Annotated in this window: 51 protein-coding genes and 1 tRNA gene (2 of these 52 running past the window's edge); 23 read left to right on the top strand and 29 right to left on the bottom strand. The window is 52.0% G+C overall.

Going from position 1 to position 57,671, the window contains the following annotated elements:
• Positions 1 to 994, top strand: the 3' portion of a protein-coding gene (locus tag AC07N2_RS07960) for a sensor histidine kinase (RefSeq protein WP_494777750.1). Its footprint begins 446 nt before the window's first position; only the last 994 of its 1,440 coding nucleotides appear in the window; its start codon lies beyond the left edge, outside the window; the stop codon is at positions 992 to 994.
• A 116-nt stretch (positions 995 to 1,110) separates the two neighbouring features.
• Here AC07N2_RS07960 and AC07N2_RS07955 read toward each other — a convergent pair whose 3' ends face one another.
• Positions 1,111 to 2,634, bottom strand: coding sequence for a porin (locus tag AC07N2_RS07955; RefSeq protein WP_494777749.1), 1,524 nt, complete (start codon positions 2,632 to 2,634; stop codon positions 1,111 to 1,113).
• 808 nt (positions 2,635 to 3,442) lie between these two features.
• Here AC07N2_RS07955 and AC07N2_RS07950 point away from each other — a divergent pair.
• The 4 genes from AC07N2_RS07950 to trmB all read left to right on the top strand — a co-directional run bounded on the left by AC07N2_RS07950 (position 3,443) and on the right by trmB (position 6,936).
• Entirely contained in the window at positions 3,443 to 4,690 is a 1,248-nt protein-coding gene (locus AC07N2_RS07950; protein WP_494778134.1) for a serine hydrolase domain-containing protein, read from the top strand.
• A gap of 232 nt (positions 4,691 to 4,922) precedes the next feature.
• Positions 4,923 to 5,975 (top strand): M29 family metallopeptidase, encoded by a 1,053-nt coding sequence (locus AC07N2_RS07945; protein ID WP_494777748.1) that lies wholly within the window; start codon positions 4,923 to 4,925, stop codon positions 5,973 to 5,975.
• A gap of 94 nt (positions 5,976 to 6,069) precedes the next feature.
• Positions 6,070 to 6,143, top strand: a tRNA-Gly gene (locus AC07N2_RS07940).
• Positions 6,144 to 6,216: 73 nt separating this feature from the next.
• Positions 6,217 to 6,936, top strand: a complete 720-nt coding sequence (trmB, locus tag AC07N2_RS07935) for a tRNA (guanosine(46)-N7)-methyltransferase TrmB (RefSeq protein WP_494777747.1) — start codon at positions 6,217 to 6,219, stop codon at positions 6,934 to 6,936.
• A 29-nt stretch (positions 6,937 to 6,965) separates the two neighbouring features.
• Here trmB and recQ read toward each other — a convergent pair whose 3' ends face one another.
• The 3 genes from recQ to AC07N2_RS07920 all read right to left on the bottom strand — a co-directional run bounded on the left by recQ (position 6,966) and on the right by AC07N2_RS07920 (position 10,128).
• Entirely contained in the window at positions 6,966 to 8,786 is a 1,821-nt protein-coding gene (recQ, locus tag AC07N2_RS07930) for a DNA helicase RecQ (protein WP_494777746.1), read from the bottom strand.
• 9 nt (positions 8,787 to 8,795) lie between these two features.
• Positions 8,796 to 9,629, bottom strand: a complete 834-nt coding sequence (locus tag AC07N2_RS07925) for an undecaprenyl-diphosphate phosphatase (RefSeq protein WP_494777745.1) — start codon at positions 9,627 to 9,629, stop codon at positions 8,796 to 8,798.
• Between the two features lie 232 nt (positions 9,630 to 9,861).
• Positions 9,862 to 10,128, bottom strand: coding sequence for a YkgJ family cysteine cluster protein (locus AC07N2_RS07920; RefSeq protein WP_494777744.1), 267 nt, complete (start codon positions 10,126 to 10,128; stop codon positions 9,862 to 9,864).
• A 373-nt stretch (positions 10,129 to 10,501) separates the two neighbouring features.
• Between AC07N2_RS07920 and AC07N2_RS07915 the strand changes: the two genes are divergently transcribed.
• The 3 genes from AC07N2_RS07915 to AC07N2_RS07905 are packed head-to-tail and all read left to right on the top strand — an operon-like array spanning position 10,502 to position 12,854.
• The gene (locus AC07N2_RS07915; RefSeq protein WP_494777743.1) at positions 10,502 to 11,158 is read left to right on the top strand and encodes a protein-L-isoaspartate O-methyltransferase family protein; all 657 of its coding nucleotides are present in this window, start codon (positions 10,502 to 10,504) and stop codon (positions 11,156 to 11,158) included.
• Between the two features lie 9 nt (positions 11,159 to 11,167).
• Positions 11,168 to 11,491, top strand: a complete 324-nt coding sequence (locus AC07N2_RS07910) for a rhodanese-like domain-containing protein (protein WP_494777742.1) — start codon at positions 11,168 to 11,170, stop codon at positions 11,489 to 11,491.
• Positions 11,492 to 11,549: 58 nt separating this feature from the next.
• Positions 11,550 to 12,854 carry a TolC family outer membrane protein gene (locus AC07N2_RS07905; protein ID WP_494777741.1) on the top strand — a complete coding sequence of 435 codons (1,305 nt, stop codon included), beginning with the start codon at positions 11,550 to 11,552 and terminating at the stop codon, positions 12,852 to 12,854.
• 32 nt (positions 12,855 to 12,886) lie between these two features.
• Here the strand turns inward: AC07N2_RS07905 and AC07N2_RS07900 are convergent, their stop codons facing one another.
• Positions 12,887 to 13,528, bottom strand: coding sequence for a TetR family transcriptional regulator (locus tag AC07N2_RS07900; protein WP_494777740.1), 642 nt, complete (start codon positions 13,526 to 13,528; stop codon positions 12,887 to 12,889).
• 246 nt (positions 13,529 to 13,774) lie between these two features.
• Here AC07N2_RS07900 and AC07N2_RS07895 point away from each other — a divergent pair, with 246 nt between their 5' ends.
• From AC07N2_RS07895 to AC07N2_RS07885, 3 genes are read left to right on the top strand one after another with little or no spacing between them, the layout of a single operon-like run.
• Entirely contained in the window at positions 13,775 to 15,037 is a 1,263-nt protein-coding gene (locus AC07N2_RS07895) for an efflux RND transporter periplasmic adaptor subunit (RefSeq protein WP_494777739.1), read from the top strand.
• A gap of 12 nt (positions 15,038 to 15,049) precedes the next feature.
• Positions 15,050 to 18,199, top strand: coding sequence for an efflux RND transporter permease subunit (locus AC07N2_RS07890; RefSeq protein WP_494777738.1), 3,150 nt, complete (start codon positions 15,050 to 15,052; stop codon positions 18,197 to 18,199).
• Positions 18,196 to 19,644: an efflux transporter outer membrane subunit gene (locus tag AC07N2_RS07885; RefSeq protein WP_494777737.1), complete on the top strand. Its 1,449-nt coding sequence runs from the start codon at positions 18,196 to 18,198 to the stop codon at positions 19,642 to 19,644. The genes AC07N2_RS07890 and AC07N2_RS07885 overlap by 4 nt, the downstream gene beginning before the upstream one ends.
• 99 nt (positions 19,645 to 19,743) lie before the next feature.
• On the opposite strand, the gene AC07N2_RS07880 is transcribed toward AC07N2_RS07885, so the two are convergent.
• Positions 19,744 to 20,040, bottom strand: a complete 297-nt coding sequence (locus AC07N2_RS07880; protein WP_494777736.1) for a hypothetical protein — start codon at positions 20,038 to 20,040, stop codon at positions 19,744 to 19,746.
• Positions 20,041 to 20,236: 196 nt separating this feature from the next.
• Between AC07N2_RS07880 and AC07N2_RS07875 the strand changes: the two genes are divergently transcribed.
• The gene (locus AC07N2_RS07875) at positions 20,237 to 20,761 is read left to right on the top strand and encodes a DUF3617 domain-containing protein (RefSeq protein ID WP_494777735.1); all 525 of its coding nucleotides are present in this window, start codon (positions 20,237 to 20,239) and stop codon (positions 20,759 to 20,761) included.
• A gap of 161 nt (positions 20,762 to 20,922) precedes the next feature.
• Positions 20,923 to 21,240: a hypothetical protein gene (locus tag AC07N2_RS07870; RefSeq protein ID WP_494777734.1), complete on the top strand. Its 318-nt coding sequence runs from the start codon at positions 20,923 to 20,925 to the stop codon at positions 21,238 to 21,240.
• Positions 21,241 to 21,361: 121 nt separating this feature from the next.
• Here the strand turns inward: AC07N2_RS07870 and AC07N2_RS07865 are convergent, their stop codons facing one another.
• The 3 genes from AC07N2_RS07865 to AC07N2_RS07855 form a co-directional block, all read right to left on the bottom strand.
• Positions 21,362 to 21,556: a hypothetical protein gene (locus AC07N2_RS07865; RefSeq protein WP_494777733.1), complete on the bottom strand. Its 195-nt coding sequence runs from the start codon at positions 21,554 to 21,556 to the stop codon at positions 21,362 to 21,364.
• A gap of 39 nt (positions 21,557 to 21,595) precedes the next feature.
• On the bottom strand, positions 21,596 to 22,864 hold the full coding sequence (gene waaA / locus AC07N2_RS07860) for a lipid IV(A) 3-deoxy-D-manno-octulosonic acid transferase (RefSeq protein WP_494777732.1): 1,269 nt from the start codon (positions 22,862 to 22,864) through the stop codon (positions 21,596 to 21,598).
• Between the two features lie 205 nt (positions 22,865 to 23,069).
• A complete protein-coding gene (locus AC07N2_RS07855) occupies positions 23,070 to 24,446 on the bottom strand; it encodes a phosphomannomutase/phosphoglucomutase (RefSeq protein WP_494777731.1) in 1,377 nt (458 codons plus the stop codon).
• Positions 24,447 to 24,795: 349 nt separating this feature from the next.
• Here AC07N2_RS07855 and AC07N2_RS07850 point away from each other — a divergent pair, with 349 nt between their 5' ends.
• Positions 24,796 to 25,620 (top strand): symmetrical bis(5'-nucleosyl)-tetraphosphatase, encoded by an 825-nt coding sequence (locus tag AC07N2_RS07850; RefSeq protein WP_494777730.1) that lies wholly within the window; start codon positions 24,796 to 24,798, stop codon positions 25,618 to 25,620.
• On the opposite strand, the gene AC07N2_RS07845 is transcribed toward AC07N2_RS07850, so the two are convergent.
• From AC07N2_RS07845 to AC07N2_RS07820, 6 genes are read right to left on the bottom strand one after another with little or no spacing between them, the layout of a single operon-like run.
• Positions 25,617 to 26,408: a lysophospholipid acyltransferase family protein gene (locus AC07N2_RS07845; RefSeq protein ID WP_494777729.1), complete on the bottom strand. Its 792-nt coding sequence runs from the start codon at positions 26,406 to 26,408 to the stop codon at positions 25,617 to 25,619. The two genes, AC07N2_RS07850 and AC07N2_RS07845, sit on opposite strands and share 4 nt — an antisense overlap.
• Positions 26,409 to 26,424: 16 nt before the next feature.
• Positions 26,425 to 27,708 carry a dihydroorotase gene (locus tag AC07N2_RS07840; protein ID WP_076593406.1) on the bottom strand — a complete coding sequence of 428 codons (1,284 nt, stop codon included), beginning with the start codon at positions 27,706 to 27,708 and terminating at the stop codon, positions 26,425 to 26,427.
• Between the two features lie 3 nt (positions 27,709 to 27,711).
• Positions 27,712 to 28,671: an aspartate carbamoyltransferase catalytic subunit gene (locus AC07N2_RS07835; RefSeq protein WP_076593405.1), complete on the bottom strand. Its 960-nt coding sequence runs from the start codon at positions 28,669 to 28,671 to the stop codon at positions 27,712 to 27,714.
• Positions 28,664 to 29,182, bottom strand: a complete 519-nt coding sequence (gene pyrR, locus AC07N2_RS07830; RefSeq protein ID WP_076593404.1) for a bifunctional pyr operon transcriptional regulator/uracil phosphoribosyltransferase PyrR — start codon at positions 29,180 to 29,182, stop codon at positions 28,664 to 28,666. Before pyrR ends, AC07N2_RS07835 begins: the two co-directional genes overlap by 8 nt.
• The gene (gene ruvX, locus AC07N2_RS07825; RefSeq protein WP_494777728.1) at positions 29,157 to 29,552 is read right to left on the bottom strand and encodes a Holliday junction resolvase RuvX; all 396 of its coding nucleotides are present in this window, start codon (positions 29,550 to 29,552) and stop codon (positions 29,157 to 29,159) included. Before ruvX ends, pyrR begins: the two co-directional genes overlap by 26 nt.
• Positions 29,553 to 29,567: 15 nt before the next feature.
• Positions 29,568 to 30,233, bottom strand: a complete 666-nt coding sequence (locus tag AC07N2_RS07820; protein WP_494777727.1) for a YqgE/AlgH family protein — start codon at positions 30,231 to 30,233, stop codon at positions 29,568 to 29,570.
• Positions 30,234 to 30,346: 113 nt separating this feature from the next.
• Here AC07N2_RS07820 and AC07N2_RS07815 point away from each other — a divergent pair, with 113 nt between their 5' ends.
• Positions 30,347 to 31,825 carry a cryptochrome/photolyase family protein gene (locus tag AC07N2_RS07815; RefSeq protein ID WP_494777726.1) on the top strand — a complete coding sequence of 493 codons (1,479 nt, stop codon included), beginning with the start codon at positions 30,347 to 30,349 and terminating at the stop codon, positions 31,823 to 31,825.
• Between the two features lie 73 nt (positions 31,826 to 31,898).
• Here AC07N2_RS07815 and AC07N2_RS07810 read toward each other — a convergent pair whose 3' ends face one another.
• The 6 genes from AC07N2_RS07810 to AC07N2_RS07785 form a co-directional block, all read right to left on the bottom strand.
• Positions 31,899 to 37,793 (bottom strand): hybrid sensor histidine kinase/response regulator, encoded by a 5,895-nt coding sequence (locus AC07N2_RS07810; protein WP_494777725.1) that lies wholly within the window; start codon positions 37,791 to 37,793, stop codon positions 31,899 to 31,901.
• A 136-nt stretch (positions 37,794 to 37,929) separates the two neighbouring features.
• The gene (locus AC07N2_RS07805; protein WP_494777724.1) at positions 37,930 to 40,233 is read right to left on the bottom strand and encodes a methyl-accepting chemotaxis protein; all 2,304 of its coding nucleotides are present in this window, start codon (positions 40,231 to 40,233) and stop codon (positions 37,930 to 37,932) included.
• 54 nt (positions 40,234 to 40,287) lie between these two features.
• Positions 40,288 to 40,863, bottom strand: a complete 576-nt coding sequence (locus AC07N2_RS07800; RefSeq protein ID WP_494777723.1) for a chemotaxis protein CheW — start codon at positions 40,861 to 40,863, stop codon at positions 40,288 to 40,290.
• A gap of 10 nt (positions 40,864 to 40,873) precedes the next feature.
• The gene (locus tag AC07N2_RS07795) at positions 40,874 to 41,239 is read right to left on the bottom strand and encodes a response regulator transcription factor (RefSeq protein ID WP_076593397.1); all 366 of its coding nucleotides are present in this window, start codon (positions 41,237 to 41,239) and stop codon (positions 40,874 to 40,876) included.
• 24 nt (positions 41,240 to 41,263) lie between these two features.
• On the bottom strand, positions 41,264 to 41,662 hold the full coding sequence (locus AC07N2_RS07790; RefSeq protein WP_494777722.1) for a response regulator: 399 nt from the start codon (positions 41,660 to 41,662) through the stop codon (positions 41,264 to 41,266).
• A 143-nt stretch (positions 41,663 to 41,805) separates the two neighbouring features.
• Positions 41,806 to 41,958 carry a rubredoxin gene (locus AC07N2_RS07785; protein WP_494778133.1) on the bottom strand — a complete coding sequence of 51 codons (153 nt, stop codon included), beginning with the start codon at positions 41,956 to 41,958 and terminating at the stop codon, positions 41,806 to 41,808.
• A gap of 95 nt (positions 41,959 to 42,053) precedes the next feature.
• On the opposite strand from AC07N2_RS07785, the gene thiD reads away from it, so the two are divergent.
• Complete coding sequence (gene thiD, locus AC07N2_RS07780) at positions 42,054 to 42,899, top strand: bifunctional hydroxymethylpyrimidine kinase/phosphomethylpyrimidine kinase (protein WP_076593394.1); 846 nt, start codon at positions 42,054 to 42,056, stop codon at positions 42,897 to 42,899.
• A 29-nt stretch (positions 42,900 to 42,928) separates the two neighbouring features.
• Positions 42,929 to 44,227, top strand: coding sequence for a glutamate-1-semialdehyde 2,1-aminomutase (hemL, locus tag AC07N2_RS07775; protein WP_494777721.1), 1,299 nt, complete (start codon positions 42,929 to 42,931; stop codon positions 44,225 to 44,227).
• Between the two features lie 56 nt (positions 44,228 to 44,283).
• On the opposite strand, the gene corA is transcribed toward hemL, so the two are convergent.
• The 8 genes from corA to mpl all read right to left on the bottom strand — a co-directional run bounded on the left by corA (position 44,284) and on the right by mpl (position 52,912).
• On the bottom strand, positions 44,284 to 45,249 hold the full coding sequence (gene corA / locus AC07N2_RS07770; protein WP_076593392.1) for a magnesium/cobalt transporter CorA: 966 nt from the start codon (positions 45,247 to 45,249) through the stop codon (positions 44,284 to 44,286).
• Positions 45,250 to 45,647: 398 nt separating this feature from the next.
• Positions 45,648 to 46,343, bottom strand: coding sequence for a monofunctional biosynthetic peptidoglycan transglycosylase (gene mtgA / locus AC07N2_RS07765; protein ID WP_494777720.1), 696 nt, complete (start codon positions 46,341 to 46,343; stop codon positions 45,648 to 45,650).
• A 51-nt stretch (positions 46,344 to 46,394) separates the two neighbouring features.
• Positions 46,395 to 47,216, bottom strand: coding sequence for a shikimate dehydrogenase (gene aroE, locus AC07N2_RS07760; protein ID WP_494777719.1), 822 nt, complete (start codon positions 47,214 to 47,216; stop codon positions 46,395 to 46,397).
• Positions 47,217 to 48,107, bottom strand: a complete 891-nt coding sequence (locus tag AC07N2_RS07755; RefSeq protein ID WP_494778132.1) for a TonB C-terminal domain-containing protein — start codon at positions 48,105 to 48,107, stop codon at positions 47,217 to 47,219.
• A gap of 81 nt (positions 48,108 to 48,188) precedes the next feature.
• On the bottom strand, positions 48,189 to 50,243 hold the full coding sequence (locus tag AC07N2_RS07750) for a ribonuclease catalytic domain-containing protein (RefSeq protein ID WP_494777718.1): 2,055 nt from the start codon (positions 50,241 to 50,243) through the stop codon (positions 48,189 to 48,191).
• 118 nt (positions 50,244 to 50,361) lie between these two features.
• Entirely contained in the window at positions 50,362 to 50,955 is a 594-nt protein-coding gene (locus tag AC07N2_RS07745; RefSeq protein WP_494777717.1) for a chorismate--pyruvate lyase family protein, read from the bottom strand.
• Complete coding sequence (locus AC07N2_RS07740) at positions 50,952 to 51,536, bottom strand: YqiA/YcfP family alpha/beta fold hydrolase (protein WP_494777716.1); 585 nt, start codon at positions 51,534 to 51,536, stop codon at positions 50,952 to 50,954. The genes AC07N2_RS07745 and AC07N2_RS07740 overlap by 4 nt, the downstream gene beginning before the upstream one ends.
• Complete coding sequence (gene mpl, locus AC07N2_RS07735; protein ID WP_494777715.1) at positions 51,533 to 52,912, bottom strand: UDP-N-acetylmuramate:L-alanyl-gamma-D-glutamyl-meso-diaminopimelate ligase; 1,380 nt, start codon at positions 52,910 to 52,912, stop codon at positions 51,533 to 51,535. Before mpl ends, AC07N2_RS07740 begins: the two co-directional genes overlap by 4 nt.
• 74 nt (positions 52,913 to 52,986) lie before the next feature.
• Here mpl and AC07N2_RS07730 point away from each other — a divergent pair, with 74 nt between their 5' ends.
• The 6 genes from AC07N2_RS07730 to prmA all read left to right on the top strand — a co-directional run.
• Complete coding sequence (locus AC07N2_RS07730; RefSeq protein WP_494777714.1) at positions 52,987 to 53,619, top strand: hypothetical protein; 633 nt, start codon at positions 52,987 to 52,989, stop codon at positions 53,617 to 53,619.
• Positions 53,616 to 54,137 (top strand): TlpA family protein disulfide reductase, encoded by a 522-nt coding sequence (locus AC07N2_RS07725; protein WP_494777713.1) that lies wholly within the window; start codon positions 53,616 to 53,618, stop codon positions 54,135 to 54,137. Before AC07N2_RS07730 ends, AC07N2_RS07725 begins: the two co-directional genes overlap by 4 nt.
• Positions 54,138 to 54,220: 83 nt before the next feature.
• A complete protein-coding gene (gene aroQ, locus AC07N2_RS07720) occupies positions 54,221 to 54,658 on the top strand; it encodes a type II 3-dehydroquinate dehydratase (protein WP_494777712.1) in 438 nt (145 codons plus the stop codon).
• A gap of 78 nt (positions 54,659 to 54,736) precedes the next feature.
• Entirely contained in the window at positions 54,737 to 55,198 is a 462-nt protein-coding gene (gene accB / locus AC07N2_RS07715) for an acetyl-CoA carboxylase biotin carboxyl carrier protein (RefSeq protein WP_494777711.1), read from the top strand.
• 95 nt (positions 55,199 to 55,293) lie between these two features.
• Positions 55,294 to 56,664, top strand: a complete 1,371-nt coding sequence (accC, locus tag AC07N2_RS07710; RefSeq protein ID WP_076593381.1) for an acetyl-CoA carboxylase biotin carboxylase subunit — start codon at positions 55,294 to 55,296, stop codon at positions 56,662 to 56,664.
• Between the two features lie 172 nt (positions 56,665 to 56,836).
• On the top strand, positions 56,837 to 57,671 hold the 5' portion of the coding sequence (gene prmA, locus AC07N2_RS07705; RefSeq protein WP_494777710.1) for a 50S ribosomal protein L11 methyltransferase. The gene runs 101 nt beyond the window's last position; only the first 835 of its 936 coding nucleotides appear in the window; it begins with the start codon at positions 56,837 to 56,839; the stop codon falls past the right edge of the window.

The raw sequence follows: 57,671 nt of genomic DNA, 5'->3' as shown, positions 1-57,671 counted from the left end.
ACGGCAACTGCTCGCGTTCAATACAACGATCGCAACCATCGTATCCCTGCTGGTCCTGATCATCGTGAGTACGATTAACGTCTGGTACAGCACTCGCCAAGCGCTGGTTCCATTAGACAAGATACGCAAGGCCTTGCACGGCATGCAGCATCACAATCTGGAACCGTTGGATGAAAATTCCGTCCCGACTGAAATCAAACCTTTGGCACAAGAATTCAACAGTCTGTTACAGCGTCTGGACGCTTCGGCCGAAGGACAACAGCGCTTTGTCGCAAATGCCGCGCATCAGTTACGTACACCGCTTGCCGGTATACGTACTCAGCTCGAATTACTGCGCGATGAAGCAGACAGTAAAGTCCGCGAACAACGTATTACGCATAGCATTCACGCCATCGAACGTCTCTCCCATCTGGTACACCAAATGCTTGCACTGCTTTCATCCGTACCAGGCGGACGCGAAACCTCTGTACAAACACTGGTCAATATTGCAGACGTGATACGCGAACGCTCAACAGAATGGGTCCATCTGGCGACACCGCGCATGGTCGATCTGGGCTTTGAGCTGGAAGCAGTTCACGTATATGGCGATGCCCTACTAATAGGGGAAATGATTGCTAACTTGGTCGATAACGCGCTGCGCTATTCGCCATTAGGCTCCATCGTGACATTACGTTGCCGACAGCAGAATGCCTTAACAATTATCGAAGTGGAAGACAACGGCCCCGGCATTCCAGTCAAAGAACGCGAATTGGTATTCGAACGCTTTTATCGCAGCGCCACTTTCGCATCCATCTCCGGCAGCGGTCTCGGGTTAGCCATTGCGCTGGAAGTAGTCCATGGTTTGCAAGGGAACATACGCATTGATACACCACAATCAGGAAAAGGCTGTCTGATCGTGGTGACATGTCCCGCACCCACAACAGAACAAATCGCAATGGAACATGCAACGATGCTCACAACGCATAAACCTGAGCACTCTTCATATAACGCTTAAAAGAAACAGATACATCGTTTTCGTACTTTAAAACCACGATGCTGCGCTCACATAAAAAAACGGTAATCCCATCAGGGATTACCGCATCAAGAGACAACTCCTTCTTACGACAACAATTAGAACTTGTAGTTCATCCCTAAAGAGATACCTTGCAAATGACCGCCTGCATAACAATTGGGAGCGCCATTCGCCACACTATTACCGTCATGGCAATCAGTCGTCACGCCACGGCCACCGGCACCTAAATCATAGTGAGCATATGCACTATTGATGGTTGCCGCATAGTTTGCATACCAGCTGAATTGCTTATCAACCTGACGTTTGTAAGCCAGCGTATACATATTCGCCGCATTATTGGCATTAGGCGTCCCATACACACCCGTTATCGGCGTGTTGTGCTGCCCCGGATCGCCAGGTGTTTTACCCGCATGCGCCCAACCAATGGACACACTGTCTTTCTCGGAAAGGGCCTGCGACACAGCTAACCAGCTACCATTACGCGAACGCTCGTTTTGTTCAACCAGATATGCAGGAATATTGCGACGCATCGCTTCGAAAATGGCACTGATCGTTGTTTTGGTCGGGAAGGTGTATTGCGCACCCACTTTGTAGGCATATTCATTGCCCACATCATTTATGTCGCCGCCTTGATCTCCGCTACGGTTGACGCGCTGATGCAACTCATACGCAGTGACGAGATACAAAGGTCCCTTTTCATAGGAAAGACTGGCACTGTATGCGCTGCCATAGCTGCCGTCGCTACAGTCAACGATAGTGCCATTACCGCCGCTACCGGGAACATTGCCGCCGGTACAATCGGATTCGCCGCTGGCTTGAATATTGTTTTCAAAGCCGCGGTTCTGCCCTGGTGAGACCAATGCATTCACACGGAAGCCATTGATATTCGGCGATTCATACCAAAGCGCATGATCCATGCGCGTACCGAATTCAACGCGATTGTCGCCGCCGGTATTACCCATGATGGCCGAGTAATCGCCAATCATGCCGGAGAATGGATTCATGCGACTGGTAGAAGTTTTGTACGGCGCATCGGTTTTACCAACCTTGAACGCACCCCAGGTGGCATTGGCAATACCAAGGTAACTATTACGCGAAGTCAGTGCACCTTTGACCTGATCACTTTGTGCACTGGTGGAAGCGCCTGTACCTGCAGTGGCAGAAATATCCAGTTGCGTTTCCAATTGATAGACGACCTTGGTGCTCTCATCAAGCGCATGCGATCCGCGTACACCGACATACGAGATATTGGTCGAGATATCCGGTTGCCAGCCTACGTTGCCAACTGGTGCCGTACCGTTGGGATAAGACTTTTTCAAACCTTTGGTACTGGAATCAACCGAGAGATTCAAATCGCCGTAAAACTCCACATCCTTGATCGCATCAAAGAAGGTATTCGCCCGCTTGCTCACTTCAGGCGACATCGTCATTTCTTTCTTTGCTGCCGTTTGCGTTTCTGCTACCTGCCCCAACTTCGCCGACAACATCTGTACTTGTTGCTCCAGGGCCTTGATGCGCGCGTCGGTATCAGCGTCGGCCATAGCCGCACTGGACAACATCAAAGATGGAAGCGAGAACATGACAAAAAACGCCGCCTGCAGCGGCTTCAACTTAAGCTTCATATGGTCTCCATCATCCTAATTTTTTAATAAAAATTGACGCATAACATGATTGAGCGCAGCAGAACTCTCGGTGAAAAGCCCCGCTTTGTTCTCGCCAGGAGACGTATGGGTGTTACGTTCTCTTTCGCATCACACGATAAAAACGGTGCGCTGAAAATGGGATTTAAAAGTCTTTACGCACACCGTTTTTGCGATGCTGATAGTGCTGTAAGTCATTGTCAATAAAGGATATTTTTACTTTTTTTGATGAAAGCAAAGTGAAGAAATTCTCAGGGGAAGATGAAAGCTGAATTGCGGAGGAGATGAAAGCTTGATGTAGGAAATGCAGTTTTTCTGCACCAAAAAAATGCACATTAATTTCTATAAAAAATCCTTAGTGATAAAAATCAATGCCTTATCTCTTTCACAAAAATATTTGAAAAAATTAGTGCGCGATGTAGAAAAAGCACAACAGATGAACTGAAAATAGAATGATAAAAAATAGATGAAAGTTGTTGCCTCGACCGTTTTACTCAAAACAAAGTGAATTAGTCAGCACATCCGTCGAACAGGAAGAAAGCATGTACGATCAGGCTTAGTAGCTGTCGCATGCAATGCAGGTATTCACCCATAACGAAACGCAAGCGAATCTCGTCGCGGAGAGAAATCGTCCCGCATCAGGATTAGACGTGCAAAGTGCGGAATACAAACCGAATTAAAATGAAAGGTTGATATGAAGCTGAAAAACATCCTGCGACACATACGTAGCACTTGTTTGCGCAGCGCTGTCGTCGCTTGCGGATTGACATCGATTGCATGGGCGACCGACATGACTACCTTCCCTGACGCTGCCGCCAGTGATCCCGCCAAGCTGGGTTGGATGGTCGGCTCGCCACCGCCGCCCGACCGCATACTGCGCTTTGACGATGGCAGCTATTTCCGCTTCCCTGCCATGCGCTGGAGCGTCTCCAACTTCCGCCAATTGATGCCGACGGTCAACGTCTCGCGCGGTTTGGGCGACCCAGTACCACTACCTCGCGCAATACGCTCCGACATCGATAAATTGCGCTTCGTGCCGCTAGGTGCCACTCAAGCAATGACATGGGAAGAATCACTCGCCGCCAATTACACCGATGGCATCGTGGTTCTGCATCGTGGACGCGTTGTATATGAACGCTACTTCGGCGTGTTGAAACCAGATGGCCAGCACGGCGCCATGTCCGTCACGAAATCAGTCATCGGCACGCTAGGTGCCATGCTGGTCGCTGAAGGCCGTATCGATGCGAACAAACAAGTCGCCGACTACGTACCCGAACTAGCCAAGTCCGCCTTTGGCAACGCCACCATACGTCAGGTACTGGACATGACCACTGCGCTCAAATACAGCGAAGACTATGCAGATCCGAACGCCGAAGTCTGGGCACATGCACAGGCCGGCAATCCTTTGCCCAAACCCAAGGACTACACCGGTCCGCGCAGCTATTTTGAATTTCTCCAGACCGTACAAGCACAAGGCAAACACGGCGAAGCTTTCGGCTATAAAACAGTCAATACCGATGTACTGGGCTGGGTCATCGCCCGTGTGACTGGTCGTAATGTCGCCGACCTGCTATCCGAACGTATCTGGCGTCACCTAGGTGCTGAACAGGATGCCTACTTCACCGTCGATTCGATAGGTACGCCATTTGCCGGTGGCGGCTTGAACACCGGCTTGCGCGATCTGGCGCGTTTTGGCGAAATGATGCGTAACAACGGCAAGTTCAATGGACGGCAGATCGTGCCGAAAGCAGTCATAGACGACATACGCCACGGCGGTGACAAGGAAGCCTTTGCCAAAGCGAATTACAAACTGCTACCTGGCTGGAGCTACCGCAATATGTGGTGGGTCACACACAATGAAGATGGCGCTTACACCGCTCGCGGCGTGCATGGACAAACCATTTATATCGACCCGAAGGCTGAAATGGTGATCGCGCGCTATGCATCGTTCCCGATAGCAGGCAATGCTGCCAACGATCCAACCTCGCTCCCGGCCTACCATGCACTGGCGCAGTTTCTACGGACACAGCGTCGCTGACGCCGGGATACTTGCGCACCACATGGTGTAACATTCGCCATCGAATCGACGCGCAAACAGATTCAAGACGCACATAACAAATACAAAACTATTTGTTATGTGCTCTGCAACCTTACTCCTGATAACGCCCCATCTTGGTCACCGACCAACATGTCCGTTCAGCAAGTAATGGCACGATCTTGCAAGTTTCATCTTGCAACGCGATATCCCTTAGTCCCTACACTGTAAATTGATGAATAGCCCAATCGCGCACGAAGAATCTGCCAATCTGATCACCAAAGAGGCGATCGATACTGCAGAAAAGCATCTTCGTGACATTCTTTCCATTACGATCGCACACGCACCTGCGCATGCCGCCGTAGTGGTATCGGATGCGCAGTGCCATCTAGCCGTCGCCCTTACCGAGGCTTACCGACGTTGCCTGCCAAATGCGACGTTCATCGACTTCGATGCGGTCTTGCCAGATTCCATACTTGCCGCTTTTGCAAAACTGGAAGCTAACGATTTGGTGATCTTGATCCAATCGACCAGTTTCCGTCTTGAAGCTTTCCGCATACGCATCGAACTCTTCAAACGCTCACTCAAGGTGATAGAGCATCCGCATCTGTCTCGCATGCCCGGCGCACAAGCCTTGCATTACATCGAAGCACTCGCCTACGACCCGGCCTATTACCGCGGTGTTGGTCAGGCATTGAAGGCACGTATAGATAAAGCCAGCTTCGGCGTCGTCGATAGCGGCGGCGAACGCTTGGTCTTTGCATCACCCTTTGAATCGGCCAAACTGAACATTGGCGACTATAGTGAGATGAACAATGTCGGCGGCCAATTCCCTATCGGTGAAGTGTTTACCGAAGCGCAGGATCTGGAAGCCGTCAACGGCCGTGTACGGATTTTTGTTTTTGGCGACACCTCGTTCCGGGTCAACAAACCAGAGCAACCCATCACCTTGGTAATCAGCAAAGGTCGCGTTACCGACGTGATTGATTCGACACCGGAATTTGATCAAGTACTGGCCAACATCCGCGCCGATGAAGGCGAAGTATGGTTGCGAGAACTTGGCTTTGGCATGAACCGCGCATTCTCACAAGAACGCATGGTCGATGACATCGGTACTTACGAGCGCATGTGCGGCATCCATCTGTCATTAGGTGCCAAACACGGCGTCTACAACAAACCTCAAATCAGAAGAGCGACTGCACGCTATCACGTGGACGTCTTTGCCGTGACGCAAGCCGTCTATCTTGACGATGATGTGGTGTATAGCAACGGCGCATGGCAAGTCTGATAGCGTAATAGTTTTATATTTTTCTTCTGCCCATGCATCTGCCACGCCACTGATTCCCAAGCACCAGACAAACCCGCGTAAAATGCGGCTACACGCGGGTGTAGTTCAGTGGCAGAACGAAAGCTTCCCAAGCTTTAGACGAGGGTTCGATCCCCTCTACCCGCTCCAGCCATGATGACATCATGGCACTTTTCCTTGGCAACACTGCGCTCAGTTCGCAGCATTTACAGAACACTTCAGCATGACCGATAACAAATCCGAAGACGGACAGAACAAGCCACTTTTTTACGATCCGACTGAACATCGTATCCGCAGCTTCGTCACGCGCGCAGGTCGCTTGTCGACAGCACAAGGCCGTGCGATTGAAGAACTCGGACCGCAATTCTTCATTCCGTATGTCAAAGCACCGCTGGATATAGATCAGGCATTTGGTCGTAACGCACCGACGATTTTCGAAATCGGCTTCGGCATGGGCGAAACCACTGCAAAGATCGCGGCTGGCATGCCGGAGAAAAATTTCATCGGTGTGGAAGTACATACGCCCGGCGTTGGTAGTTTGCTCAAGCTGATCGGCGAACAAAGTTTAAGCAATCTGCGCGTGATTCAGCATGATGCTTTTGAAGTGCTGACGAATATGATCGCGCCTGAATCGCTGGCAGGTGTGCATGTGTTCTTTCCCGATCCGTGGCACAAGGCGCGCCACAACAAGCGCCGTCTGATCCAGCCGCCGCTGGTGGCCCTGCTGTCCTCACGTATTAAAAAAGGCGGTTACCTGCATTGCGCAACCGACTGGCAGGAATACGCTGAACAGATGTTGGAAGTATTGGGCGGTGAGCCCAGCTTGCAGAATACGGCTGAAGGCTATGCGCCGCGTCCCGACTATCGCCCTGTCACCAAATTCGAAAATCGCGGATTGAAGTTAGGACACGGCGTGTGGGATCTGGTGTTCGAGAAAAAATAAAACTGCGGCTTCTATTTTTATTTATGGTCTTAATCCATCTCGGCGATTAAGGCCACAATATCCGCACCGTAAGTCTCCAGTTTCTTCTCACCGACACCACTGACACCGCGTAAATCATCCAGCGAACCAGGCTGTGCCTTGGCAATCTCGCGCATCGTCGCATCATGGAAAATGACATAGGCTGGCACATTGTGTTTGCGCGCAGTCTCCATACGCCACCAACGCAGCTTCTCGAAGATCGCTTGTTCGGCCGCCGACAGATCGGTTTCCACAAATCCTTTCGGCTTGCTGGTTGAACGTTTGGATTTGACCGGTTTTTGATATTCGCGCAGTTGTACTTTCTCGCCACCCTTCAAGACTGGACGAGCAGCTTCGGTCAACTTGAGTGCGCCATACGATTCGTGATCAACGCTGACCAGACCCAGGGCTATCGATTGCCTTAGAATCGCGCGCCATTCCGCTTCGCTACGGTCTGAGCCGATGCCAAAAGTAGAAACCTGCTCGTGCTGCCATTGCTTGATCTTGTCCGAATCCACACCGCGCAATACATCCAGCACATGCATCGCGCCAAAACGCTGATCGACGCGATAAATTGTCGACAGTAATTTCTGTACCGCAACCGTCGCATCGAATGAGCGTGGTGGATTAAGGCAGGTATCGCAATTGCCGCAAGGCGTTGATGACTGACCGAAGTAAGTCAGCAAGCGCTGGCGACGACAATACAGCGTCTCGCACAAACCCAGCATTGCATCGAGCTTGACGCTCTGCACGCGTTTAAAAGTTTCATCCGCTTCCGACTCATCGATCATGCGACGTTGCTGCACCACGTCCTGCAAACCGTAAGCCATCCACGCATTTGCCGACGCACCATCGCGACCGGCACGACCGGTTTCCTGGTAATAACCTTCTATGCTTTTTGGCAAATCCAGATGCGCAACGAAGCGTACATCCGGCTTATCTATGCCCATGCCGAACGCAATGGTCGCGACCATCACTATGCTTTCTTCACGTAGAAAACGTGCCTGATTTTTGCTACGTGTAGCGAAGTCCATACCGGCGTGATACGGCAATGCAGTGATGCCGTTCTCGCTCAAGAACTCAGCAGTCTCTTCAACCTTCTTGCGTGACAAGCAATACACGATGCCAGCATCACCAGCATGTTCGCTTTCGATAAAATCCAGCACCTGCTTGCGGCCGTTGGCTTTTTCGACGATTTGATAACGAATGTTCGGTCTATCAAACGAAGACACAAACATGCGTGCATCATCGAGTTGCAAACGATGGGCAATTTCCGCACGGGTCTGATGATCGGCAGTCGCAGTCAGCGCAATGCGCGGCACGTTGGGAAAACGTTCGTGCAAGACCGACAGCTTGATGTATTCAGGACGGAAATCATGTCCCCATTGCGAGACGCAATGTGCCTCATCAATCGCGAACAAGGCGATCTTGCTCGCTTCCAGCATATCGAGGCAACGCGGCGTCATCAGACGCTCAGGCGCGACGTACAGCAGATCCAGATCGCCGGTACGCAAGCGTCGCTCTATGCGCGACGACTCTTCAAAGGTCTGTGTGGAATTCAGGAAGGCAGCGCGTACGCCAACCTCGGCCAGCGCATCAACCTGATCCTGCATCAAGGCGATCAATGGCGAAATGACGACGCCGACACCATCGCGCAGCAGGGAAGGAATTTGATAACACAGCGACTTGCCGCCGCCGGTCGGCATCAGCACTAAAGCATCACCGCCGCGCGCGACAAGATCGACGATCTCGGCCTGCTCACCGCGAAAGGATGAGTAGCCGAAAACCGTTTCAAGTATATGCAGCGCTTGCGCGCCGAGGTCACTGTTCATTAACGCTGCTTAATCTGCCCACACAACCCATCCGTAATAGGCACTCAACAAGACAAACAAGCCGAACACGATGCGGTAGTACGCAAAGAAGGTGAAGTCATGTGTACTGATATAACGCAACAACCAGCGTACGCACAGGAAGGCCGAAACAAACGCCGCCAAGCCACCAAGGCCGAACAAAGGAATATCCGCCATCGATAACAAGGCGCGATCTTTATAAACGGAATAAACCGTTGCCCCCATCAGCGTAGGAATCGCGAGGAAGAAAGAGAATTCAGTCGCCGCCTTGCGCGACAAGCCAAAGAACATGCCGCCGATAATACTCGCGCCGGAACGGCTGGTGCCCGGAATCAGCGCAAACGCTTGCGCGCAACCAACCTTGAGCGCATCCAGCATGGTCATATCATCCACCGTCTCTACGCGCGCTACGAAATCAGTATTGCGATTACGCTTTTCTATCCACAGGATGATGAAACCACCGACGATGAAGGCGATCGCCACTGGTACCGGTGCAAACAACTTTTCCTTGATCTTGCTGGCGAAAACCAGACCCAGCAATGCGGCCGGCAGGAAAGCGATAACAATGTTCAGTGCAAATTTTTGCGCCTTGCGCTCGGTCAGCAAACCGCTCAACACCGCAGCGATGCGAGCACGGTATTCCCACACCACGGCCAGCATCGCGCCGGTCTGAATTGCAATCTCGAAAACTTTAACCTTGGGGCCGGTGAAATCCAGCAGGCTGCCGGCAAGAATCAAATGTCCAGTCGATGAAATCGGCAAAAACTCCGTAAAGCCTTCGACGATGCCCATGATGATGGCTTTAAGCGCGAGAATTGGATCCATGGCGATGTAATCTGTATGAGGAGGTAATAAAAAACCCGCCGGTTGTGACGCCGTACGGGTTACAACGTATGCGATAAATCGGTATTTCTTAACGCCGCGAGTACATCAAGCAGCGTGATCATGCGGGTTCAAAGGTTACCACGAGACCGCATGCCGCTGTGCTGATTTTGCCCTGCCAGCACAGCTATTGCCGCACTGAAAGCCGCCGTATCACGCACGCTATCGTTCCGACTCACGCTGCAGTCAAACGTTCCAGCGTCGTCAAATAAATCATCGCATCTTCACGCGTCGCGCCGCACATTTCCAGTTGCGGCTGCAAACCACCGCATACGGCAGGTCGCTCCGGCTGACCGAAGATGAGGCAACGATTATCCTTATCCAGTTGCACGCAGCGTACTCCCGCCGGCTTGCCATCAGGCATGCCAGGAATCGGGGAAGAGATAGATGGTGCCGTACAGCAGGCACCGCAATCTGGGCGGCAACTCAATAAATTAGTCATTCGACAATTCGTTCAACAAATCAATGAATGGAATGGCGCGGAAGGCGCGATTTTACCGGGATAGTGTGGAGAAAGCGTTTTTACTGCCACAAATCCGCATCCAAATGCGCCTCAGGCTTGACGCTGTCAGGGTGGGCGCTTACATTACGGGAGCCTTGGCAAAGGCTTTCATCCCGTGCCAAGTCAGCACAGTGCCGCAAACACTGGCCATGTCGTGACAACACCCTCCCCGGAATGGTTAAGTCCACTCGTTTCATTGCGTTGCGCCAGTGCGCAATCAATGATGCGTCTGTTCCCATGGTCAAACATCGGCGCGGTGCCCGCCATTTGATAAAATGCCTGTTTTCTTATTTAGCTACCTAGAGTCGACAAAATGAACATCGAAAAAGCCCGTTTCAACATGATCGAACAGCAAATTCGTCCTTGGGACGTGCTCGATCTGGACGTCCTCGAATTATTGGTTGTCGTCAAGCGCGAAGCATTCGTCCCACTGGCCTACCGCGCACTCGCATTTGCTGACAGCGAAATCCCGCTGCCGCACGGCGAAAACATGCTGACGCCAAAACTCGAAGCACGCATCATGCAGGAACTGGCCGTCAAGAAACATGAAAACGTACTGGAAATCGGCGCAGGCTCAGGCTATATGGCTGCATTGCTGGCGCACAAAGCACGTCACGTGACATCCGTTGAAATCGAACCTGAACTGAAAACACTGGCAGAAAAGAATCTGGCCGACTACGGCGTCAGCAATGTCACCGTTGTACAAGGCGACGGCGCACAAGGTTGGACCGGCGGCGATGCAACTTATGATGTCATCGTGGTCTCTGGCTCGCTGCCAGTCGTACCGGAAGGATTGCTCGCCAATATCAAAATCGGCGGTCGCTTGTTGGCAATCGTCGGTACTGCACCGGCTATGACTGCGCAAATCATTACTCGCACATCAGATATCGGCTACACCACAGTCGGTCTGTTTGAAACAAGTGTGAAGCCGTTGCGTAACGTCGCTACGCCATCACAGTTCAAGTTCTAAGGAATCACAATGCAACACTTGACCGCGCCGGAACTGGCAGCGTTGATCGCAGAGTCGCCTGACTCTGCTCCCGTTTTACTCGACGTGCGCGAGCCATGGGAACATCAAACCTGCCAGATTGCAGGCTCGGTCTCGATTCCGATGAACACCATTCCTGGTCAGTTGGAACAACTGGACAAGGATGCACACATAGTCTGCGTTTGCCATCACGGTGCACGCAGCATGCGCGTCGCGCACTTCCTGGAAGCTAATGGATTCACGCAAGTGACCAATCTAACCGGCGGCATCCACGCATGGGCGCAGCAAGTCGATCCGGCCATGCCGACCTACTAATCAAACGCATTACTCCGCACAACTTAGTCAACTGATAGCCCACTTCTCCGGAAACGCAATGCGCAATGCCAAGTTCGTCACGCTGATCGCAACTGCCTTTCTCTCCCTGCCAGCACACGCAGTGAATTTGTTGCAGGTCTATCAGGAAGCGCTGGTCAACGATGCCGTCTACGCCAGTGCACGCGCAAATCTAAGTGCCGGTCAGGAAGCATCCGTACAAGGTCGCGCAAATTTGCTGCCGCTCATCGGCGTCAGCGGCTCATACCAAAATGCACAACGCGATAACGTCCCTGATGTTAAAACGCACGGCTACACACTCTCACTATCGCAACCGCTATTCGACGTAGCCGCCTGGCAGAATTACGAACAAAGCAAACTAGCGGTGGCCGCCAGCGAAGCAGCCTTCGCCGTAGTACAACAGGATTTGATCCTGCGCGTATCGCAAGCTTACTTCGATGTGTTGGCAGCGCAAGATACGCTGGCTGCACTGCAAGTACAAAAAGGTGCGATCAGCGAACAACTGGCATCGGCCAAGCGTAATTTTGAAGTTGGCACTGCAACCATCACCGACACGCATGAAGCGCAAGCACGCTACGACTTGGTGATCGCACAGGAATTCGGCGCGCAAAATGATCTGGCGATTAAACGCACAGCCTTGCAACAGATCATCGGCAAGCCGCCAGCCGAATTAGCCATCTTGCGTACTGGCGTTGAATTGAAAGCGCCGGAACCAGCGCAAATCGATACCTGGGTCAACAGCGCAGAAGCACAGAATTTCGTTGTCCTACAACAGAAACTGGCACTGGAAATCGCCAAGCGCGAAATTACTCGCAACCGCGCCGGTCATTATCCAACAGTCGACTTGGTCGCCAGTCGCAGCGACAGCAATCAGCGCACCAGCTCGATACAAGGTTTAAACAATGGCACCGGCCCGACCAATACCATCGGCGTGCAATGGTCCATCCCACTCTTTAGCGGCTTCGCAGTGACAAGCCGCGTACGTCAGGCGATTGCACTGGAAGATAGAGCGCGTTCCGATCTGGAAACAGCGCGCCGTATCGCCGCACAAAATGCGCAGCAAGCGTATCTAGGTGTGAATAGTGGATTAGCGCAAGTGAAGGCATTGCAAGCGGCGGAAGTGTCCAGCCGTTCTGCATTGGAGTCAAATCGTTTGGGTTATCAGGTTGGCGTGCGCATCAACATCGATGTGCTGAATGCACAGCAACAGTTATTCATCACACAGCGCGATCTGGCGAAAGCGCGTTACGACACCTTGATGAATAGCCTGCGCTTGAAATCAGCAGCAGGCTCTTTGCAGGAACAGGATTTAGCGCAGATCAATACTTTATTGACGCTGCCCTGAATGTAATACGCCATCCGCAGATGGCGTCATTGTTACGCTTTCTTCAAACGTAAAGATGGTGCATTGCGCAAACCATCCAGACAGGCATCGACCAAAGGCTCGACTACTGCTTTCAAATCAAAACTGTTTGGCGAAAACAACCAGTCAGTAAGCAAGCCCACCAAACTGCTGTGCAAACTCAGTACCGCCAGATGTGTATTCAGATCGGCCGGCAATTGCCCCATCGCAACCGCTTCACTCAAGATACTTTCCATGTTTTCCAAGCCCTCGCGGTGACACTCGCGCTGACGGACCCAGATCGGATCGTTGTGATCGACCAATTCGCATTTCAGGAATATGATATCCAGAACTCGACGTGAGCGTGGATTGTCGACGACATCCCGCAATAACCAAATCCAGGTATGACGCAAATGGCCCAAGGGATCACGCACGAATTTTTCGCCCGGCGTTGTCATCATGGTTTCCATGGGCAAACGTACACGCTCACACATGGCTTCAAATAAGTCACTTTTGTTTTTGAAATGCCAATAGATCGCGCCACGCGTCACGTCTGCTGCAACTGCAACATCAGCTAATGACGATTGTGCAAGGCCACGCGTAAAGAACACTTCTTCCGCAGCATCCAAGATGCGGTTACGCGTCTCTAGAGCCTCTTCTTTTGTAGAGCGAGCCATAAAATCATAGTCCTGTCATAATTTTCGAATATTTATGTATGCTTGTAGGCATCAAAATAGCAATTTCCACGCATACATACATTCGCGAATGTATGTATAATACCCGATTTACCGCATAGCATCAAAACAAAGCACTCAATCAATCTTGTAAAGATTGCATGTTTTGTCATTTTTTCCGCTTTACCCTTTTCTTTACCGGGCTGTCGATTTTCTGGCGGCACTATCCACTTACCGTGCGAGATGTTTATGAGTTCACTTCCCCGTTTGACACGCCTTAGCGCCGCTCTTTTCCTTATTTATGCACTCGCTGCTTGCGGTGCAAAATCAGACCAAGCCGGAGCGCCTCCTCCACAAGAAGTCTCCGTCATCACTGTTCAGCCAGGCGTATTGGGCGTTACCAATGAATTGCCAGGCCGCATGGAATCCATACGCGTCTCCGAAGTACGTGCTCGCGTACCTGGCATCGTATTGAAACGCGTGTTCCGCGAAGGTAGTGATATCAAAGCTGGCACGCCTTTGTTCCAGATCGATCCGGCGCAACTGCAAGCTACTTATAACAGTACAGATGCCGCGGTGGCACGTGCGGAAGCAACCTTGCTGCAGGCAGAGTTGAAAGCCAAACGCTACAAGCCGCTGGTTGAAACCAACGCCGTCAGCAAACAGGAATACGACGATGTCGTCGCAACCGAGAAGCAGGCAATCGCTGATTTGGCATCGGCCAAGGCATCTCGTGAAAATGCACGTTTGTCGCTCGGCTATGCGAACGTAACCGCGCCTATCTCAGGCCGTGTCGGTCGTGCCTTGGTGACGGAAGGTGCGCTGGTTGGTCAGGGTGACGTCACACCACTCGCCATTGTTCAGCAAATCGATCCTATCTACGTCAACATGACGCAATCAGCAAACGAAGTACTGAAGCTGAAACGTGCAATGGATCAAGGTCAATTGAAGAGCGCTGGCAAAGGTGCTGCCAAAGTAACCCTGGTTACTGACGATGGCCAGGAATACAGCCGTGCCGGCAAACTTTTGTTCTCCGACCTGACGGTTGATGAAAGCTCGGGTTCCATCACGCTGCGCGCTGAATTCCCTAACCCGGATGGCTTGCTGTTACCTGGTATGTATGTACGCGCTCGCATAGAGCAAGCGGTAGATGAAAACGCCATCACCGTGCCGCAACAAGCTGTGGTGCGTACGCCTGCCGGTTCCGCTGTGATGGTCGTCGGTGCCGATGGCAAAGTTGTTTCGCGTCCAGTTAAAACCGGCAACTCCAGTGGCAACTCATGGATCATTACCGACGGTCTGAAAGAAGGCGATCAAGTCATCGTCGAAGGTCTGCAAAAAGTTCAACCAGGTGCAACGGTCAAAGCAATTCAATGGCAAAAACCAGCACCTGCCGGCGCAGCTCCTGCGGCCGCTCCAGCTGCTCCTGCAGCAGATGCAGCCAAGCCAGCCGCAAAGCCAGAACAAGCCGCCCCTGCAGACAAGACCGCAGAACAACCGAAGTCGAAGTAAGGGAGTACTGTAATGGGTAAATTTTTTATTGACCGCCCGGTCTTTGCCTGGGTGTTGGCAATCTTCATCATGCTCGCGGGCGTGCTGGCGATTACCAGCCTCCCGGTTTCGCAGTACCCGAACATCGCACCACCGCAAATTGTCGTTACTGCCAACTATCCTGGCGCGACGGCACAAACGCTGGACGATAGCGTCACCAGTCTGATCGAACAGGAAATGAACGGCGCCGATGGTTTGCAATACATCGAGTCGCAAAGCCAGGCCAATGGTCAGGTACAAATCACAGTAACGTTTTCTCCAGCAACCAATCCTGATCTGGCTGCAGTTGATGTACAAAATCGTCTGAAACGTGTGGAAGCACGTTTGCCTGCTGCGGTCACGCAACAAGGTGTGCAAGTAACCAAATCGCGCAGTAACTTCCTGCTGTTCATCGGTCTGTCATCGACCGACGGCAAGCTGGATGCGGTTGCACTGGGTGATTATCTGTCGCGTAACGTGCTCAATGAAGTCAAGCGCGTTCCTGGCGTTGGTCAAGCGCAGTTGTTCGGTACCGAACGTGCGATGCGTATCTGGATCGATCCAGCCAAACTGGTTGGCCTGAACCTGACGCCATCCGATGTCAGCACAGCAATCACGGCACAAAATGCGTTGGTAGCCGGCGGCACTCTGGGCGATTTGCCAGCTCCGGGCACGCAACAGATTTCAGCTACCGTGGTGGTGAATGGTCAACTGAATAGCACTGAGCAGTTCGGCAATATCGTCCTGCGCGCCAACAAGGATGGTTCGACCGTGCGTCTGCGCGATGTCGCCCGTATCGAAGTCGGCGGCCAATCGTATGCGACCTCGGGCCGTCTCGATGGCAATCCAACGTCCTTCATCGGTGTGCAATTATCGCCAACCGCAAATGCGCTGGGCACAGCGACTGCCGTGCACAAGAAGATGGATGAACTGTCGAAGTACTTCCCGGCAGGCGTGAAATACACCATCCCTTACGACACCTCCAAGTTCGTCAAGATCTCTATCGAAGAAGTGGTTAAAACACTGATCGAAGCGATTATCCTGGTGTTCCTGGTGATGTATCTGTTCTTGCAGAACATTCGCTATACATTGATCCCAACCATCGTCGTACCGGTTGCATTGCTGGGTACATTTGCGACCTTGCTGTTGTTCGGCTTCTCGATCAACGTGCTGACCATGTTCGGTATGGTGCTGGCGATCGGTATTCTGGTCGATGATGCGATTGTGGTGGTGGAAAACGTCGAACGCATCATGAGCGAAGAAGGTTTGTCGCCGCGTGACGCAACTCGCAAAGCGATGGGCCAGATTACCGGCGCGCTGATCGGTATTACTTTAGTGCTGATCGCGGTGTTCATCCCGATGGCATTCTTCGGCGGTGCGGTCGGTGCAATTTACCGTCAGTTCTCCTTGTCGATGGTTGCATCGATGGTGTTCTCGGTATTGATGGCGTTCACGCTGACACCAGCACTGTGCGCAACCTTGCTGAAACCAGTAGAAAAAGGCCATCACCACGAAAAAGGTGGTTTCTTCGGCTGGTTCAATCGTCGCTTCAATAGCACTGCTGCAGGCTATCAAGGCTTTGTCGCCAAGATGCTGAAACAGACCGGTCGCTATATGATTATCTACGTCGTGCTGCTGGTCGGCGTCGGCGTGTTGTATACACGTCTGCCGGCATCTTTCCTGCCGAATGAAGATCAAGGCTACATCATTACCAACGTCCAGTTGCCACCAGGTGCCAGCACCGGTCGTACTCTGGAAGTCATCAAGACCATTGAAGATTATTATCTGAAAGAATCTGCAGTCGAGCACGTGATTGCGATCGCCGGCTTCAGCTTCTCGGGTAACGGTCAAAATGCAGCGCTGGTATTTACGCCATTGAAGGATTGGAGCAAACGTAATGCCTCCGAATCTGCTGATGCGGTTGCCGGCAAAGCATTCGGTGCATTCATGGGGATCAAGGATGCGATTGTGTATCCACTGAATCCTCCACCAATTCCAGAACTGGGTAATGCAACCGGCTTCACCTTCCGTCTGCAAGATCGCGCAGGCCTTGGACATGACGCTTTGGTTGCAGCACGTAATCAAATGCTCGGCATGGCAGCGCAAAGCAAAGTGCTGGCAGGTGTACGTCCAGAAGGTTTGGAAGATGCGCCGCAGTTGCAACTGGACATTGATAGAGACAAAGCCAATGCCTTGGGCGTGCCATTCGCGACGATCAACAGCGTGCTTTCCACCGCGCTGGGTTCTGCTTACGTGAATGACTTCCCGAATCAGGGTCGTCAGCAACGTGTGATCGTCCAAGCCGATGCGCCTAGCCGTTTGCAACCGGAAGATCTGACCAGACTCTATGCACGTAGCTCGACAGGCGCCATGGTTCCATTCTCGTCATTCGTGACGTCAAAATGGATTACCGGCCCTGTGCAACTGATACGTTACAACGGCTATCCGGCAATGAAGATTTCCGGCGGTGCTGCACCTGGACATAGTACGGGTGAAGCAATGTCAGAAATGGAAGCCTTCGTCGCCAAGTTGCCACCTGGTTTCGGTTTCGAATGGACTGGTCAGTCGCTGGAAGAAAAAACCTCCGGCTCGCAAGCTCCAGCTCTGTATGCACTGTCGCTGATCGCCGTATTCCTGGTGTTGGCTGCATTGTATGAAAGCACCTCGATTCCGTTCTCGGTGATGTTGGTGGTGCCACTCGGTATCTTCGGTGCGCTGCTGGGTGTCACACTGCGCGGCATGCCGAATGACGTGTACTTCAAGGTCGGGATGATCGCGGTGGTTGGTTTGTCTGCGAAGAACGCGATTCTGATTATTGAATTTGCGAAAGACTTGCAGGCACAAGGCAAGGGATTGATAGAAGCGACACTGGAAGCAGTGCATCTGCGGTTCCGCCCTATCATCATGACCTCGCTCGCGTTCATCCTCGGCGTATTGCCGCTGGTGCTTGCAAGCGGTGCCGGTTCGGCCAGCCAACGTGCAATTGGTACCGGTGTGATGAGCGGCATGATCACAGCAACGGTATTCGCTGTGTTCCTGGTGCCGGTGTTCTTTGTGGTAGTTCGTACCTTGTTCAAGGATAGCGAACGTCAACGTCGCAAGTTTGCGGCGAACAAGCCACGTGATGAGGATGAAGAATTATGATTAAACAACTGACATTGACCGTCCTCGCAGCAAGCGTGTTGAGTGCTTGCTCGATGGCGCCAAAATATACGCGTCCCGACGCGCCTGTTGCGACTGAGTATCCAGCAGCATCTGCTGCTGCCGATAAACAACAACGTGCATACGAAACCGGCTGGCGTAACTTCTTCCCTGATCAGCGCTTGCAAGCACTGATCAGTGCCTCGCTCGTCAACAACCGCGATTTGCGCGTTGCTGCCTTGCGTATCGAAGAAGCGCGTGCACAGTACAACATTCAGTGGGCAGATTTATTGCCTAATCTGAATGGCACAGCCACCGGCTCACGTGCACGTACACCTGCCTCCATATCGCAAACCGGCAGCAGCGTTGTGAGCAGCAATTATCAAGTTGGCCTGGGTCTGGCCGCATTCGAACTGGACTTCTTCGGTCGTGTACGTAGCCTGACCGATGCCGCTCTGGCCAGCTATCTGGCAACAGAAGAAGCACAGCGTGCAGCGCAGATCAGCTTGGTATCGGAAGTTGCCAAAGCCTACCTGGCCGAACGCGCTTACGCAGAACAGCAAGCGCTTGCACAAAGCACATTGGAAAGCCGCAAAACCGCTTACGATTTAGCTAAACAACGTTTTGAAGTCGGCGCATCATCCGCGCTGGATTTGCGTCAAAACGAAGCTCTGCTGCAATCGGCTCGCGTCGCGCAAGTAACGCTGGCACGCCAACGTGCACAAGCCTTGAATGCATTGACGCTGCTGGTCGGTCAACCATTGGTCGGTTTTCCTGAAGCACAACCGCTGTCAGCACAAAACATCGTGACCGACATCCCGGCTGGCTTGCCTTCCGATTTGCTGGAGCGCCGTCCTGATATCCGCAGTGCAGAACAATCGCTGCTGGCAGCCAATGCCAATATCGGCGCAGCACGGGCAGCTTTCTTCCCGCGCATTTCGCTGACAGCAGGTTTGGGTACCGCAAGCAATGAATTGTCCGGACTGTTCGATAGCGGTTCGCGTGCATGGTCGTTTGCACCGCAACTGGTGTTGCCGATTTTTGACGCTGGCCGCAACCGTGCCAATCTGACCTTGACCGAAGTACGCAAAAACATTGCCATCGCTACTTATGAGAAAAGCATACAAAGTGCCTTCCGTGAAGTCGCCGATGCTTTGGTTGCACGCGATCTGCTCGAAGAGCAAATCGATGCGCAACGTCGCGTACAAGAAGCTCAAGCAGAACGTTTGAAACTGGCTGATCAACGCTTCCAGAACGGCATTGCAAGCTCGCTAGACGTACTCGATGCACAACGCGAGTTGTTCACGGCAGAGCAGGATCTGGTACAAGCCCGCTTGCTGCGTTTGACGAATGCAATCGACTTGTACCGCTCTTTGGGTGGCGGTTTGGTAGAAACAACTGTCGCTGCTGCGCCAGTTGCAACACCGGCTCCTGCACCAACAAAGTAAGCTGTACAGCAACAAAAAAGGGAGGCCATTTTGTGGCCTCCCTTTTTTTTGCCATCTGCAAGTCCAGATAGCTATCCGTTGATGGATTGCATCAACATGCTAAGCAGCGACTGACTCCTTTTTGCCTGTCGTCGCTTTGGGGAAATTGGTAGTCGACTGAATTTGTTCAGCCAGCGATCTTGCCAGCGGCTCGAACACGGCGCGACGTTGCTCTGTTAATTGCTCGCCGGGTTGACCGTACACCAGACTGGTTACCTTGCAACAACCCGATGTACAGGCGCTCAACAGAATCTGACCAAGTTGGCCAAGTTCGCTGTGTCGCAGGATATATTCGTAGGAAGTTGCAGAGATGGGTTTCCGCTGTGCGGTAACATTCGGTGGTAATTGAAATGACATATTTTGTGCTCCGTTTCTGTCTCTATTCTCGTCGTATTCGTATTTTTTTCGTATCCCATCGATATGGGATATCGATTAAGAATTATGCGAATGACGCACTCTATTTTTATGTGCCGATATCTTTCGGCGATCATTTGAACCTCCTTCCGTAATTGTACTCAGAAGGGCATCTGATTTAACATTTTCCGGGAAGTTCATGCGTAAATTTTTATTACCCTTATCGTTGTTGTTAGCATTTACTTCCACTGCACACGCCGCCGAAAATACAATGCGACCAGGATTGTGGGAAATGTCAGCAACATCCGATTTACTTTCTCTCGCTGAACAAATTCCACCAGATCAAATGCAGAACTTGAGCAACTTGGCAAAACAATATGGTTTTGACATGCCAAAAATCCAGAATGGTGCAGCCACCTCCAAAGTCTGCATCACAAAAGAAATGGCCGAGCAAAAAATCCCGCCCTACCTTTATCATCGCCAATCCGGTTGCGAAGCCCGCAATGCAATACGTGTGGAGAATCGTTACACAGCCGATCTTGCTTGTTCCGGCAATCAGATAAACGGACAAGGCAAGACAGAAGCGACGCTGACAACACCGGAAAGTTTTACCGGACGTACTGAATTCAAAGGACAGGTACGCGGCATCCCTGTAGATGAATCCGCCAATACCAGCGGTCGCTGGCTGAGCCAAAGTTGCCCTGCAGCTAAAGCCGGCAATTAATCTTTGTATATGCCGATCACACGGCATATACGTCTCAATACGCATATCTGCAGCATCTGGAGAGGACGCTACAGATACAAGTCGTAACAAACCTTACGGATTTGCTCTAGATATCGACCCCGCTATGGCATTTAATAGAGGCATCGATCAAGGAGCTAGAGATGAAAAAATATATTACGATTTCAGCCGGATTATTTGCCGCAGCAATGATGTTTGCAGCAGCGCCTGCGATGGCGCGCGTGAACGTCGACCTCAATATCGGCGTACCTGTCGGCCCTATGTATGCACCTGCACCGGTTTACGTTCAACCGCAACCTGTCTATATGCAACCACAGCCCGTGTATGTACAACCAGGTCCTGTCTACGTGCAACCGCGCCCTTACTATGGTCCGCGTTACTACAGACATCATCACTACGATCATCGCCATTATGATCGTGGCCATGGTCACGGGCACGGCAATGGTCATGGCCGTCATTAATACACAAAAGTGAATATGACAACACGCTCATCGTCGACCGTAGTCGCGATGAGCGTCGTTTTATTTTCCATGGGGATTGGTGGCGCCTAAAACTTCGGCCTACGCATATTGAGACAGCGCTTTATTCGCTGTAAGGCCCGCAGCAAGAGCAAGGACCATGTCCATGTTGAACACGGCGGTAATCTACTGGCAACGCGCCTTCTTCCTCGGCACCTTCAACCTTCGTCACGACGCGTTTGTACTGCGTCTCAACCGATGCCTCCGGTTTAAGAAAATCTTGCTCAGCAGATAATTCCGTTTTATTTTCTGTATTCATGATGTATTCCTGTCATTGAAGGCTGGCGAGTCAATGACATCACTTGATCAGCGGTATGAGTAATGCCATGGTACGCGCAGTTGCGCCGCCATGCTGCTGAGCGAAGCGCTGTGCACTTTCACCCATCGTTGTACGTGCTGCATCGTCATCCAGCAAACGGATGGCCTGTTCCCACAATTCGGATGCATTCGCCACACGTAGAGCGCCACCAGCAGCAATGGCATTCTCAGCTGCATCAGCAAAATTGAATGTATGCGGCCCTATCAATACCGGCTTGCCGACCGCACTGGCTTCTATCAAATTATGTCCGCCCAAAGGCAACAAGCTGCCACCGACAAAAGCCACGTCACAAGCAGCATAGTAGGCAAACATTTCACCCATGGAATCGCCGAGGAACACGCGAACATCTGCAGCCAACTGCTCGCTGCCTATGGTGGAGCGCCTGGCCAGCGATAAACCGCGCGCTTCAGCCAATTGCGCAACTCCATCGAAACGCTGCGGATGACGAGGTACAAGCAGTAACAAAACATCCGGCCGATTCTGTGCCAGCAAGGTATCCAGTATCAATGCCTCCTCACCATCGCGCGTATTCGCGCATGCCAACACTGGACGCACACCGAATTGCTCACGCAAGGCGGCACCGCGCTGCAACATCGCTGCTGGCGGCACCACATCAAATTTGATGCTGCCAGTGACGTGAACAGATGGTGCGCCAAGCTGCCGTATGCGCGCAGCATCGCTTTCTGTTTGTGCGGCAACGCATGACATCGCAGCGGCAGCTTCAACAAACAAGGATGGAAATTTCAAACCCTTGTTCAAGGAACGCTCGGACAAGCGTGCATTTACCAAGGCAACCGGCACACGATGCTTGGTACATTGCACCATGACATTGGGCCAGACTTCGGTTTCCATCAATACGCAGAGATTCGGCTTGAAGGCACGCAAGAAGCGCCCTACCATCCAGCCCGTGTCATACGGTAAATAACTTTGCACCACACGTATCTGCTTGCCGAACAAATCCTTGCCGGTCGCACGCCCTGTTGGCGTCATGTGCGTCAGTAACAATACATGTGTCGGATAAGCCGCGAGCAAGGCATCAATCAAAGGTTGCGCTGCACGCGTTTCACCAACAGAAACTGCATGTACCCACAGTACTGGCGCAGAGCCATCGTAAGCAACACCGCGATAGAAGCCCAGACGTTCCGCAATATGTTGGCGATAGCCGGGCTCTTTGCGACCACGCACAAACAACCGCAGCAAGACGAGCGGCAAGGCAAACCACCAGGCTATGGAATAGATCAGGCGCATCGTATCAGTGTGCCTTCAGTTGTTCGTACACGTGGCAGCATTGCTTGCATAAAGGGGAATGAGGGAAATTAAATGACGTCAGCCGTATTATGCAGCCTGCGCGGGAACTGGTGCTTATTCTTAATGGCAGACACCATCAGATCGTACGATTTCATCAACAGCCGCAATCGGCATTGCACCGATTGCGGCAAATCCAATTGCCGCCTTAATACGGCAATACTGCATCCGGCTTGGCCGCAAGTATCACGCGCTTGAACTCGGCCTGAATATGCTGCAAAGCCTGCTGCGATTCCGCTTCAAAACGCATCACGATCACCGGCGTAGTATTCGACGAGCGAGCCAGACCAAAGCCATCCGGATATTCAACGCGCAAGCCATCGATAGTAATGATCTGATCTGAACCAGGGAATTTCGCTTCGCTCTGCAATTTGGCGATCAAAGGGAAGCTTTCGCCTTCTTTCAATTGCAATTGCAATTCCGGCGTACTGACTGATTGCGGCAAGGCGTTCAATACTGCCGAAGGATCTTTTTCACGGCTCAACAATTCCAGCATACGTGCACCTGCATACATGCCGTCATCAAAACCGTACCATCTATCCTTGAAGAAAACGTGGCCGCTCATTTCGCCGCCCAGAGGTGCACCGGTTTCGCGCATTTTTGCCTTGACCAGCGAGTGACCCGTCTTCCACATCAGTGGTTTGCCACCACGCTCAGTAATCCACGGTGCCAGATGGCGCGTGCATTTGACGTCATACAGAATTTGTTCACCCGGATGACGCGTCAACACGTCCTGTGCAAACAACATCAACTGCCGATCTGGATAAATAATTTGACCGTCCTTGGTCACCAAGCCCAAACGATCGCCATCGCCATCAAAGGCCAAGCCGATTTCCGCATCTGTCGTTTGCAGGCAATGAATCAGATCTTGCAAGTTTTCCGGATGTGCCGGATCAGGATGATGATTAGGGAAAGTGCCATCCACTTCGCAAAACAATTCAATGACTTCGCAACCCAATGCGCGATACAGATCACCCGCAAATGCACCTGCCACACCATTGCCGCAATCGATGGCTACCTTCATCGGGCGCGCGAGTTTGACGTCGCTGACGATACGCTTCTCATACGTGGCTGCAATATCGTAAGTACGATAGCTGCCCTTGCCTTCCGCAAAATTCTGCTCAACGATGGCTTGGTACAGAGCCTGTATCGTATCGCCGTAAATCGCCTCGCCGGCCAATACCATTTTAAAACCGTTGTAGTCAGGCGGATTGTGGCTGCCGGTGACCATGATGCCGGATTGCGTATCCAGCACATGCGTACCGAAATAAACCATAGGCGTGGCAACCACACCCAGATCAACCACATCTATGCCTACGGATTGCATACCTTCTGCCAATGCTGTCGACAACTCAGGCCCGGACAAACGGCCATCGCGACCCAGCACGACGACTTGCTCGCCTTTGGCACGCACTGCACTACCGAAAGCACGCCCGATATTACGGGCTACATCTGCATCCAGCGTCTTGCCAATGATGCCCCGTATGTCATAAGCCTTGAAAATACTTTGCGAGAGAGTCAGCATGTCTAGTCGTTTTCCTTATCTGAAATAATGTCTTAAGTCCGTAGCGAATCCAGCAACTCCTGCATCGGGCAATATCTGCACAATGACCTTAGCAATCATTGCAGCATACCCCGCACCGCATTTTATAGGAGCAAGTGCCCTTCTATCCAATCAGAAATGGATATTTGAGTGATGGCACTCTGTCAAGATGCTCTACTTCGACATGCACTCTGCCGTCTAGTTTCAATTATCTAAAAACAATGCTCGCCTCTATGTTTTACTGCAATACAGAAATTCAATTGAATATCCGGGATAATCACAGGCATCCTATTGGTTTTTCCCGAGCACTTTCATCTCAAACTATTCATTCATGACCACTTACGCAATTGGCGATCTGCAAGGTTGCCACACGCAATTAATCTCCCTGCTGGAAAAGATCGATGCGGCATCACCGCATGCGCAATTGGTTTTCGTTGGCGACATAGTCAATCGCGGACCGAAATCGCTAGCGACGCTGAGACAGGTGCGCGCCTTGAAGGATCGCGCGCGCATAGTGCTCGGCAATCACGATTTGAATTTGCTGGCAGTCGCTTGCGGCCTGCGCAAACCACACGATAGCGACACGCTGGCAGACATCATGGCAGCAGACGATAGGGAGGAATTGATTAGCTGGTTGCGTCATCAACCGCTGGCGCTCGAACAGGATGGACATTTGTGCGTACATGCCGGTGTGCTGCCGCAATGGACCGCACAACAAACCGTGTCTTTGTCGCGAGAAGTAGAAGCCGCGCTGCAAGGTCCGAACTGGGTAGAGTTTTTACAGACCATGTACGGCAATATGCCGGCTCTCTGGAGCGACGATCTGCAGGGAGCAGACCGCTTGCGCTGCATCGTCAATGCGCTGACACGTGTACGTTTTTGCAAACCTGACGGCAGCATGGATTTCAAGGCCGTCGAAGGTTTGGATCACACGCCACCAGGATTGATGCCGTGGTTTGATGTACCGAATCGGAAAACGGAAAACACCTCCGTTGTCTTCGGACACTGGTCTACGTTGGGATTAACCTTGCGGCCGAATTTGGCTGGACTGGATACAGGCTGTGTATGGGGTGGCAAGCTGACGGCCATCAATCTGCAAGACCGCACAACCATACAGGTCGATTGCCCGCAACATCAACGTCCCGGGAAAAACTAAATGACGTACTTCGACGCGTCCGAGTAACCAAGCTTTTCTGCAATCACCTGACGTGCCGCGAGCGACAAATCACGACGATGCACGTCGGTGGTTTCTATCGTCGGCAACAAGATCAACTGCGCAGTCATTTTGTGTGTCTTCATGATCAAGAGCATGCTGTCGACAAAGGTCATGTCACCGATAAAATCGGCCGCAGTATGGAAATTCCCCTGCGCATCGACATAACGCAATGCATACGGCTGTACCGGCACACGCGCTTCAATCGCAGCTTCAAACAAGTTGGGATGAAAAGGTAAAAGCGTACCTTGTGCCGCCGTCGTACCTTCGGGGAAGAATGCGATGCGATCGCCGGCTTGTATGCTATTGACCAAGCCTTCATACACGCGCCGCACTTCACGCTGCTTGCCACGCGCGATAAAGATTGTCCCAGCTTTTTCACAAAGCCAGCCCAGCGCAGGCCAACTACGTATATCTGCCTTCGCAACAAAGCGACATGGCTGCAAGGAATTGATGACGAAAATATCCAACCATGAAACGTGATTGGACACGATCACGGCATGCTGTGCCGGTGCGACATCAGCCTGCACTTCCACTTGTATGCGCAAAATAGCCAGCAATTCGGCAGACCATTTCTTGATGCGTTTATCCCGATTGGCAGGACTAATCAGCGGAAAAATAAATGCACTCGTGCACAAGCCTTGCAGCAAATGCAGCATGACACGCACAAACGGCAAGGCAACCATGCGGGTGCCTTGCCGATGCAGACTCATCATATTTTCGAGAGGCATGTGGAACGCGCGATATTTATCGTTGGAATGCAATGTGACCAGCAACTATCGTTGCCTTCACTTGACCTGCCAATTCATAGCCGAGGAAAGGCGTATGTTTGCCTTGGCTTGCCAACGCTTTGGCGGCCACCGTCCAGCGCACCTCAGGATCGAACAGACAAATATCGGCCACGCTACCAACCGACAATTGTCCCGATGGCAAACCGACGATGCGTGCTGCATCAGCCGTGACTTTGGCAACTGCACGTGCGACCTGCTGTTTTTTATCGACGCAATCTTCAGCCCATTTCAAGGCTAGAGACAGCAACAATTCCAGACCTGTCGCACCCGGCGATGCTTCGCCGAAAGGCAGCAGTTTTTCATCATCATCGACTGGTGTATGGTCGGAGCAGATCGCATCAATCGTGCCATCCAGCAAACCATTACGTATCGCATCGCGATCACGCTGGCTGCGCAGAGGTGGCGTCAGACGTGCATTGGAATCGAAAAAGCCGATATCGTTTTCCGTCAGATGAATATGGTGTGCGCCTACGTCGCAGGTAATAGGCAAGCCTTCTTTTTTCGCTGCACGCACCAACTCCAAACCTGCTGCGGTCGACATACGGCAAAGATGCACGCGCGTACCGGTCACGCGCACCAGTTCCAGTATCGTGTGCAAGGCCACCGTCTCTGCCATGACCGGCACACCGGACAAGCCAAGACGCGAGGCAACCGGACCACTATGTGCGACGCCGTTGCGACCCAGATGCGCATCTTGCGGACGCAACCATACAGTGAAGTCAAAAGTCTTTGCGTACTGCATCGCACGCAACAAGACAGTTGTATCAAGAATTGGATGGTCAGCTTGCGAGAAACCGATACAACCGGCATCAGTCAATTCAGCCATTTCTGTCAGCGATTCGCCTTTCAAGCCGACGGTTAACGCACCGAGTGGATAAACGTGTGCCTGATTGAGTGACTTGGCTCTGTGCTTGAGCATCTCGACCAAACCCGGCTCATCCAGCACTGGATCGGTATCCGGTGGGCATACCAGACTCGTCACGCCACCTTGCATCGCTGCCTGCATTTCTGATTCCAGCGTGGCTTTGTATTCGTAACCTGGTTCACGCAAACGCGCGCTCAAATCGACCAAGCCAGGTGCAACGACCAGACCGCTTGCATCGATGACTTTGCTAGCGACAAAACCTTCTGGCGCCTTGCCTATGCCGGCGATTTTCCCCGCCGCGATATAGACATCCTGTTGCGCATCGATACCGTTGGCCGGATCGATCAGATGGCCGTTCTTGATATGAATTTTCATCTTTTAATTTCCCGCCAAAATACTCATCACTGCCATCCGCACCGCAATGCCGAATGTCACCTGCGGCAGAATCACTGCCTGCGTACCGTCAGCCACTGCCGATTCAATTTCCACACCGCGATTCATCGGGCCTGGGTGCATGACAATCGCATCCGGTTTGGCCAAGGCCAAACGTTCTGTCGTCAGGCCGTAGCTCTTGAAGAATTCCTGTGCGGAAGGCAACAAGGCGCCGCTCATGCGTTCATTCTGCAAGCGCAACATGATGATGACGTCGACGTCTTTCAAACCCTTGTTGATATCCGTAAAGACACGCACACCCATTTGCTCCAGACCGCTAGGCAGCAATGTACGCGGACCGATCGCGCGGATTTCCGGCACACCGAGCGTGGTCAAGGCGTGGATATCAGAACGCGCAACGCGGCTGTGCAGAATATCGCCGACGATGGCGACAGTCAGATTCGTGAAATCTTTTTTGTAGTGTCGAATCGTGTACATATCCAGCAAACCCTGCGTCGGGTGCGCATGACGACCATCGCCGGCATTGACGACGTGCACATGCGATTGCGAGGTGTCGCTCAAATGCTTGGCGATCAGATACGGCGCGCCGGATTCTGCATGACGCACGACAAACATATCGGCGTGCATCGCCGACAAATTGTCGATGGTATCGAGCAGCGATTCACCCTTGCTGGAACTCGAGGCCTGGATATTCAGATTGATCACATCGGCGGATAAACGCTTCGATGCAATTTCAAATGTAGTGCGCGTACGGGTCGAGTTTTCAAAGAACAGATTGAAAACACTTTTACCTCGCATCAGCGGCACTTTTTTCACTTCACGATCGCCGATACTGACGAACGATGAAGCCGTATCCAGTATGTGCGTGATGTGCGCCTTGGACAGGCCTTCGATGGTGAGTAAATGTTGCAACTCACCGTTTTTATTCAATTGCGGATTAAGCATGATCCACCGTCAGGGAAAAGCGGCCGTCATCGGCCCGTTGAAGTACCAGCGACTGCTGGTCTGGAATGGAAAGCGTTTGTGCAACAAAATCGGCTGCGATCGGCAGCTCACGGCCACCGCGATCAGCCAATGCCGCCAATAAAATGCGTGCAGGACGACCGTAGTCAAACAATTCATTGATCGCTGCGCGCGTGGTACGACCGGTGTAGAGCACATCATCTACCAACAAGATGGTCGCGCCATCGACATCGAATGGAATCTGCGTCGGCTTTACATCAGGACGCAAACCTTTTTCCGAAAAATCGTCGCGATAAAAAGAAACGTCTATGAAACCCAGGCGCTCATTCAATTGCAGCTCCTGCGCCAAACGTTCTGCCAACCAGGCACCGCCGGAATAGATGCCGACTATCGCCACGTTTTCAGCTTTTGCCAAGCCGGTTTTCACTTGTTTCGCCAGCACTTGATACAGTGCTTCAGCGTCTAGTTCAGGATGCGGATTGGGTATAGTCATCGAAGTATTGTTGCAAGATGATTGCAGCGGCCTGATCATCAATCAGTTCGCCACGTTGATGAGAAATCACTGCGGATGAATAACGCTCATCCACCAGCACCGTAGTCACGTCAAAACGTCCATGCAGCTGATTTGCGAAACGACGGCAACGTACCGTCATTTCATGTTCTTCTCCATCGGGATGACGCGGCAAGCCGACGATGCACAAGGAGGGTTGCCACTGTTTGACCAGTTCGGCAATCGCTGCAAACTTTGCATCGTTGGTAGCTGCGCTGATAATTGTCAGCGGCTGCGCTTGTTTCAATAATGTATTGCCAACTGCAACGCCGATACGCTTCAAGCCAAAGTCAAAACCCAATACGGTTTCCACTAGCGCACGCCCTCATCACGCATGACCAGCCTCGCCACTCAGCATCATAGGATCGATACCGAGCAATTTAATCGCCGCAACAAAGCGCTGCTCCAGCGGCATATCGAACAGAATGGTCGGATCGGCGCGTACCGTCAACCAGCCATTACGGATGATTTCATCCTCAAGCTGACCCGCGCCCCAACCGGAACAGCCAAGGCTGATCAATAAGCGCTGCGGACCGGCACCCAGTGCCACCGCAGCGAGAATATCCTTGGACGTCGTCAAGGCAATATCATCCGTCACTGGCAACGTCGATGAAAAATCGCCGCGCGGAGCATGCAGGACAAAACCGCGATCAGCTTGTACCGGGCCACCATAGAGTACCGGCGACTTATCCAGCGATGACAGCTCAGGCGCGATCTCCAAGGTCAAATCGATGCGATTAAGCAATACATCGACCGTCATATCGGTTGGCTTGTTGATAATCACACCTAATGCACCATTGGCATTATGCTCACACAAATACACAACTGTTCCACCAAAAATAGGGTCCAGCATGGAAGGCATCGCGATCAGGAAATGATCGGCCAAATTCAATGAATCACGGGGTGAAATATGCGGTGTTGCGGAAAAATCGAGGGATTCCCAAGGTGAATCGGGATGTTCTGGGGATTTGCTAGTCTTACGTTGCTTCGGCATGGGCGTTATTTTATCAGTTTTAGCCGTATTCTCGCTTCCAAACCGCGTATTCCATCGATTTTGCTCATATTTTCCTAATTTCCATCTGCGCTTTGAATATTACCCACGCCTCCATGCTGCCATTTGAAAAAACTCTGGTTTGGTTCCGCCGCGATTTACGCGCTTACGATCACGCCGCTTTGCACCATGCATTGACGCAAAGCCGGCAGGTGTATTGCGTCTTTATTTTTGACCGCGCCATTCTGGACTCCTTACCGAAATACGACCGACGCGTCGAATTTATCCATTCCAGTCTCTTGGAGCTAAGCCAGACATTGCAATCCCTCGGTGGCAGCTTAATCGTGCGTCACGCATGGGCAGAACAAGCGATACCGGAATTGGCGGCTGAATTGGACGTGGATGCTGTATTCACCAATCATGACTACGAACCACAGGCAATTGAACGTGACGCGCGAGTTGCGGCAGCGCTGCAAGCTTCTGGACGAGCTCTGCACACATTTAAAGATCAGGTGATCTTTGAAAAAGACGAAGTCCTTTCGCAAGCTGAAAAACCCTTCTCTGTCTTCACGCCCTATAAAAATGCATGGCTGAAAAAACTACATGCAGGACCTGACTCAACTTATCTATCTCCCTACGAAATCGATGCGCATTGCGCACATTTCGCACCATTGCCAGCAAACACCAATGCCATTCCATCGTTGCAGGAACTAGGATTCGAAAAAACCAATTTATCGGAATTGAATATTCCAAGCGGTATGCAAGGCGGTCAAGTGCTACTCGATGATTTTGCCGAGCGGATGAAGAACTACGATCATGCACGCGACTTCCCTGCCATAAAAGGGCCATCTTACTTATCAGTACATTTGCGTTTCGGTACGATTTCCATCCGTGCGCTGGCACGACGAGCACTTGATGCCATGCGCATGGGTACAGGAAGCAGCGGTGCTGCCGTATGGTTGTCCGAGTTGGTGTGGCGCGATTTTTACTTCATGATTCTGTCTCACCATCCACATGTAACCCATCGCTCCTTCAAACCAGACTACGACGCCATCATTTGGGAGAGTGGCGAGCATGCACAATATTTGTTCCAGTCATGGTGCGATGGCAGAACCGGCTACCCTTTGGTCGATGCCGCAATGGAGCAACTGAATCAAACCGGTTATATGCACAATCGTTTGCGCATGGTCACGGCATCCTTCCTGATCAAGGACTTGGGCATAGACTGGCGTTGGGGCGAACGTTACTTCGCTGAAAAACTCAATGACTTTGATCTTGCAGCCAACAATGGCGGCTGGCAATGGGCATCGTCTTCCGGTTGCGATGCACAACCTTATTTCCGTATCTTCAATCCCATCACGCAATCCGAGAAATTCGACCCCGATGGAAAATTCATCCGTCGTTATCTGCCCCAACTAAATGCTTTATCCAACAAACATATCCACGCGCCATGGCGCTTGCCAGCTATGGAATTAAAAATGGCAGGCATAGCGCTAGGGAAGAATTATCCGAACCCGATTATCCAACATGAAGAAGCACGTGCACGCACACTACAACGTTATGCAGTCGTCAAAAAAGTTGCGACACATGATTAGAGTTTGAATCCGCACATAAAAAAATCCCGCAAGATGAATGCGGGATTTTATTTTTTGATCAAACGATAAACGTTCAGTTCAGAGATGTTTCCTTAGCGATAAAACCGGCTATCAGCTTGATCAAGGCGTCTTCCTGATACGGCTTACCTAGATACTCGTTCACACCCAGTTCCATCGCGTAATTGCGATGCTTGCTGGCCGTGCGTGAAGTAATCATGATGATAGGGATATCACGCGTACGCTCATCATCACGGATGTTACGTGTCAAATCGAAACCATCCATGCGCGGCATTTCGATATCGACCAGCATCACATCCGGCTTGATTGATTGCAAATGCTGCAAAGCATCAACACCATCCTTCGCCAGCACGACTTGATAACCTTCACGTGTCAGCAAGCGCTGCGTCACACGACGTACGGTCAAGGAGTCATCCACCACCATCACGATATGCTGGGTACGCAAACCTTGCACCGGTTCTGCCTTGAGTGCAGTTGGTTCAAAAGTCGCCATTTCAGCCACCGCACCCATGCCGTCCGGTGCATCGGATGGTGTCAGACGCGGCGCACGAATATTATCCAGTGCGACACGTTGTGCCAGCGGCACTGGATTCAGGATCAAGACGATCTCACCTGAACCGAGCACCGTCGCACCCGCGATGCCTATCATGCGCGACAACTGTGGTCCGATATTCTTCACCACGACCTCGCGATTGCCGAGAATTTCATCGACATGCAAAGCCACACGATCATTACCGCTCTTCAGAATCAGTAAAGGCGAGTATTGCTGCGTCACCGGTGCGATATCGACATCACCCAACAATGTCGGCAAATAATGCATAGGCACGCGTTGTGATTGCCACATCACCGCGCCTTCATTATAGGCGGCGGCCAAAGGTCCGGTTTTCAGTTGCTGAACTTGTTCGACCAATACCGAAGGAATCGCATAGATCTTGCCACCGGAGGAAAGGATCACGACTTGCGTCACAGCCAATGTCAGAGGCAAGTGAATCGTGAAATTCGCACCTTTGCCTGACTCTGACGCGATGGCAACACGACCGCCCAAGGATGCAGCTTCGGAACGCACCACATCCATACCTATGCCGCGACCAGCCAGTTCTGTAATTTCTTCCGCGGTCGAGAAGCCTGGATGGAAAATCAGATCGGTCACTTCCGCATCCGACAATTCCATATCGTTCGTCAGCAAGCCGCTAGTCAGCGCCTTGTTGCGAATATTGCTCAGATTTAAACCCTGACCATCATCAGAGAAATGAATAACCACTTCATTACCCTCTTGCCGGATTTCAATACGCAATTCGCCAGTTTCATTCTTGCCGGCGGCACGACGCTGCTCACGCGACTCGATACCGTGCACGATGGCATTGCGCAAGAGATGCTCGAACGGCCCTGCCATTTTTTCCAAGACGCTACGATCGATCTCGACTGCGCTACCGCGAATATCCAGATTGACGCGCTTGTCCATTTCCTTCGCGGCCTGACGCGTCACGCGGAACAGACGTTCGGAGATGCTGGCAAATTGCACCATGCGCACACGCATCAAATCCTGCTGCAAATCACGAGTCAGACGTGCCTGCATCGTCAAATCAGTACTGGCACTATCGATGGTGCGACTCAGATTTTGCTGCACAGAGCCAACGTCATTGACGCTCTCGGCCATCATGCGGGTCAACTCTTGCAAACGCGTAAAGCGATCGAATTCAAGTGGATCGAATTCTCTATCCGCAGAAATCCCCATGCGCGATGTGATTTGCGATTCCGCCTGCATTTCAATTTCACGCAATTGCTCGCGCAGACGCACCACGTTTTCCGACAACTCGCCCATCGATAGTCGCAAGCTGCCAACTTCTGTTTCCAGCTTGGAGCGAGAGATTGATACCTCACCCGCCTGATTGACCAAGCGATCCAGAATGTCTGCACGTACACGTACCAATGGCGCAGATACCGTAGATGCGAGCGCACCTGCATTTGGCGTCAATGGCGCAAGACGATTATTTGCAACCGGCATCGCGCTATGAATAAACGGTGGCTCTTCTTTAGTTGCGTGCTGGTCTTCAGCAATATTTGCTGTAGCTGGCGCAGCCTTCACATCCTGATTTTGCAATTGCTCGAACAGGTACAAGCCGTGGTCATAACGTGCAAGCAAGTCTTCCAGTGCTGCAGCAGATGGATGACCAGCGTGCGTAATATTTTCGATACGCGTTTCCATCTCGTGCATGTGCTGACCCAGCGACATTGCACCAGCCATACGTGCACTGCCCTTGATCGTATGCAGCAAGCGCGCCAATGACTGTGGCAACATCGTGTTGCCAAGATCGTGTTGCCATGCGCGCAATGCCTGCCCCATCTGCGGCAGCATATCGCGACCTTCTTCGATAAAGACCGGCAATAAATCAGCATCGATCTCATCTCGGATGAGCAGCGATGGATCGGCGAGTTCTTCGTCTAATTGCGGATAAATCGGTTCGGCAAAAGGAGCTGGCTCAAAGTTGGCCGGCTCGATTGCAGCCGCTGAGAGAATATCTTCCAACGTGGACGATAGAACATTCGCATGCGCCAGTCCTGCGTCATGCGGCGCATCGGCAGGAATGTGCGAACTTTGTTCTATAGGCTGTGTGTCGTTTGCATCGTTCGGCAAATCAACAACTGCCGAACGCATAGTGGAACGCGCCTCAAAGTCTTCCGGCATGCGCGCCAAGATCTCGACCTGCTCCGGCTCGAAATCAGGCATTTCTCCCAGTGCAAACATTTGCAACATGAAACGTATACGCTCTACCGCATACTCCAGCGCGTCGTATTCCGAGATCAGCAATTTGACCGGCTTGCGTGCCAGATATTGCAGTACGGCTTCCAGCGCATACGCAATTTCCTGCAAAGGTTTGAAACCTACAGTCGCAGAACTACCGGCAAGTGAATGCGCAGCGTGCACCGCTTGTATGCTGACATGGCGATCTGGCTCATGACGCCATTCAGCTATGTCTTGCGACAGAAAGCGCACCAGCTCATCGGTTTCCGCCAGATAAATATTATGCAGAGGCAAACTGATTTCCAGATCACCTATGTATTTGATGTTGTCATCATTTCTGGGCGCGGAAGGTTTGTTCGGGAAATCGATCACGTCTGCAATCGGCAAATGCGGCACTTCCGGCAGAGGGTCTAATTCCAAATGATCAAACTCGCCAACCGGACGTAACGTTTTTACCTCATCAGCAACTTCTGCTGTCGCATCGAATTTATGGAATTGCGCGAGTTCCTCATCGCTCAACTCCAACTCTTCTGCTTCCGTCGCTGCCAGCGTTTCTTCACTGCCGAATTCGATAGCGTGTTCCGACTCTTGCTCTTCCGCTACAGCGGATACCAGAGTTTCTGCTGCCATGACTGCAGAGGCTGCATGCACCGTATCTTCCGATGCGTCATACGAGAAACCCTCGCCATTCTTGACGCGCTCAGATGCACTAATCAATGCATGGCCGATGCGGTCCGAACGACCTTGTATTTGCAAATCATTGACCCATGCATCCAGCACTTGCGTTGCATGTTCCAACAGAGCGTACAAATCTGAATCACCGCCGCGTGTTTCGGACAGGCGCAGATTCAAAACCTGTTCCACGCTCCAGGCGGCTTCGCCAAAAGCGATCAGCCCGACCATGCGGCCGCTACCCTTCAATGTATGGAAGGAACGACGCAAGGTCGTCAAATATTCCTGGTTGTGTGGCGCATTGCGCGATTCTGGAATCGTCTGTTTAACGCAATCCAGAACTTCTACTGCTTCAGATAAAAATATTTCCAGCAACTCGGCATCGATCGCTTCGTCGGTGACAGGTGTCGGCAATGGCGCAATATCTGCGATATGCGATGTGGCCTTGATCGGCGCTGCGGCAGCCAGAGCGACATCGCCCATCGCATCATGCGACGCAACGAAATCAGGACTCTCCAGCATATCGATAACGGCGCGTGCTCTGTCATTGGCTTCCGGATTATCAACCAGTGTTGCATCCAGACGTATCTGCTCCAGCGATTCCTTGAGCTGTTCCTGCAACAGTGAATTATCAGGCTCTGCAGCAAGCGAAATCGCCAACTCTTCCGATTGCTTCTGGTGATAGGCAAGCTCTGCTTCTACCGTAGGCAAATCCGGCGCATCAAATGTATGATCCACAGCAATGGTATTCGTCGGATCTGAAACAGGGACAACGACGACATCCAGTTCGCCATTTTGCGTTTCATTTTTCTCTGTCAGATTGGCGTGAAAAACACCCAATTTCTCGTCAAAGGAAAAACGATTTTTGACGCCATCCGGATGCAGTTGCAAGGTCTCAATAAAGAAACTCAAAGCACCTACGTTTTGTGCAACCTGCTCGAACTCTTGCACATACGGCTCTTCTTCAGCATCGATAAACCGGCGTACTGCAGCTTGCGTATGTTGTACTGCGCGTACCGCATCTTCCTGCTCAAGGACGGAAAGCGCACCGCTGATTTGATACAAGATGGCATCGATATCCACTAAGCCGGCACGCTGCGTCGTATCTCTGAAATACTCATCCAGCATTTTCTCGACTTGGCGCAGACTCGATTGCATCTCGCCTGCCAGCGCAGCCATGGTTTGGCGCTCTTGCGCTTCACGCGACATCTCATCCAGCCATTGCGCTGAATGTGGCAATGCTTCGCCAGAAACAGCCGAGAGCAAACGCGCAGTTACCGCATCCGCACGCTCGGAAAAATCATCCGACAGATGACCAATCTGTTGCAATGCATTTTCAACGAATAAAAGGCTGGTTGCGATTTCCAGACTCAGGCTGTCACCCGGTTGCGTGTGCGCTGCATGGCGCGCAATTCCGCTCAACTCGCGCAACAACTTTGCCAATGCTGGTGCATTCAGGCGATTGCCCGCTTCTGCCAAGCCCGTCATTTCCTTCTCGAAGGCTGACGATACACTGGCGTCACCACCGGCAATACGATTCCATAAATTCTTGGCTTGCGACAAACGCTCTTTTGCCTGAGCTAATGCTTGCGCATCGATCTGGCCATAACGCTTTTTCTCGTAATCGTTAGGCACGACGCCATCGAGTTGATAGGCGGTGCGTATCTGTTGCACCGCTGTCGAAGGATGCTCAACGCGTGCGATGAAAAACAAGGCGTCGCGCAACAGTCTTTCCGTAATACTGGAAGAACCTTCGCTCAAGCGACGTATCTGCAAATTAATACGTGCGAACAATTGTTTGACGTACAGCTCGTTCGGCACCTGACCAGCAGATACCGCATCGGCAAAACCGCGCATCACCCACCAAAAAGCACGTCCTTGCTGGGTATTCTGCGCCTGCTCTACGCGCAAAATAATATCGCGCATGGCCTGCGCACTGCTCAAGCCTGAACCATCACTGGAATTTTTCAGGAACAGCAAAAGCGCACGTTCAAAACGCTTGCGCAGGGAAACGTAATCCTCATGCGACAGCTTGGTCGAAGCAGACGGCAACTGTGGACGGATAGCCAGATTCGGGAAAAACAAATCGGCAGGATGTATACGTTCTGCGCCACGCACTTGCAACAGCGCACGATAGTAAGGAAAGAGGCGCACCGGCTGATGCGGTGCACCGGCCAACAATTCTTCAAGATACTCAAGCAAGGCTTGATAAGCATGCGTAATCGCACGCACGCTGTCATCATCCAGAACCAACTGACCGGATTCAAAACGATCGAATAAATCTTCGACGGTTTCCGTCATGATGACGACACCATCGATATCAACCATCTGCAAGGCGCCATGCGCCTGATGCAGATAAGCCTTGGCATGACGCATGGTGGTCGACTGGCTTTCGGCATCCTGCACCAAGGCTTCGCCCAGCGCAATTTTCGAGCGTGTCAGCGCACCGCTGATTTCGCCAATCACCCAGGACAAAGGGCCGGTATCGAAGTGTTCCTTGTTACCTTGCGGCACAGAGGAGGAAGGGGTATTCATGACTGCCTCGCGGGTGCGGAGGTGATCAACTACTTATGAATTGATCACCGCAATTGCTGTTGGGCCTGAGCCACTGCAAGCCTGCAAATAAACTCGTATCAATCTTTGCATCAAACTCGTCGAAGCTAGCTTCGTCTTAAGCCGTGACGCGGAAGCGCGATACCGAGTTCTTCAGTTCTTCAGCCAGTTTCGACAATTCGCGAATCGAATGCGCAGTCTGCTGCGTACCCTCTTGCGTTTGTTCTGTCACTGTCAAAATGCCTTGAATATTTTGTGCCACGCCGTTCGCTGATGTTGCCTGCTGTTCGGTCGCGGATGAAATGCCTTGAATCAGTTCCGCCAAACGGTTGGAAACGCGTCGGATATCAGACAGCGCCGCACCGGCAGCATCGGAAAGTTTTGCACCCTCGACCACACCCTGCGTCGATTTTTCCATAGCGGCAACCGCATCGTGGGTATCGGTTTGAATCGTGCGTACCAGCGCACCAATCTGCTTGGTCGCTTCACCGGAACGTTCCGCCAGTCGCTGCACCTCTTCCGCAACTACCGAGAAGCCGCGACCTGCTTCGCCGGCTGACGCCGCTTGAATCGCCGCGTTCAACGCCAAGACGTTGGTCTGTTCGGTAATGTCGGAAATCAGTTCAGTGATCTCACCAATCTCTTGTGAGGATTCACCGAGGCGCTTGATTCGTTTCGAAGTTTCCTGGATTTGTTCCCGAATCTCGTTCATGCCCTTGATCGCATTTTCCACCGCACGAGAACCTTCTTCCGCCGCCGTCACCGACTGACGCGCAACTTCTGCTGATTCATTCGCTGATTTGGATACGTCGGTAATCTGCACCGCCATCTCCAATACCGCTTGACCGGTTTCTTGAATATCGCGTGATTGTTTGTGCGACGCTTCCAGCAGTTCGGTTGAAATATTTTGTGCTTGCGTCGATGCCGAAGTAACTTGCTCTGCGGTATTCGTGACGCGTCCTACCAGTCCACGCAACTCTTCCACCGTATAGTTCACCGAATCGGCAATCGCGCCAGTGATGTCTTCCGACACCGTTGCCTGCACGGTCAAGTCGCCATCCGCCACTTCCTGCAATTCGTTCATCAGACGCAAAATCGCGGCCTGATTTTGATCGTTGGCTTGTTTCGCTTCTTCTTCCTGCTTCTGCGCTTCCAGTCGTTGACCTTCCGCTTCCAGACGACGTGCATCCGCTTCCTTGGTGCGATTACGGCTGTCCTGCAACAGAACCAAAGCAATACCGGCAGCAGACAACAGCGCAGCCAGTACGCTCAGCAACATCAACCAGAATGGCAACGTCAACGAATCTTGCTCGCTACGATAACTTTGTTGCAGCTCAGTCAAACGTTGCTTCAACGCTTCGTTTTCTTTAAAGATCAATTCTTCGGCTTGTTTCGCTGCAATAAAGTTTTGCAGGTTGCCGAGAATCAGCGCGATCGATTTTTGATACTCGCCAAATGTTGCTTGCAGCTCGAGCAATTTGTCGCGTGTATCCGGTTCCGTAGTTTTGCTCAGACGCAGCACATCGCTACCGTTCAAGAAACCATCGACAATCTCGCGGAAGGTATTGGTATCTTTACCCAGCAAGAAAGCTGTTTCCGGGTTCACACCTTCCGAACTCAAAAATTCATTCGCGCTACGCGCCAGACGTTGCGTCAACATCACGAGCTGACCGGCAGCAGCCGTTTCACGCGGTGATGCGCCGCCTTGCGCTTTCAAGGTTGAGATTTGTTCAGTCAATTCCAGCAAGTTTGGCGAGATGCTGTTCATGGTTTGCAGTGTTGCACCGAAACCTGTCAGTTCTTTTTCCAACTTCAAAATCGTGGCGGCAGCCTTGTCGGAACCAGCCCACAATTTTTGCGTTTCCTGCAGCATTGCACTCATCTGCGCATCTGGCGGATTAATATTGCGCCCTTGATACACACCGCCTTTGGACAGAATCGACAAGTCGTTATTGAATTCTTTACGGCTGTCTGCCAGTTGCTTGAACGCTTCCTTATTACCCTGAATCGCATTCGGTGTTGCCTTACCTACCCGTTGCGAGTGCATCAGCGCGTCACCGGCAATCTGTGTTTGTGTCGACGTCAGCGAAGAGTAATCTGCATTCAGCCAAACGAAGATCGCACCCAAGGCCAGTGAAGTGCCCAGCGCGATCAAGAGAATACGAACCTGTTGTTGCAGTGGCAGCTTGCCGATCAGAGGCAAGCTGATATCGCCACTTTTCTGCAATACGTCGCCGATATAGGTCGCGTTTGGATTGACATTGGCGCGCGTTACCGGCGCAACTGGAATATCCGTCCCGTATGCCGCAGCTTGCAGATTCTCATCAGTTGGCACAGCGCCAGACGCAGCACTATTGGCATCGTCGTCCTGTGTAGCCGTCTCTTTTTTATTTTGTGAAAAGAGCGGTAATTTAAACGCCATACTGATTCTCCTGATTCTGTTTATGAAGTGCCCGGGCTCTCATTCCCAAGCTACTCATAGGCCGACGTGCAAAAATTGAGGATTTTGAATTACTGAAGACAAATCAAGTTCAGTCCAGACTTGCGACTCTTGATCCGTATAGCGCTTGCTCGCCCATGGCGTAGTTTGATCGTCACTCTCGGCCTGCGGCTGCATCTCGGCAACGTTACGCAAACCCAGAACACGTGACACCAGCAAGGCACTATTAAATGAAAGCGCAGGCCCGAATGCGACGATGCGACTGTCTTTATCTATCGTTGTAGGTGCGTGGCCTTGAAAACGCGCAAAGTCGATCACACTGATCAAATTACCGCGAATATTTGTCAGGCCGAGAAACCATGGCTGCGTGAGCGGCACTGGCGTAATCGCACCAACCGAGACGATCTCGCCCGCGGTTTGCAGATTCAGCAACCAGCGGCTCTCGCCTATCATCACACCGAGCTGATTGACGCGCGTATCCTCGCCGCTGCGCGCAGTCTGCATGCGCTCCACCAACTGCGCCTGGAACTCACGCAAGCGCGTGCGACGCGCAGCAATATCTCGTTTCGGAGATGCAGTATCCGTTTGAAATTCCGGCGTAGGCTGGCTCATGAAGAACGACTTATCCGAGCGCAGCGATTTTTGCTAGCAGTTCTGCTGGGTCCACCGGCTTGACGATGTAATCGCGTGCGCCCTGGCGTAATCCCCAGATGCGATCGGTTTCCTGACCTTTGCTGGTGCAGATAATGATAGGCACGTCTTGTGTGTCCGGATCGCGCGTGATGGAGCGTGTTACCTGAAAGCCGTTCTGGCCCGGCATCACGATATCCATCAAAATCAATTGTGGCTTGTCTGCCTTGATTTTCAACAGTGCTTCTTCACCGTTCTCTGCGGTAGAGACGGAAAAACCTTTTTTAATCAGGATATCGGTGAGGAAATAACGTTCGGTCGGGGAATCGTCTACGACGAGGATTTTCTGAATAGCCATCTGAATGAAACCTTTAGATCAAATTTACTTTGCGACTGCCTCGAGCGCGTGTTCGCGCACGGTTTTTAGCAGACTGTCTTTAGTGAATGGTTTGGTGAGATATGCGTCGGAGCCGACCATCGCGCCACGCGCACGGTCGAACAAACCATCCTTGGATGACAGCATAATGACTGGTGTTGTATGGAATTTGGCACTCTTCTTGATGAGTGCACAGGTTTGATAACCGTCGAGACGCGGCATCAGGATGTCGCAGAAAATGAGCGCCGGTTTGTGGTCGTTCATTTTGGCAAGTGCGTCAAATCCGTCGTCAGCCAGCACGACTTTGTAACCTGCCTGACCGAGGAATATCTCTGCTGATCGACGAATCGTGCTGCTATCGTCGATCACCATGATTTTCATATCCGTATCCAGCGCTATTGTCATGATTCGTCTCGTTGAACTGTGTCAACAATATACGGCGCATCCGTAACAAAAAGCAAGATTCTTTAGTTCTAGTCCTACTGCGCAAATGAGCGCTCGTGGTTTTTAAACCAAAATTGCTAAAGCTATAACACTGGATAAAGATTTTAGATCGCTACCATCTCGAAATCTTCCTTGCGTGCGCCGCACTCAGGACAGGTCCAGTTCATAGGTACATCAACCCAGCGCGTGCCAGGTGCGATGCCTTCTTCCGGCAAACCAGCCTCTTCGTCGTAAATCCAGCCGCAGATCAAACACATCCAAGTTTGGAATACTTCATTCGATGTTTCGTTATTGCTCACGCTGACAGCCCTTCAAGTTAAAATGCAGAATCAGCTATCTTAATATACCCGCCGTGCAAAACCAAACTTCTCCGCTTATATTGACCTTTGGACCAACAGATCCGGTAGGCGCCGTCGGCGTTCAGGCCGATCTGGCCTCTTTTGCCGCGATGGGCTGTCATGGTCTATCTGTCATCACTGCCCTGTTCATCAGCGACACCGCCCGCATAGAAGACATGCAAGTGATCGACTCCGATTGGGTGTCCGACCAGGCGCGCGTTGTGCTGGAAGACATGCCAGTCGCTGCCTTCAAGGTTGGTGCCGTCGGCAGTATAGAAAACGTCTCGGTGATAGCCGAAATCGTTTCCGACTACCCAGACATTCCCTTGATCTTCGATCCCTTCCTGACGTCCTTGCCAGACCAAGGGCCGGACGGCGAAGACATGTTGATGGCCACGCGTGAATTACTGATTCCGCAAACCACCGTCTTGATCATCTCCACGGCCGAACTCTCACGCATGGCAGAAACCTGGCGCGAGCCGTCGGAAGAAGACATGATGGCTGTCGATGCCATGCGCTTGATCGAAATGGGCTGCGAATATGTATTCGTTACCGGCACCCCATCAAATCTGACCGATGTCGCCAACACCCTGTTCGACGAAGGTGGCGTCATCCGTCACGATAACTGGCAACGTATTTCCGGCTCGTACAGTGGCGCAGGCGGCACCTTGGCAGCAACTATTGCCGCATTGTTGGCCAACGGCCTCGATGTACCGGAAGCCGTCTTCGAAGCGCAGGAATTCACGATTGCATCCATCGCCAATGCGCAACGTCTGGGCATGGGCAAGCTGGTACTTGATCGTTATTTCTGGGCGCGTGAATTCGATGAAGACATCGACATTCCACCACCTATTCAATAAATTTTTCTCTCTTATTTCACGGTTTTCGCATGTCATCAAATAACGATCTTCTTTTTGCTCGCGCACAAAAAAGTACGCCAGGCGGCGTCAATTCACCGGTACGCGCCTTCCGCTCGGTTGGCGGTACGCCACGCTTCATCACGCGCGCTGAAGGCCCTTATTTCTGGGATGCCGACGATAGACGCTATATCGACTACATCGGCTCGTGGGGTCCGGCCATTGTTGGTCACGCCCATCCATCTGTAGTCAAGGCTGTACAAGACGCAGCGACACGCGGCTTGAGTTTCGGCGCACCAACCGAAGCTGAAATCGACATGGCTGAATTGATCTGCAAACTGGTGCCGTCTATCGAGCAAGTGCGCCTGGTTTCCAGCGGCACCGAGGCCGCGATGAGTGCATTGCGGCTGGCACGCGGCGCAACAGGTCGCGACAAGATCATCAAGTTTGAAGGCTGCTATCACGGTCACGCCGATTCCCTGCTAGTGAAAGCCGGTAGTGGCTTGCTGACCTTTGGCAATCCGACTTCGGCAGGCGTGCCGGAAGATTTCGCCAAGCACACGCTGGTGCTCGATTACAACAATCCGCAGCAACTGGAAAACGTCTTCAAGGAAATGGGCGACTCCATTGCCTGCGTGATCGTCGAACCAGTTGCCGGCAATATGAATCTGCTGCCAGCGACGCCTGAATTCCTGCAAACCATGCGCCGCGTCTGTACGCAATACGGCGCTGTCATGATTCTGGATGAAGTAATGTCCGGCTTCCGCGTAGCTTTAGGTGGTGCGCAATCCTTGTACAACATCACACCAGATTTGACCGTGCTCGGCAAAGTCATCGGCGGCGGCTTGCCGGTGGCTGCTTTCGGTGGACGCGCAGATTTGATGCGTCATCTGGCACCACTCGGTGGCGTTTATCAGGCTGGCACTTTGTCAGGCAATCCGGTGACAGTAGCGGCCGGCATGGCGACCTTGAAGTTGATACAGGAACCTGGTTTCTACGAAGCACTGACAGCACAAACTGCCAAACTGGTACACGGCTTTGCCGCAGCAGCGCATGACGCAGACATCGCGTTCTGTGCCAACTCGGTCGGCGGCATGTTCGGTTTGTACTTTGCGCCGGAATTGCCAACATCGTATGAAACGATGATGAAGTGCGACAAGACGCGCTTCAACGCGTTCTTCCATGCGATGCTGGATGCCGGCGTTTATCTGGCACCGTCTGCGTTTGAAGCGGGATTTGTCTCGGCACAACATGACGATGCTGTTATAGAAACAAGCATCAAGGCAGCCCATGCTGCCTTTGCGCAATTAGCGGACGATTGCGACGATTGATGTAAGGCTTGATGTGAAGCACATTTTCCACGCGCTGCATTGCGCGTGGAAATGTTTTACTTCAACCAACCACGGCGCCGGAAGTACCAGAACGGCGTGACCGCAGAAGCGATCATCATCACGATGGCCAGTGGATAGCCGAAGGACCAATCCAGCTCCGGCAATACCTTGAAGTTCATACCGTAGATGCTGGCGATCAAGGTTGGTGGCAGGAATGCGACCGATGCAACAGAGAAAATCTTGATGATTTTATTCTGGTTAATGTTAATGAAACCGACCGTTGCATCCATCAAGAAGTTGATCTTGTCGAACAGGAATGCAGTGTGGCCATCCAGCGATTCGATATCGCGCATAATCTGCCGCGCTTCTTCAAACTGTTCCGAATTCAATAAACGACCACGCATCAAAAAGCTGACTGCACGGCGCGTATCCATCATGTTACGACGTATGCGTCCGTTCAAATCCTCTTCATGCGCAATCGCATTCAGCGCGCCGGCTGCATCCTGATCGCTCAACTCTTCCTGCAAAACGCTACGGCTGACTATTTCCAGACTTTGATACACGCCTTCCAGCGCATCAGCTGAATATTCGGCATCCGTTGCATAAAGATCAAGCAGCACATCCTTGTAATCAGCAATCGAGCCTGGACGCGAACGTGCACGCATGCGCACCAGACGGAAAATAGGCAAATCTTCCGGATGCACGGAAAACAATATATCTCTGGCAAGGATGAATGCCACCGTGACTACACGTGACGGACCATCATCTTCTTCCAGCAGGAAGTCGGTACGCAGATGCAGATCGCCGTTTTCACCTTCGTAATAACGGGCCGATGCTTCGATGTCCTTGACGTCTTCTTCGTCTGGCAAAACCACGCCATAGATGCTCTTGACCCAGGCGCGTTCGTCATCGTTCGGATCAGTCAGATCGACCCATACCGGCGCGACCTTTTCGAGATCCTCGCGGCTGTCGATATTGACCTGATTCAAGCGGCCATTTTGCAATACAAATACATTGATCATAAGCTCTCCCTGTCGCGTCAGAAACACCAACCTGGTTGATGAAACACACAACATGCCCTGCAGAGCCAACTCTACAGGTTCAATAAATTTTGAGGGAACGCGGCCATGCAACAAACTACACAGGCCAGGACGCGACCACCCACCGAATCCGGCGAGAGGCGCTTTGAAACGTGATCGCTAAAGCACTATCTCGCAGATTGACCGTCGCAAAACGGCTGACAACTATAAGAAGGACTACCCAAGTCGGGTCTCCAGAAACGAAAACAGCGCAAGTGTACTGATAAGTCTGATCGCTAGCAAGCCGGAAACGACGGGATAAACGACTTTTTTGCTGCACCTGCGTTAACCATGCTTGGGCAACTTTTTACGCCCGCAATATGACTGTGCAATGAAATGAATCAGGGCAAGGCGGCGGAATTCATGCGGCGCAAAATCAAGTCTGTACGGCGCGCCAGATACCCAGTGCCACGATGCGCGTCATAGTAACGCGGGTTAGGCAACATGACTGCCAAGCGTGCTGCTTGTGCGGCACCCAGTTGCGCTGCCGATACGCCGAAATAATGCTGCGCCGCTGCTTCTGCGCCAAAAATACCGACGCCCCACTCCACCACGTTCAAGTAGATTTCAAAGATACGCTCTTTATCCATCCAGTATTCGAGCATATAAGTAATGATCACTTCCTGGCCCTTGCGGATGTAACTGCGATCGCCGGACAGGAATAGATTCTTTGCCAATTGCTGCGTAATGGTGGAGCCACCGGCAACAACCTTGCCTTTCTTGATATTTTTTTCGTAGGCTTTTTGCAAGGCATCCCAATCCACGCCCTCATGCTCGGAGAAGTTGGAATCTTCCGATGCAATGATTGCGCGTTTCAGGTTGTTCGAAATGCGGTTGTAGGGTATCCATTTTTGCTTGAGCTGCGCCTTCGGATTCTTTTCCTGCAGAATGGAAAGCTGATGCCGCATGAAGCTGGTCGAGCTCGGGTTGTGATTCACCCACCAACCGATTTGAAGGAAGAAATAAAGCTGCACAAGCAACACCAGCAGGATCGGCACAACGATCAGCCAAAACAACAGCTTGCGCAGTATTTTCATTTTTATATCGTCAAGTTGAAGCGAATTAAAAGCGCGGGTTAAAGCCGCACATTAAAGCTGATCACGCAATTCTGCAAAGACGGCAGCGGTCTCCGGCCGCACACCACGCCAGAGATAAAACGATTCTGCCGCCTGCTCTACCAACATACCCAAACCATCGCGTGCGATCGCACCATGCTGCGTCGCAAACTGCATGAAGGCTGTCGGCGCTGCTCCGTACATCATGTCATACGCCAAAGTATGTTTGGCAAACACGCGCGGTGAAATCGGTGGCACCTCGGATGCAAGGCTAGCCGCAGTCGCATTGATCACGATATCGAAAGCATCGTCCAATACCGCGAAATCACTCACTTCAAGACGTGGATGCGGGGCAAAGCGATTCACCAAATCCACAGCCTTGGAATGTGTGCGATTCGCTACGACCAGCTTGGCTGGTTTTTCATTCAGCAGAGGCAGAATCACGCCGCGCGCAGCACCGCCTGCACCAAGCAAGAGCACCGATTTATTCGCCACAGCAACACCGGCATTACGCACGATATCCGTCACTAAACCGACGCCATCAGTGTTATCACCCAACATGGTATTGCCATCAAACTTCAATGTATTGACCGCACCGGCAGCGCGTGCGCGCTCGGTTAGCGTCGTCGCCAAGGCATATGCTTCCAGCTTGAATGGCACTGTGACATTCAAACCCTTGCCGCCGTTACGGATAAATTTTTGTACCGTCGCAACAAAACCGTCCAAGGGTGCCAACAAGCGTTCGTAATCCAGGTCTTGCTGGGTCTGCGCCGCGAAGCGCGCGTGAATGTCCGGGGATTTGCTGTGTGCGATCGGATTGCCGATCACTGCGTAATGGTCAGTCTTGTTGCTCACTCATTGGCCTCGCGTTTCGGTTTGTAATGCATCGTCGCGCGTAAAGTTGAAGCGCGTAATAATTTCCCACACATCGTCCTTGCCAGCCGAACGCATATTGTCGGGGAATTTGCCGAAAGGCGCGGAGCGACGCACGATATTCAACGCAGCTTGATCCAGCGCGGGATTGCCCGAAGTACGTTCAACGCGCGGTCCGCCGTCCTTCATGTATATCGTGCCATCTTGAAAAATCGGAATATAAACCACCAATTCGCCATACAGCTTTTTGCCATCTTTCTGCGGGAAGTTCAGCGTGCCGTTTTTTTCTATTCGATCCTGCAAGGCCTTGTAATAAGCGGCATAACCGACCTCGCGCGTACTTGGCGTGACTTGTGTTTTCTTCGGACGTTTGTTGTATTCCTCTATGCTGCGGGAAATTTCCGCTTCCCTCCGTAACAAGGCTTTCGCGCTATCGAGCATATCCGTCGCATTGCGTTGCACCGGTACGTCTTTTACCGGTTCCACATCACTTACTTGCTGTGTACGGAATTGCGTTTTCTTTTCCAGTTGCGCCAGCAGTTTTTTCTGATGCCGCTCCAACTCTTCAACCTTGCGTCGCGCGGCTTTCGCGCTTTCACCATCTTCACTTAGCCGCATATCAGGCAATGGCGATTTGGCACGCCCGGCATCGGCATTGCCGCCGCCGTCCAGATTGGCCTGCGCCAGAGCATCGGCTTTCAGCGGTTGCTTGTCGTGTTTGGCATTAACCAATATGACTTCAAGCCCAGGATCAGTAGGCTTGAATTTGAACGCCTCCGGCGGTGTGAAGTGCACGGCCAGCAACGCGAGATGCGCCAGCACGGAAGTCGTGACGGCAACAGTCAAAATGCGATTCTGGAAAAAAGACTTCACGCGAGAGATCGTCAACAATAATGATTAAAGAAATGGATTTTACGGCAAAGGACGAGCGATTTTAAAGAATCGCCCAGCCTCTTATTCCGGCACTACAGTTGACACTGGTTCAGGCGCCAGCTCTTCCGTCGGCGCTGGCTCGCTTGCTACCGGCTCAAGCTCACCTTCCGGCAAGTCCTCTGCCATTTCCTCATCCAGTTCCGCAGGAACGGTACCGCTTGCATCCTGCGTAATATCAAGCAAGCGTGCTTCTATCGTCAGGTCAACTTCATCCCAACGCAACAAGTCCAGTTTGACTTGCGAACCGCGCGCAACCGCTGGCATACCGGGCAGCTTGATGACGAGAGGAATATCAAGCAGGCGCAGAATTTCTTCCTTCAAGACTGTCGCTTCAACCTTCATGGTCTCTGCATCGCCTTTTTCCTGACTGAGCCAACGCAGACACCAGTAGCGCTCCATATCAGACTGGAATGCAGCGTAAGCACTGTAAGCAGCATCGAATGCAGACACGATCGCGAACAAATCAGCATCGCGTTGTTTGAACGGTGCGACCAGCGGTGCCGTCACACCATGTTCTATGCAAGCCAGAATTTGCCATTGATTGACCAGATCGGTATAGCGGCGCAAAGGCGAAGTGCTCCACGCATATTGATCGACGCCCAAGCCTTGATGTGGTGCCGCATGCGTTTGCATACGCACTTGCATCTTCGCGGCCCAACCGTTACCGGAACCGCCGCCCTGCGCGCGATAAATGCCAGGCACACCATGCTCGTGCAATAACTTGCCCCAACTGCTATTGGTCAGAATCGCTAGTTCAGCGACGATTTTGTCCAGCGGTGCGCCACGCTTGCGGCGCTGAATCGATACCACATCGTTCTCAACATAGAAGTTGAAATCGACACGGTTATTTTGCTCAGGGCGCAGACCAAAACTTTCGCGCTTGGCCATACGACCTTGTTCGAGTACTTGTGCCCATTTCCACAACAGGGAGATATCTTCCTTGTATGGATAGTCGCCCACATCCGCGGCCAGATTGTCTTCCGTTACATAAGCATCGAGATCGTTATGACGCAGATTGGCTGCAATCGGCACGCGCTCAGCACGCGTCTCGGTCGTAATGACAGACCAGTCGGATGGATCGAGCGTCACGTACAACGACAAAGCTGGGCAGACGCGTCCCTCCGCCAGCGTGTAGGCTTCAACCAGCTCATCCGGCAACATGGTGATCTTGTCGCCTGGCATATACACGGTAGACAGACGCTGACGTGCAATTACGTCCAACGCATCATCACGCTTGATACCCAAACCCGGCGCTGCAATGTGGATGCCGACACAGACCTTGTCATCCGGCAATCGCGTCACCGACATCGCATCATCTATTTCTGTCGTGGTGACATCGTCGATGGAAAACGCCTGTACATCAGCAAGCGGCAGTTCCGGCATGGTCGGCAACGTAATTTCAGGGAAGCCTATGCCTTTAGGGAAAGACTCAAACAGGAACTTGGAGAAGTGCAAGTCCTTCGCCGATTGAATGCCACCGACAGCCAGCATCAAACGCTGCGGCGCAATCTGCAATTCGCTGCATGCAGCATCCAGTGCTTTGTATTCGATGGAATTCTTGTCCGGCTTGAACAGCAATTGCAGCACTATCGGGCGCATAGCGTCCGGCAATTTATTCGCTTTCAACTCTTCCACGTACTGCGCTTGTACCAGAGCTTGTTGGCGTTTCTTTTCCACGCCGGCCAACGCTGCTTTCAACGATGCTTCCGGCGCGGCCTTGTAACGGCCTTTACCTTTTTTATAGAAGTAAATCGGCGCGCTATGCAAACGCAGGATCAAACCGGCCGCCTCATGCGGCTTGGGATCGTGGCCGAAATATTCCGTACCTAATTCAGCAAAGCCAAACTCTTCCTGCCCAGCCACTTCCCACAGAAAATCGAGATCGATTTCTGCTGCAATCGCTTGCGCTTCCGTCATGAGCTCCGCTGGCGATGGCGATGCAAACTGCAACAACACGTCTTTAGACCGGACTTTAGTACGCTTACCGGAAGGCATCTCAACCTGATATGCATCGCCTTGCTGTGACATCGCAACGCCAGCTTTGAAATCGCCGGATTCGTCAAAAAATAGATTCATTCAATACTTTGCTTATTTAATTAGTTCTTGGAACAGCTTCATCTACTGATAGCTATCTTGCTACCTGAGTCGATTGCTTCGTTTTATTTATCAAGCGCATTCTGATGCGCAAGCTTGCTTAGTCTTTTCCCGTAATGCGCGGACTTTGTCGAATGGTTGTTATGCTCGGCAGGAAAACTTCCGTCACTAATAAAGAACCTTTTCCACGTTTATACAAACAGCGTCGTGCAAACAAAGGCGCAGGTAACGCCACACCAAGCGCCGCGGCTGCACGTAGCGCCAAAGGATGCTGCGCCTGTAATCGTGCGTATTCCAACTTGCCACGCCAAACGCGTGGATCACCAAATAAAGTTGTGCCTAATGAACGCTCACCCAGCGTGCCGAAAAACGGCCAGTCGGATGCGGTGGCAGAAAGCGGCACTATCGTATGTGCATACACCACCGGCTGTTCATCACAGCGCAAAAACACTTCGCGTTCCTGCACCAAGACTCGGCGCGGCAACGCAACTTCTTCAAATTCATCTGCCAGCACAAGTGCACGTTGTTGCACCAGACGCTGTACCCGAAATCGCTCGCAGCGTGCAATTAACTTCATCGTCAGCGACATCGAGTCAGTCAACCATGCTCGCATCTGCGGTGATGCATGCACGCCATTCACATGCGAGAACCAATGCGCTTGCGATACCGAACGACGCTGCACGCTATCTATCACTGTGCAGCTCCAACGTCGATACCGCAAAAAGCCAACACCTCATCGACATATTCTTCAAAATCCGACATGCCATGATCGCTACCATCAATCACACGCAATCGCGCTTGCGAAAATTGCGCCACCATTTCGCGCCAGTCGAGTAATTCGTCGCCGGTTGCAGCGATCAGGAAGTAACGTTGCGGATGTGTAATTTCGTCAACTGCCAGCGCCTTCAATTCATCAATATACTCGCGCTTGAATTCGAATGGCTCATTCGAATGATATTGCGTTTTGACACCAACTTGCGTTGCCAAATCGCGCGCAGCGTGGACGGCTGGATTGAGCAAAACCGCACGGCAACCCAGTTGCTCTGCCAACCATGTGGCGTAATAGCCACCCAGCGAAGAACCAATCAAGGTCAATTCAGACGGATCAACTTTTTTCGCAATCTCAAGCGCCAACGCTATCGCCTCGCGTGGCGAAGCAGGCAATTGCGGACAGAGATACTCATCGCCGCGACCAAGTGCTTGCATGCGTGCAGCCAGCAAACTGGTTTTATACGAGAGAGGTGATGAACGAAAACCATGCAGATACAAAATCATTGCGCCAGCACATCCAGAATTTTTTGATGCACGCCGCCAAAACCACCGTTGCTCATCACCAATATCTGATCGCCCGCTTGTGCATTTTCTGCAATTGCTTGCACCAAGGTATTCAAATCATTAAAGGCGCGCCCTTTATTGCCGAGCGGTGCCAAGGCTTCTGCCAGATCCCAACCGAGCGCATCTTTGCCACTACCGCTGGCACCATAGCCGAATACCAGATCTGCATCCACCAAACTGCCTGGCAATGCATCTTTCATGGTGCCCAGCTTCATCGTATTGGAGCGTGGCTCCAGCACGGCCAATATGCGCGCAGCACCAACTTTTTTACGCAAGCCGGCAACGGTTGTCGCAATCGCAGTCGGATGATGGGCGAAATCGTCATACACCGCGATATCGTTCACCGTTCCGCGCAACTCCATGCGACGCTTCACGTTTTCAAATTGTCCCAATGAAGCAATCGCCTGCGCCGGCACCACACCGACATGGCGTGCCGCGGCAATCGCAGCCAGTGCATTCATGCGATTGTGTTCGCCAGTCAGAGGCCAGTTCACCGTGCCTTGCAGCTCACCTTTGAAGAAGACATCGAAATTGCCGTCGTCATGTGTATTGATCTTCCAGCCATTTCGATCCTCGCTGCCAAACCATTCCGTTTCGCTCCAGCAGCCGCGTTGCATGACGCGCTTTAGCGATTCTTCACGTGCATTGGCAACTACGCGGCCAACGCCAGGGACGGTGCGCACTAGATGGTGGAATTGGGTTTCGATCGCAGTCAGGTCAGGGAAAATATCGGCGTGGTCGTATTCCAGATTGTTCAGAATCGCGGTTTTCGCATGGTAATGAACGAATTTGCTGCGCTTGTCGAAGAAGGCCGTATCGTACTCATCCGCTTCGATCACAAAGAATGAAGATTCCGCGCCCTTTCCAGACAGACGTGCGGAAATGCCGAAGTTCATAGGCACACCACCAATCAGGAAGCCCGGATCGTAGCCGGCATCTTCCAGTATCCACGCCAGCATCGAAGAAGTCGTTGTTTTACCATGTGTCCCCGCCACAGCGAGTACCCACTTACCTTGCAGGATATGCTCACCTATCCATTGTGGACCGGAGGTATAGGGCAAACCACGATTAAGAATTTCTTCCATCAAGGGATTGCCGCGCGAGACGACATTGCCGATTACATATAAATCCGGATTCAGGCTGATCTGCTCAGGGCCATAACCTTCTATCAGCTTGATGCCTTGTGCTTCAAGCTGCGTGCTCATCGGCGGGTAGACGTTGGCGTCACAGCCGGTAACTGTATGCCCGGCAGCTTTTGCCAGCACCGCCAAACCACCCATGAAGGTGCCGCAAACGCCAAGTATGTGAATATGCATTGTACAATTTCGGATTGGAATAACGAGATTTTACCCGACGACGGGCATCTGTCGGCGGGAGTATCATTCGCACCATGCCTACTCACCCCCTGTCCGATACCGAATTACTGCGTGCTGAAATCGCCGCAAGCGCTGCACGTCTGATCGCAGAAGACGGCGTCGACTACGGCACAGCCAAGCGCAAGGCGGCCAAACAGATACTCGGCAACAGCAAAGTCCGTGGCGATGTACTGCCAGATAACGCCCTGATTGAGGACGAAGTTCGCCTGTATAACGAGCTGTTTTTCGGCGACACGCAACCTGCCCGTTTATTGCATTTACGCAACCTGGCCGTACGCATCATGCAGGAGCTGGCAACGTTCCAGCCTTATTTAACTGGCGCAGTCCTGAATGGCACAGCCGGGGAACACTCTGATATCTATCTACAGTTATTTGCAGAAAGTGCAAAAGACGTCGAGATTTACCTATTAAACAAAGGCATAGACTTTGAAGTATCGGAGTCATCTCACTTCAAAGGTCGCAACGAAGCCGTCGAAACCCTCAGTTTTATATGGCAGCAAGAAGGCGTTCACCTTGCTTTATATGAAGTCGACGACCTGCGCGGCGCAGTCAAAAAATCCCCTTCCGGCCGACAAGAACGTGCCGACATCGAGTCGGTGCGCGCACTGATTACGCAAGACCACACTAAAGAAAACGAGCAAAAATGAGACGTAACGTATTTTTATATGGCGCCATTGCACTATTTTTTGCCGCTGTCGGCATCTATTTCGGCACCAAGCATCACACTCCCGCAGAACCAGAATCACCGGCCGTCGCCAATTTTTTTGCCCAGCAACTAGAAGATAGCAACGGCAAAATACAGCCCTTATCTCAATGGCAAGGCAAAACCTTGATCATTAACTTCTGGGCAACCTGGTGCGCACCATGCGTGGAAGAGATGCCGGAACTGACCGAACTGCAAACTGAATTGTTGCCGAAAAACATCCAGATTCTGGGTGTCGGCATTGATTCGGCCAACAATATCCGGGAATTTGCCGCGAAATATAAAATCACTTATCCGCTTTATATCGCCGGAATCAATGGCAGCGAATTATCTCGCCAGTTCGGCAACCAGGCTGGCGGCCTGCCTTTTACCGTGATCATCGGCCCCAAAGGCGACGTCAAAAAGACTTATTTAGGCCGCTTGAAGATGGATCAATTACGCGCCGACATCAACGCTCTTTGATACTAATACGAGATTTTTCCTTGCCAATCGACGCCATTTAGCGGCAAAATGCGGCCATCATCGTCAAACGGAGTTGCATCTCGATGGCAAAAAATATTCTTTTGTTAAATGGTCCGAACCTGAACCTGCTTGGCTCACGCGAGCCGGAGGTCTATGGATCGACCACGCTTGCCGATGTGGAACGCGCAGCAACCGAACAAGCAGCACAGGCCGGAGCCAAGCTGATTGCATTTCAAAGCAATCATGAAGGTGAAATAATTGATCGCATTCAAGCTGCGAAAAAAGAAGGTGTCGACGCAATTGTCATCAATCCAGGCGGATTGACCCACACCAGCGTATCATTGCGTGACGCATTAGCCGGGGTCGCCATCCCGTTTGTGGAAATACACGTTTCCAATATTCATCAGCGCGAAGCATTTCGCCACCATTCCTATTTGTCCGGCATCGCTGTCGGCGTGGTGTGTGGATTAGGCACTGAAGGATATGCAGCAGCCATCTCATTTGCACTCAAAAAGCTCTAATTCCCACCATTTGTCGGCAAATGCCTTATAATTGCCGCCATCTTTAACATAAAAACTAAAATCTCCAAGGAATTTCACATGGATTTACGCAAGCTCAAGACCCTCATCGATCTGGTCGCTGAATCGGATATCGCTGAACTGGAAGTAACGGAAGGCGAAAGCAAAGTCCGTATCGTTAAATCTTCCCCAGTCCCACAGAATCAAGTTGTCATGATGCAGCCAGGCATGCAACAGCAATATGCTCCTGCAGCTTCCGCACCTGTTGCAGCCGCCGCGCCAATCGCAGCCGCTCCAGTGGAAGCCACAGGCCACGTCGTCAAATCGCCTATGGTCGGCAGCTTCTACCGCTCATCCGCTCCAGGCTCGCCGGCATTCGTCGAAGTCGGTTCGGTTGTCAAAGAAGGCGACACATTGTGCATTATTGAAGCAATGAAGTTGTTGAATGAAATCGATGCTGACGCTTCCGGCGTCATCAAAGAAATCCTGGTCGAAAATGGTCAGCCGGTCGAATTTGGCCAACCGTTGTTTATCATCGGCTAATGATGGAAGCTTGGGGTCATACAGGCGACTACGCCGCCCCATCTTCACTCTCGCTGATTTGATTTCATCCTTTAACGACGAGTCCAATTTCCACTATGTTTGAAAAAATTCTTATCGCCAATCGTGGCGAAATCGCGCTTCGTATCCAGCGCGCTTGCCGCGAAATGGGCATCAAGACCGTGGTTGTTCATTCCGAAGCAGACCGCGATGCCAAATACGTCAAGCTGGCCGACGAGTCCGTTTGTATCGGACCTGCGCCATCGGCACTCAGCTATCTGAATATGCCTGCCATCATCAGCGCTGCTGAAGTGACTGATGCTGAAGCGATTCACCCTGGCTACGGCTTCTTGTCTGAAAACGCTGATTTTGCGGAACGCGTAGAGCAATCCGGTTTCGTCTTCATCGGCCCACGTTCTGAATCCATACGCATGATGGGCGACAAAGTGTCGGCCAAGCAGGCGATGATCAAAGCTGGTGTGCCATGCGTACCCGGCTCGGAAGGCGCATTGCCGACCGACACCAAAGAAATCATCCAGATCGCCCGTAAAATCGGCTATCCAGTCATCATCAAGGCAGCAGGCGGTGGCGGTGGACGCGGTATGCGCGTCGTGCACACCGAAGCAGCATTGTTGAACGCTGTCACGATGACCAAGACTGAAGCTGGTGCCGCATTCGGCAATCCAGAAGTCTATATGGAGAAATATCTGGAAAATCCACGTCACGTGGAAATCCAGATTCTGGCCGACGAACATAAAAATGCCATCTGGCTGGGCGAGCGCGACTGCTCCATGCAGCGCCGCCACCAAAAAGTGCTGGAAGAAGCACCAGCACCTGGCATCCCACGCAAAACAATCGAACGCATCGGTGACCGTTGCGCCGAAGCTTGCCGCAAGATGGGTTATCGCGGCGCAGGTACGTTTGAGTTCCTGTACGAAAACGGCGAGTTCTATTTCATTGAAATGAACACCCGCGTGCAAGTTGAACATCCGGTGACTGAAATGATTACCGGCATCGACATCGTGCAAGAACAGATCCGCATCGCTGCCGGTGAGAAACTGCGTTTCCGCCAACGTGACGTGATCTTGAGCGGCCACGCCATCGAATGCCGTATCAATGCTGAAGATCCGTTCAAGTTCACACCATCGCCAGGCAAGATCATTTCCTGGCATGCACCAGGTGGCCCAGGAATACGCGTCGATTCACACGCATACGCCGGCTACTACGTTCCGCCTAACTACGATTCGATGGTTGGCAAAGTCATTGCATACGGCGCAACACGTGAGCAAGCTATCAAGCGTATGCAAATTGCCTTGTCGGAGATGGTTGTTGAAGGTATTCAAACCAACATCCCATTGCATCGTGAGTTGATGGTTGATGCCCGCTTTATCGAAGGCGGCACCAACATTCATTACCTCGAGCAAAAATTGGCGAACAAACCTGATTTGCCAAAAGAACCAAAAGCGTAATTGCAGCATCCAACGCGCAAGCGTTGTTATTCTCTAGCGGCTTGCTCCGCGACCGCCGTAACAATAGATAAGCATCTGTTGTTACGGCGAGTACAACAAATCATCATTCACCCCACCTGCTTCAGGCAGACAGCCAATATAATGGCTGACAGTAAAGTACATTGAGGTATTCATGAGCTGGACCGAAATCGTGATCGAAGTCGCCCGTACGCATGCGGAAGCATTGTCCGATGCGTTGATGGAAGCTGGCGCATTGTCGGTCTCGGTAGAAGATGCCGATTTCGGTACCGATGCCGAGCAACCGCTATTCGGCGAACCCGGCATGGAGCCAAAAGAAGCCGCATGGGAACACAGCCGCGTCGTCGCACTCACTCCGGTTGAGTCCGATCAGGCTGCCATCGTGGCCGAAGCAGCCAACGCTGTTGGCCTGGCAGCCGCCGATGTTGTCTTTACATTACGTCCGGTTGCTGAGCAGGATTGGGTACGTTTAACGCAATCGCAATTCGAACCCATTCATATCGGCAAAAACATCTGGGTTGTTCCAAGCTGGCACGATGCTCCTGATCCGGATGCACTGGTGTTGGAGCTGGATCCTGGTCTCGCCTTCGGTACCGGTAGCCACCCAACCACACGTCTCTGCATGGAATGGCTGGAAGCAAACCCACCAACCGATTTAAGCGTACTCGACTACGGTTGTGGTTCCGGCATCCTCGCCATGGTGGCAGAAAAACTGGGCGCGGCAAAAGTCATCGGCATCGATATTGATCCGCAAGCTATTCAATCAGCCATCTTCAATACTGAACGCAATCATTGCGATATCGCGTATTACGTACCAGACGAATTCGCCACATCCGGCCACGCACACGCATTCGACGTCGTCGTTGCCAACATCCTCGCCAACCCATTGAAATTGATGGCACCGATGTTGTCGGGACGCGTCAATCCAGGCGGCAAACTGGTGTTGTCAGGCGTACTCGCTACTCAAGTAGATGAAGTCACTGCTGCTT

Source organism: Herminiimonas sp. GW821-FHT09C12, from assembly GCF_059416385.1.
This window is presented reverse-complemented; position numbering and strand designations above follow the sequence as displayed.

What these genes read in the sequence shown, in the direction of transcription:
- AC07N2_RS07955 (WP_494777749.1), bottom strand. Translation starts at nt 2,634, where the DNA reads ATGAAGCTTAAGTTGAAGCCGCTGCAGGCGGCGTTTTTTGTCATGTTC.
- AC07N2_RS07950 (WP_494778134.1), top strand. Translation starts at nt 3,443, where the DNA reads ATGACTACCTTCCCTGACGCTGCCGCCAGTGATCCCGCCAAGCTGGGT.
- AC07N2_RS07945 (WP_494777748.1), top strand. Translation starts at nt 4,923, where the DNA reads ATGAATAGCCCAATCGCGCACGAAGAATCTGCCAATCTGATCACCAAA.
- trmB (WP_494777747.1), top strand. Translation starts at nt 6,217, where the DNA reads ATGACCGATAACAAATCCGAAGACGGACAGAACAAGCCACTTTTTTAC.
- recQ (WP_494777746.1), bottom strand. Translation starts at nt 8,786, where the DNA reads ATGAACAGTGACCTCGGCGCGCAAGCGCTGCATATACTTGAAACGGTT.
- AC07N2_RS07925 (WP_494777745.1), bottom strand. Translation starts at nt 9,629, where the DNA reads ATGGATCCAATTCTCGCGCTTAAAGCCATCATCATGGGCATCGTCGAA.
- AC07N2_RS07920 (WP_494777744.1), bottom strand. Translation starts at nt 10,128, where the DNA reads ATGACTAATTTATTGAGTTGCCGCCCAGATTGCGGTGCCTGCTGTACG.
- AC07N2_RS07915 (WP_494777743.1), top strand. Translation starts at nt 10,502, where the DNA reads ATGAACATCGAAAAAGCCCGTTTCAACATGATCGAACAGCAAATTCGT.
- AC07N2_RS07910 (WP_494777742.1), top strand. Translation starts at nt 11,168, where the DNA reads ATGCAACACTTGACCGCGCCGGAACTGGCAGCGTTGATCGCAGAGTCG.
- AC07N2_RS07905 (WP_494777741.1), top strand. Translation starts at nt 11,550, where the DNA reads ATGCGCAATGCCAAGTTCGTCACGCTGATCGCAACTGCCTTTCTCTCC.
- AC07N2_RS07900 (WP_494777740.1), bottom strand. Translation starts at nt 13,528, where the DNA reads ATGGCTCGCTCTACAAAAGAAGAGGCTCTAGAGACGCGTAACCGCATC.
- AC07N2_RS07895 (WP_494777739.1), top strand. Translation starts at nt 13,775, where the DNA reads ATGAGTTCACTTCCCCGTTTGACACGCCTTAGCGCCGCTCTTTTCCTT.
- AC07N2_RS07890 (WP_494777738.1), top strand. Translation starts at nt 15,050, where the DNA reads ATGGGTAAATTTTTTATTGACCGCCCGGTCTTTGCCTGGGTGTTGGCA.
- AC07N2_RS07885 (WP_494777737.1), top strand. Translation starts at nt 18,196, where the DNA reads ATGATTAAACAACTGACATTGACCGTCCTCGCAGCAAGCGTGTTGAGT.
- AC07N2_RS07880 (WP_494777736.1), bottom strand. Translation starts at nt 20,040, where the DNA reads ATGTCATTTCAATTACCACCGAATGTTACCGCACAGCGGAAACCCATC.
- AC07N2_RS07875 (WP_494777735.1), top strand. Translation starts at nt 20,237, where the DNA reads ATGCGTAAATTTTTATTACCCTTATCGTTGTTGTTAGCATTTACTTCC.
- AC07N2_RS07870 (WP_494777734.1), top strand. Translation starts at nt 20,923, where the DNA reads ATGAAAAAATATATTACGATTTCAGCCGGATTATTTGCCGCAGCAATG.
- AC07N2_RS07865 (WP_494777733.1), bottom strand. Translation starts at nt 21,556, where the DNA reads ATGAATACAGAAAATAAAACGGAATTATCTGCTGAGCAAGATTTTCTT.
- waaA (WP_494777732.1), bottom strand. Translation starts at nt 22,864, where the DNA reads ATGCGCCTGATCTATTCCATAGCCTGGTGGTTTGCCTTGCCGCTCGTC.
- AC07N2_RS07855 (WP_494777731.1), bottom strand. Translation starts at nt 24,446, where the DNA reads ATGCTGACTCTCTCGCAAAGTATTTTCAAGGCTTATGACATACGGGGC.
- AC07N2_RS07850 (WP_494777730.1), top strand. Translation starts at nt 24,796, where the DNA reads ATGACCACTTACGCAATTGGCGATCTGCAAGGTTGCCACACGCAATTA.
- AC07N2_RS07845 (WP_494777729.1), bottom strand. Translation starts at nt 26,408, where the DNA reads ATGCCTCTCGAAAATATGATGAGTCTGCATCGGCAAGGCACCCGCATG.
- AC07N2_RS07840 (WP_076593406.1), bottom strand. Translation starts at nt 27,708, where the DNA reads ATGAAAATTCATATCAAGAACGGCCATCTGATCGATCCGGCCAACGGT.
- AC07N2_RS07835 (WP_076593405.1), bottom strand. Translation starts at nt 28,671, where the DNA reads ATGCTTAATCCGCAATTGAATAAAAACGGTGAGTTGCAACATTTACTC.
- pyrR (WP_076593404.1), bottom strand. Translation starts at nt 29,182, where the DNA reads ATGACTATACCCAATCCGCATCCTGAACTAGACGCTGAAGCACTGTAT.
- AC07N2_RS07820 (WP_494777727.1), bottom strand. Translation starts at nt 30,233, where the DNA reads ATGCCGAAGCAACGTAAGACTAGCAAATCCCCAGAACATCCCGATTCA.
- AC07N2_RS07815 (WP_494777726.1), top strand. Translation starts at nt 30,347, where the DNA reads ATGCTGCCATTTGAAAAAACTCTGGTTTGGTTCCGCCGCGATTTACGC.
- AC07N2_RS07810 (WP_494777725.1), bottom strand. Translation starts at nt 37,793, where the DNA reads ATGAATACCCCTTCCTCCTCTGTGCCGCAAGGTAACAAGGAACACTTC.
- AC07N2_RS07805 (WP_494777724.1), bottom strand. Translation starts at nt 40,233, where the DNA reads ATGGCGTTTAAATTACCGCTCTTTTCACAAAATAAAAAAGAGACGGCT.
- AC07N2_RS07800 (WP_494777723.1), bottom strand. Translation starts at nt 40,863, where the DNA reads ATGAGCCAGCCTACGCCGGAATTTCAAACGGATACTGCATCTCCGAAA.
- AC07N2_RS07795 (WP_076593397.1), bottom strand. Translation starts at nt 41,239, where the DNA reads ATGGCTATTCAGAAAATCCTCGTCGTAGACGATTCCCCGACCGAACGT.
- AC07N2_RS07790 (WP_494777722.1), bottom strand. Translation starts at nt 41,662, where the DNA reads ATGACAATAGCGCTGGATACGGATATGAAAATCATGGTGATCGACGAT.
- AC07N2_RS07785 (WP_494778133.1), bottom strand. Translation starts at nt 41,958, where the DNA reads ATGTGTTTGATCTGCGGCTGGATTTACGACGAAGAGGCTGGTTTGCCG.
- hemL (WP_494777721.1), top strand. Translation starts at nt 42,929, where the DNA reads ATGTCATCAAATAACGATCTTCTTTTTGCTCGCGCACAAAAAAGTACG.
- corA (WP_076593392.1), bottom strand. Translation starts at nt 45,249, where the DNA reads ATGATCAATGTATTTGTATTGCAAAATGGCCGCTTGAATCAGGTCAAT.
- mtgA (WP_494777720.1), bottom strand. Translation starts at nt 46,343, where the DNA reads ATGAAAATACTGCGCAAGCTGTTGTTTTGGCTGATCGTTGTGCCGATC.
- AC07N2_RS07750 (WP_494777718.1), bottom strand. Translation starts at nt 50,243, where the DNA reads ATGAATCTATTTTTTGACGAATCCGGCGATTTCAAAGCTGGCGTTGCG.
- AC07N2_RS07740 (WP_494777716.1), bottom strand. Translation starts at nt 51,536, where the DNA reads ATGATTTTGTATCTGCATGGTTTTCGTTCATCACCTCTCTCGTATAAA.
- mpl (WP_494777715.1), bottom strand. Translation starts at nt 52,912, where the DNA reads ATGCATATTCACATACTTGGCGTTTGCGGCACCTTCATGGGTGGTTTG.
- AC07N2_RS07730 (WP_494777714.1), top strand. Translation starts at nt 52,987, where the DNA reads ATGCCTACTCACCCCCTGTCCGATACCGAATTACTGCGTGCTGAAATC.
- AC07N2_RS07725 (WP_494777713.1), top strand. Translation starts at nt 53,616, where the DNA reads ATGAGACGTAACGTATTTTTATATGGCGCCATTGCACTATTTTTTGCC.
- aroQ (WP_494777712.1), top strand. Translation starts at nt 54,221, where the DNA reads ATGGCAAAAAATATTCTTTTGTTAAATGGTCCGAACCTGAACCTGCTT.
- accB (WP_494777711.1), top strand. Translation starts at nt 54,737, where the DNA reads ATGGATTTACGCAAGCTCAAGACCCTCATCGATCTGGTCGCTGAATCG.
- accC (WP_076593381.1), top strand. Translation starts at nt 55,294, where the DNA reads ATGTTTGAAAAAATTCTTATCGCCAATCGTGGCGAAATCGCGCTTCGT.